At 68.5% G+C, this 57,671-nt stretch carries 44 protein-coding genes and 1 pseudogene (1 of these 45 running past the window's edge); 27 read left to right on the plus strand and 18 right to left on the minus strand.

Annotated features, from left to right (window positions below; translation table 11 throughout):
- Positions 1–219 precede the first annotated feature (219 nt).
- Positions 220–2,118, plus strand: coding sequence for a beta-ketoacyl synthase (locus GCU53_RS10025; RefSeq protein WP_152387483.1), 1,899 nt, complete (start codon positions 220–222; stop codon positions 2,116–2,118).
- 41 nt (positions 2,119–2,159) lie between these two features.
- Here the strand turns inward: GCU53_RS10025 and cysQ are convergent, their stop codons facing one another.
- Together cysQ and nudE are read right to left on the minus strand one after the other, a co-directional pair.
- Positions 2,160–2,981 (minus strand): 3'(2'),5'-bisphosphate nucleotidase CysQ, encoded by an 822-nt coding sequence (gene cysQ / locus GCU53_RS10030; RefSeq protein WP_152387484.1) that lies wholly within the window; start codon positions 2,979–2,981, stop codon positions 2,160–2,162.
- The gene (gene nudE / locus GCU53_RS10035; protein WP_152387485.1) at positions 2,978–3,544 is read right to left on the minus strand and encodes an ADP compounds hydrolase NudE; all 567 of its coding nucleotides are present in this window, start codon (positions 3,542–3,544) and stop codon (positions 2,978–2,980) included. Before nudE ends, cysQ begins: the two co-directional genes overlap by 4 nt.
- A 158-nt stretch (positions 3,545–3,702) precedes the next feature.
- Between nudE and yrfG the strand changes: the two genes are divergently transcribed.
- Positions 3,703–4,368: a GMP/IMP nucleotidase gene (gene yrfG / locus GCU53_RS10040; RefSeq protein WP_152387486.1), complete on the plus strand. Its 666-nt coding sequence runs from the start codon at positions 3,703–3,705 to the stop codon at positions 4,366–4,368.
- Between the two features lie 230 nt (positions 4,369–4,598).
- Positions 4,599–5,066 (plus strand): glycine zipper domain-containing protein, encoded by a 468-nt coding sequence (locus tag GCU53_RS10045; protein WP_152387487.1) that lies wholly within the window; start codon positions 4,599–4,601, stop codon positions 5,064–5,066.
- A gap of 54 nt (positions 5,067–5,120) precedes the next feature.
- On the opposite strand, the gene cls is transcribed toward GCU53_RS10045, so the two are convergent.
- The 3 genes from cls to hslO form a co-directional block, all read right to left on the minus strand.
- On the minus strand, positions 5,121–6,572 hold the full coding sequence (gene cls, locus GCU53_RS10050) for a cardiolipin synthase (protein ID WP_152387488.1): 1,452 nt from the start codon (positions 6,570–6,572) through the stop codon (positions 5,121–5,123).
- 114 nt (positions 6,573–6,686) lie between these two features.
- Positions 6,687–8,231 carry a phosphoenolpyruvate carboxykinase gene (locus GCU53_RS10055; protein WP_152387489.1) on the minus strand — a complete coding sequence of 515 codons (1,545 nt, stop codon included), beginning with the start codon at positions 8,229–8,231 and terminating at the stop codon, positions 6,687–6,689.
- 286 nt (positions 8,232–8,517) lie between these two features.
- Positions 8,518–9,411 carry an Hsp33 family molecular chaperone HslO gene (gene hslO, locus GCU53_RS10060; RefSeq protein ID WP_152387490.1) on the minus strand — a complete coding sequence of 298 codons (894 nt, stop codon included), beginning with the start codon at positions 9,409–9,411 and terminating at the stop codon, positions 8,518–8,520.
- A 365-nt stretch (positions 9,412–9,776) separates the two neighbouring features.
- Between hslO and GCU53_RS10065 the strand changes: the two genes are divergently transcribed.
- The 14 genes from GCU53_RS10065 to GCU53_RS10130 are packed head-to-tail and all read left to right on the plus strand — an operon-like array spanning position 9,777 to position 25,896.
- Positions 9,777–11,129, plus strand: a complete 1,353-nt coding sequence (locus GCU53_RS10065) for a UDP-glucose dehydrogenase family protein (RefSeq protein ID WP_152387491.1) — start codon at positions 9,777–9,779, stop codon at positions 11,127–11,129.
- Entirely contained in the window at positions 11,126–12,247 is a 1,122-nt protein-coding gene (locus GCU53_RS10070) for an NAD-dependent epimerase (RefSeq protein ID WP_152387492.1), read from the plus strand. The genes GCU53_RS10065 and GCU53_RS10070 overlap by 4 nt, the downstream gene beginning before the upstream one ends.
- Positions 12,204–12,971 carry a sugar transferase gene (locus GCU53_RS10075; protein WP_244307102.1) on the plus strand — a complete coding sequence of 256 codons (768 nt, stop codon included), beginning with the start codon at positions 12,204–12,206 and terminating at the stop codon, positions 12,969–12,971. The genes GCU53_RS10070 and GCU53_RS10075 overlap by 44 nt, the downstream gene beginning before the upstream one ends.
- A gap of 42 nt (positions 12,972–13,013) precedes the next feature.
- Positions 13,014–13,685 carry a CpsD/CapB family tyrosine-protein kinase gene (locus GCU53_RS10080; RefSeq protein ID WP_152387493.1) on the plus strand — a complete coding sequence of 224 codons (672 nt, stop codon included), beginning with the start codon at positions 13,014–13,016 and terminating at the stop codon, positions 13,683–13,685.
- A gap of 32 nt (positions 13,686–13,717) precedes the next feature.
- Positions 13,718–14,722, plus strand: a complete 1,005-nt coding sequence (locus GCU53_RS10085) for a polysaccharide biosynthesis/export family protein (RefSeq protein WP_152387494.1) — start codon at positions 13,718–13,720, stop codon at positions 14,720–14,722.
- Positions 14,723–14,724: 2 nt separating this feature from the next.
- Complete coding sequence (locus GCU53_RS10090) at positions 14,725–16,317, plus strand: GumC family protein (RefSeq protein ID WP_152387495.1); 1,593 nt, start codon at positions 14,725–14,727, stop codon at positions 16,315–16,317.
- Positions 16,290–17,402, plus strand: coding sequence for a glycosyltransferase family 4 protein (locus GCU53_RS10095; RefSeq protein ID WP_152387496.1), 1,113 nt, complete (start codon positions 16,290–16,292; stop codon positions 17,400–17,402). The genes GCU53_RS10090 and GCU53_RS10095 overlap by 28 nt, the downstream gene beginning before the upstream one ends.
- 4 nt (positions 17,403–17,406) lie before the next feature.
- Positions 17,407–18,804, plus strand: a complete 1,398-nt coding sequence (locus tag GCU53_RS10100; RefSeq protein WP_152387497.1) for an O-antigen ligase family protein — start codon at positions 17,407–17,409, stop codon at positions 18,802–18,804.
- A complete protein-coding gene (locus GCU53_RS10105) occupies positions 18,801–19,766 on the plus strand; it encodes a glycosyltransferase (RefSeq protein WP_152387498.1) in 966 nt (321 codons plus the stop codon). The genes GCU53_RS10100 and GCU53_RS10105 overlap by 4 nt, the downstream gene beginning before the upstream one ends.
- Entirely contained in the window at positions 19,759–20,916 is a 1,158-nt protein-coding gene (locus tag GCU53_RS10110) for a glycosyltransferase family 2 protein (protein ID WP_152387499.1), read from the plus strand. The genes GCU53_RS10105 and GCU53_RS10110 overlap by 8 nt, the downstream gene beginning before the upstream one ends.
- 9 nt (positions 20,917–20,925) lie before the next feature.
- On the plus strand, positions 20,926–21,981 hold the full coding sequence (locus GCU53_RS10115) for a polysaccharide deacetylase family protein (RefSeq protein WP_152387500.1): 1,056 nt from the start codon (positions 20,926–20,928) through the stop codon (positions 21,979–21,981).
- Positions 21,978–23,279 carry a lipopolysaccharide biosynthesis protein gene (locus tag GCU53_RS10120; RefSeq protein WP_152387501.1) on the plus strand — a complete coding sequence of 434 codons (1,302 nt, stop codon included), beginning with the start codon at positions 21,978–21,980 and terminating at the stop codon, positions 23,277–23,279. The genes GCU53_RS10115 and GCU53_RS10120 overlap by 4 nt, the downstream gene beginning before the upstream one ends.
- Entirely contained in the window at positions 23,276–25,204 is a 1,929-nt protein-coding gene (locus tag GCU53_RS10125) for a hypothetical protein (protein WP_152387502.1), read from the plus strand. Before GCU53_RS10120 ends, GCU53_RS10125 begins: the two co-directional genes overlap by 4 nt.
- Positions 25,201–25,896, plus strand: coding sequence for a GNAT family N-acetyltransferase (locus GCU53_RS10130; RefSeq protein WP_152387503.1), 696 nt, complete (start codon positions 25,201–25,203; stop codon positions 25,894–25,896). Before GCU53_RS10125 ends, GCU53_RS10130 begins: the two co-directional genes overlap by 4 nt.
- Here GCU53_RS10130 and GCU53_RS10135 read toward each other — a convergent pair.
- On the minus strand, positions 25,827–27,035 hold the full coding sequence (locus tag GCU53_RS10135; protein WP_167520049.1) for a GNAT family N-acetyltransferase: 1,209 nt from the start codon (positions 27,033–27,035) through the stop codon (positions 25,827–25,829). The genes GCU53_RS10130 and GCU53_RS10135 overlap by 70 nt on opposite strands.
- Before the next feature lie 295 nt (positions 27,036–27,330).
- On the opposite strand from GCU53_RS10135, the gene GCU53_RS10140 reads away from it, so the two are divergent.
- Positions 27,331–28,470: a GNAT family N-acetyltransferase gene (locus GCU53_RS10140; RefSeq protein WP_152387505.1), complete on the plus strand. Its 1,140-nt coding sequence runs from the start codon at positions 27,331–27,333 to the stop codon at positions 28,468–28,470.
- Positions 28,455–29,240: a ChbG/HpnK family deacetylase gene (locus GCU53_RS10145; RefSeq protein WP_152387506.1), complete on the plus strand. Its 786-nt coding sequence runs from the start codon at positions 28,455–28,457 to the stop codon at positions 29,238–29,240. The genes GCU53_RS10140 and GCU53_RS10145 overlap by 16 nt, the downstream gene beginning before the upstream one ends.
- Positions 29,241–29,252: 12 nt before the next feature.
- Here GCU53_RS10145 and GCU53_RS10150 read toward each other — a convergent pair whose 3' ends face one another.
- The 9 genes and pseudogenes from GCU53_RS10150 to GCU53_RS10190 all read right to left on the minus strand — a co-directional run bounded on the left by GCU53_RS10150 (position 29,253) and on the right by GCU53_RS10190 (position 40,839).
- Positions 29,253–30,122, minus strand: a complete 870-nt coding sequence (locus tag GCU53_RS10150) for an aldose 1-epimerase (RefSeq protein WP_244307103.1) — start codon at positions 30,120–30,122, stop codon at positions 29,253–29,255.
- A gap of 422 nt (positions 30,123–30,544) precedes the next feature.
- Positions 30,545–31,984 (minus strand): MFS transporter, encoded by a 1,440-nt coding sequence (locus GCU53_RS10155; protein ID WP_244307105.1) that lies wholly within the window; start codon positions 31,982–31,984, stop codon positions 30,545–30,547.
- A 199-nt stretch (positions 31,985–32,183) separates the two neighbouring features.
- Complete coding sequence (locus tag GCU53_RS10160; protein ID WP_152387508.1) at positions 32,184–33,077, minus strand: SMP-30/gluconolactonase/LRE family protein; 894 nt, start codon at positions 33,075–33,077, stop codon at positions 32,184–32,186.
- A gap of 43 nt (positions 33,078–33,120) precedes the next feature.
- Entirely contained in the window at positions 33,121–33,942 is an 822-nt protein-coding gene (locus GCU53_RS10165; RefSeq protein ID WP_152387509.1) for an NAD-dependent epimerase/dehydratase family protein, read from the minus strand.
- A 598-nt stretch (positions 33,943–34,540) separates the two neighbouring features.
- Positions 34,541–35,513, minus strand: a pseudogene (locus GCU53_RS10170) (2-hydroxyacid dehydrogenase).
- A gap of 36 nt (positions 35,514–35,549) precedes the next feature.
- Positions 35,550–37,103 (minus strand): galactarate dehydratase, encoded by a 1,554-nt coding sequence (gene garD / locus GCU53_RS10175; RefSeq protein WP_152387510.1) that lies wholly within the window; start codon positions 37,101–37,103, stop codon positions 35,550–35,552.
- Positions 37,104–37,124: 21 nt separating this feature from the next.
- Positions 37,125–38,516 carry an MFS transporter gene (locus tag GCU53_RS10180; protein ID WP_152387511.1) on the minus strand — a complete coding sequence of 464 codons (1,392 nt, stop codon included), beginning with the start codon at positions 38,514–38,516 and terminating at the stop codon, positions 37,125–37,127.
- Between the two features lie 91 nt (positions 38,517–38,607).
- Positions 38,608–39,519, minus strand: a complete 912-nt coding sequence (gene kdgD, locus GCU53_RS10185) for a 5-dehydro-4-deoxyglucarate dehydratase (RefSeq protein WP_152387512.1) — start codon at positions 39,517–39,519, stop codon at positions 38,608–38,610.
- A gap of 558 nt (positions 39,520–40,077) precedes the next feature.
- Entirely contained in the window at positions 40,078–40,839 is a 762-nt protein-coding gene (locus tag GCU53_RS10190) for a FadR/GntR family transcriptional regulator (protein WP_152387513.1), read from the minus strand.
- A gap of 573 nt (positions 40,840–41,412) precedes the next feature.
- Here GCU53_RS10190 and GCU53_RS10195 point away from each other — a divergent pair.
- A complete protein-coding gene (locus tag GCU53_RS10195; protein WP_152387514.1) occupies positions 41,413–42,990 on the plus strand; it encodes an aldehyde dehydrogenase (NADP(+)) in 1,578 nt (525 codons plus the stop codon).
- 273 nt (positions 42,991–43,263) lie between these two features.
- Positions 43,264–44,529 carry an OprD family porin gene (locus GCU53_RS10200; RefSeq protein WP_167520050.1) on the plus strand — a complete coding sequence of 422 codons (1,266 nt, stop codon included), beginning with the start codon at positions 43,264–43,266 and terminating at the stop codon, positions 44,527–44,529.
- 138 nt (positions 44,530–44,667) lie between these two features.
- Here the strand turns inward: GCU53_RS10200 and hslR are convergent, their stop codons facing one another.
- The gene (gene hslR, locus GCU53_RS10205; protein WP_152387515.1) at positions 44,668–45,060 is read right to left on the minus strand and encodes a ribosome-associated heat shock protein Hsp15; all 393 of its coding nucleotides are present in this window, start codon (positions 45,058–45,060) and stop codon (positions 44,668–44,670) included.
- A gap of 117 nt (positions 45,061–45,177) precedes the next feature.
- On the opposite strand from hslR, the gene rimB reads away from it, so the two are divergent.
- Together rimB and rimK are read left to right on the plus strand one after the other, a co-directional pair.
- Positions 45,178–45,648, plus strand: coding sequence for a retropepsin-like aspartic endopeptidase RimB (gene rimB, locus GCU53_RS10210; RefSeq protein WP_152387516.1), 471 nt, complete (start codon positions 45,178–45,180; stop codon positions 45,646–45,648).
- Entirely contained in the window at positions 45,645–46,550 is a 906-nt protein-coding gene (rimK, locus tag GCU53_RS10215) for a 30S ribosomal protein S6--L-glutamate ligase (protein WP_152387517.1), read from the plus strand. The genes rimB and rimK overlap by 4 nt, the downstream gene beginning before the upstream one ends.
- Positions 46,551–46,592: 42 nt before the next feature.
- Here the strand turns inward: rimK and GCU53_RS10220 are convergent, their stop codons facing one another.
- Together GCU53_RS10220 and ompR are read right to left on the minus strand one after the other, a co-directional pair.
- Positions 46,593–47,906 carry an ATP-binding protein gene (locus GCU53_RS10220; RefSeq protein WP_152387518.1) on the minus strand — a complete coding sequence of 438 codons (1,314 nt, stop codon included), beginning with the start codon at positions 47,904–47,906 and terminating at the stop codon, positions 46,593–46,595.
- A gap of 98 nt (positions 47,907–48,004) precedes the next feature.
- Entirely contained in the window at positions 48,005–48,745 is a 741-nt protein-coding gene (gene ompR, locus GCU53_RS10225) for an osmolarity response regulator transcription factor OmpR (protein ID WP_152387519.1), read from the minus strand.
- Positions 48,746–49,215: 470 nt separating this feature from the next.
- Here ompR and GCU53_RS10230 point away from each other — a divergent pair, with 470 nt between their 5' ends.
- The 4 genes in view from GCU53_RS10230 to GCU53_RS10245 are tightly spaced (at most 28 nt apart) and all read left to right on the plus strand, a layout consistent with a single transcriptional unit that may run on beyond the window.
- Positions 49,216–49,638, plus strand: a complete 423-nt coding sequence (locus GCU53_RS10230) for a hypothetical protein (protein ID WP_244307163.1) — start codon at positions 49,216–49,218, stop codon at positions 49,636–49,638.
- The gene (bcsQ, locus tag GCU53_RS10235) at positions 49,629–50,420 is read left to right on the plus strand and encodes a cellulose biosynthesis protein BcsQ (protein WP_152387521.1); all 792 of its coding nucleotides are present in this window, start codon (positions 49,629–49,631) and stop codon (positions 50,418–50,420) included. The genes GCU53_RS10230 and bcsQ overlap by 10 nt, the downstream gene beginning before the upstream one ends.
- Positions 50,421–50,448: 28 nt before the next feature.
- Entirely contained in the window at positions 50,449–54,807 is a 4,359-nt protein-coding gene (gene bcsA / locus GCU53_RS10240) for a UDP-forming cellulose synthase catalytic subunit (protein WP_152387522.1), read from the plus strand.
- A 10-nt stretch (positions 54,808–54,817) separates the two neighbouring features.
- Positions 54,818–57,671: the 5' portion of a cellulose biosynthesis protein BcsC gene (locus tag GCU53_RS10245; RefSeq protein ID WP_152387523.1), read on the plus strand. Its footprint extends 1,202 nt past the window's final position; the window shows 2,854 of its 4,056 coding nt (coding positions 1–2,854); it begins with the start codon at positions 54,818–54,820; the stop codon falls past the right edge of the window.

Raw genomic sequence — 57,671 nt, forward strand, 5'->3', positions numbered from 1 at the left:
TCCTCCCCAGGCCGCCGCGCACGCCAAGCGACGAACGTCCTGCGGTGATCGTGACTCGATCGTTGACGATCGCGTCAACATGGACATCCCAAATTCCGCTTCGGCGTGCCCGATCCGACAGGTCCGGACCCCGGACCGCAGCGCGGATCGGCAATCTGGCAGTGACCGGCCCCCAATTCCGGAGCCTGCAATTCTCTTGCGTGAGGAGTTTTTCGAGCTATGTCTCGCTTACCTGTCATCGTTGGTTTTGGTGGTTACAACTCAGCCGGTCGCAGCTCCTTCCACCACGGTTTCCGTCGCACCGTCATCGAGTCCCTCGACCCCCAGACCCGCCAGGAAACCCTTGCCGGCCTGGCCGTGATGATGAAGCTGGTGAGCGTGGTCGACGGCGAATACCGCGACAGCGATGGCTCTCCCCTCACCCCGGCGGAGATCGAGCGCCGCCACGGCGAACAGATCCTCGCCTCCACCCTGATCAGGCGCATCGAGCGGCACTACTTCGACGTCGACGCCGCCCACTGGCAGAAGAGCCTGACGCTGTCCGGCGAAGGTGAGCCGCTGCACTTCACCACCAGCGCCAAGCAGTTGCCGGAGCCGCTGCCGGCCAACTGGAGCGTCGAGCCCCTTGAAGACCATCAGGTACGGGTGACCATTCAGGGCAGTTGCGAATTCAAGGTCGACAGCTACCGCGAACTGCCGGTGAAGTCCGCCGGCCAGTTGCCCACCGGCTTCGAGCCGGGAGAGCTCTACAATTCGCGCTTCCACCCGCGCGGCCTGCAGCTGTCGGTGGTGGCCGCCACCGACGCCCTGCGCTCCACCGGCATCGACTGGCAGACCATCCTCGACCACGTGCAACCCGACGAGGTGGCGGTGTTCTCCGGCAGCATCATGAGCCAGCTCGACGAGAACGGCTACGGCGGCCTGCTGCAGTCGCGCCTGAAGGGTCACCGGGTTTCCGCCAAGCAGCTGCCGCTGGGCTTCAACAGCATGCCGACCGACTTCATCAACGCCTACGTGCTGGGCAGCGTCGGCAGCACCGGCAGCATCACCGGCGCCTGCGCCACCTTCCTCTACAACCTGCAGAAGGGCATCGACGTCATCACCACCGGCCAGGCGCGGGTGGTCATCGTCGGCAACGCCGAGGCGCCGATCACCCCCGAGATCGTCGAGGGCTATGCGGCCATGGGCGCCCTCGCCACCGAGGAAGGCCTGCGCCACATCGAAGGCCGCGACGAGGTGGATTTCCGCCGCGCCAGCCGGCCCTTCGGTGCCAACTGCGGGTTCACGCTGGCCGAGGCGGCGCAGTACGTGGTGCTGATGGACGATGCCCTGGCCCTGGAACTGGGTGCCGATATCCACGGCTCGATATCGGACGTGTTCATCAACGCCGACGGCTTCAAGAAGTCCATCTCCGCCCCCGGCCCGGGCAACTATCTGACCGTGGCCAAGGCGGTGGCCAGCGCCATGCAGCTGGTCGGCGAGGACGGCGTGCGCCAGCGCAGCTTCGTCCATGCCCACGGCTCCAGCACGCCGGCCAACCGCGTCACCGAGTCCGAGCTGCTCGACCGCGTCGCCGAGTCCTTCGGCATCGCCGACTGGCCGGTCGCCGCGGTCAAGGCCTATGTCGGCCATTCCCTGGCCACCGCCAGCGGCGACCAGCTGATCTCCGCCCTCGGCACCTTCAAGTACGGCCTGCTGCCGGGCATCAAGACCGTCGACCGCTTCGCCGACGACATCCACGACAAGCACCTGCACCTGTCCACCCGCGACGTGCCACGCGACGATCTGGACGTCTGCTTCATCAACTCCAAGGGCTTCGGCGGCAACAACGCCACCGGCGTGCTGCTGTCGCCGCGGGTCACCGAGAAGATGCTGCGCAAGCGCCACGGCGAGGCCGCCTTCGCCGACTACTGCGCACGCCGGGAAGCCACCCGCGAGGCCGCCCGCCGCTACGACGAGCAGGTCCTGAAGGGACGCTTCGACATCCTCTACAACTTCGGCCAGGACATGATCGACGATCACGCCATCGAACTGAGCGAGGAAGGGATCAAGGTGCCCGGCTTCAGACAGGCGATCCGCTTCAGGAAGGACGAGCGTTTCAGCGACATGCTCGACTGAGCCTGCCTCGCCCGGCGGGGCCGCGCCCCCGCCCTCCCCCCTCACTCCAGCGTCCGCGCCAGCTCGAGCAGCCCGCCGCGCCACTCCGCCGCCCGCGGCAGGGCCAGGAACGACGGGTTGAGATAGTCGGCGCGCGCCGCATAGTCCAGCCTCCGGCCCTGCAGATCCAGCACCTCGCCGCCGGCGCCCTCGAGTACGCCCTGGGCGGCGGCGGTGTCCCACTGCGACGTCGGCGCCAGGCGCGGATAGAAGTCGGCACGCCCCTCGGCAAGCAGGCAGAACTTCAGCGAACTGCCGACACTGGTCAGCTGCAGGTTGCCGAAGCGCGTACCGAGCCCCTGCAGCAGACGCTCCTGGGCCGGGCTGCTGTGCCGCCGGCTGGCGACCACGGTGAAGGCCTCGCCCGGCGCATTGCGCACGCCGATCGGCTGCTCCATGCCCGGCGCCTCGCTGCGCCAGGCGCCGAGCCCGGCACCGCCGAAATAGCAGCAGCCGGTCGCCGGCACGCCGACCACGCCGAGCTGCACCCGGCCTTCCTCGATCAGCGCGATATTGACGGTGAATTCCTCGCTGCCGGCGATGAACTCCTTGGTGCCGTCCAGCGGATCGACCAGCCACCAGCGCCGCCAGCCGGCGCGCTCGGCCAGGGGGATCGCGCACCCCTCCTCGGAGAGCACCGGAATCGTCGGCGCGAGCGCCTGCAGCCCGGCACAGAGGGCACGGTGCGCGGCCAGGTCGGCGGCGGTCACCGGCGAGGCGTCGTCCTTCTCCTGAACTTCGATATCCATGCGCCAGTACGACAGGATGGCGGCACCGGCCTGGCGCACCAGATCGATCAACGGGGCGAAGGGAACGGCGCTCACAGGACCAGGGCTCCGCGCTGGACCAGCAGATCGCGCGCCAGATAGAGCGCGGCCAGGGCCCGACCCTCGCTGAACTGCGCGTGCCGCACCAGGCCGGACAGCTCGCGCAGGTTGACCCGCTCGACCCGCATCGGCTCCGGCTCGTCGCCCGGCAGGCGCTTGGGATAAAGGTCGCGGGCCAGCACCACCTGGATCTTCTGGGTCATGTAGCCGGGCGACAGGGACAGCTCGGTGAGATACTCCAGCTGATGGGCACCGTAGCCGGCCTCCTCCTTCAGCTCGCGGTTGGCCGCCACCAGCACGTCCTCGCCCGGCTCGATCAGCCCCTTGGGCAGGGACAGCTGGTAATCGTCGGTGCCGGCGCAGTACTCCTCCACCAGCAGGGCGTGCTGGTCGTCGATCAGCGCGACGATCATCACCGCGCCGTAGCCGCTGCCGGTGCCCACCAGACGCTCATAGGTGCGCTCGACGCCGTTGGTGAAGCGCAGCTGCAACTCCTCGACGCGAAACAGGCGGCTGGTCGCGACGATCGCTCGAGCGAGTACGGTGGGTTTCTGGCGCATAGTCATTCCTCGACTGGGTGGGAGGCTCGATTGGCATTCTTCTGGAGCCCTGTGGCTGGTTATCATACCCCGGCTTGCAGCGCGGCTCGCCCTTGGCCGATGGCGCGCAGATCCTTCGCATGCCACGCTTCCCGAAGCCTTCACCGACAAGAGCCGCCATGTCCCCGCCACCCTGGAGCGAAATCGATACCGTCCTGCTCGACATGGACGGCACCCTGCTCGATCTGCATTTCGACAACCATTTCTGGCTGGAACACCTGCCGCAGCGCTATGCCGAGCAGCACGGCATCAGCCGCACGATGGCCGAAGCGGAACTGCTGCCGCTGTTCCGCGAACATGCCGGCCGGCTGACCTGGTACTGCCTGGATTTCTGGAGCGCCGAGCTGAAGCTGTCGGTCGTCGAATTAAAGCGCGAGGTCGCCCACCTGATTGCCCTGCGCCCGGGCGCCGACCGCTTCCTGACGGCCCTGCGTGAGGCGGGCAAGCGCGTCGCGCTGATCACCAACGCGCACCGCGACTCGCTGTCGCTGAAACTGGAGCGGGTCGAGCTGGCGCCCTGGTTCGACCGCCTGATCAGCTCCCACGACTACGGCTTTCCCAAGGAGGACCAGCAGTTCTGGTTCGCCCTGCAGCAGGACTTCGGCTTCGCGCCGGCACGCACGCTGTTCATCGACGACAGCCTGCCGGTCCTGCGCAGTGCCCGGCGCTACGGCATCGCCCACCTGCTGGCCGTGCGCCAGCCGGACAGCCGCCAGGAGCCGAAGGACACCGAGGAGTTCGCCGCCGTGGAGAGCTATCCGGCCTTGTGCGAAGGGCTCTGCTGAAGAGCCTGGGCAGCACAGGGAGGGAGGCGCGCCCCCGGGCACCGGCTCGAGAAGGGGACGAAGAAGGATGCCCCAGAATTGGGTTGACCGCTTCGCTTTGAGAAAGTTCCTTTTAAAAAACAGCAAGTTACAAAGGAATAAAAAAACCTGCAGATCGGCAGAAAATGCTTGCAAGCGGCTTTTACGGCGGCGAGGATCGCCTCGTCATCTCCACTGAGGTACCCCTCGTCATGAAGTACGCATCCATAGTTCTGCTCTCCTTCGGCCTGGCCAGCGGCGCGGCATTCGCTGGCGGCAACACCGAGGCAGCTGTCGGCGGCGCACTGGGCGGCACACTGGGTTCGGTCGTCGGCGGCGCCCTGGGCGGCTCCACCGGCGCAGTGATCGGTTCAGGGGTCGGCGGCGCAGCCGGTGCCGGCATTGGCGCCGACCGCCGCAGCCGGACCGAAGCGGCCATCGGCGGCGGGCTTGGCGCAGCCGGCGGCAACGTCATCGGCAATTCGGTCGGCGGTCGTACCGGCGGCGTGATCGGCGCCGCACTCGGTGGCGCCGGTGGCGGCGCCCTGGGCAATGCCTACGGCGACGATGACGACGACCGCGGCGGGCGCCGCCGTGTCGAGCACCATCACCACTACCACGACAACGGTTACCACCGCGGCCACCACAAGCACAAGCGTCGCCATCGTCACGACGACTGAGCCGACGAACCCCGATCCGGAAGAAGCCCGCCCGCCATGGCGGGCTTTTTCGTTTCAGAGAATCGGCGAGATCAGCCGTGCCACCCGCATGCCCAGGCGCTTCAGGCGATGCGCCCGGCGGCTCTCTTCCCGGTCCAGCTCGCGGGAACGGCCGAAATCCTCTTGCAGCATGGACTCCACCTCACCGGCGAAGACGGGGTCGATGACGAACAGGGTCAGTTCGAAATTCAGCCGGAACGAGCGGTTGTCCAGATTGGCGCTGCCCACCGCCGCGGTATCGTCGTCGATCAGCAGCACCTTCTGATGCATGAAGCCTGGCAGGTAGCGAAATACCCGGATGCCCGCCTCGAGCGCCTCGAAGGCGTACAGACTGGAGGCGGCATAGACCACCCGGTGATCGGCCCGTGCCGGCAGCAGCAGGCGCACCTCCAGTCCGCGCAGCGCCGCCAGGCGCAGGGCGGCGAACACCGACTCGTCCGGCACGAAGTAGGGGCTGGCCAGCCAGATCCGCCGGCGCGCCGCGTTGATCGCCGCGACGAACTGCAGCGAGCCGGTTTCCTGGGGATCGGCCGGGCCGCTGCCGACCAGTTGGCAGAGCACCCCGCCGGCCGGATAGCGCTCCGGCAGCAGCAGCGGCGGCAACTGCCGGGTAGTCCAGAACCAGTCCTCGGCGAAGGACTCCTGCAGGCAGGCCAGTACAGGGCCACTCAGCTCCACCTGGGTATCGCGCCAGGGCGAGAGGCGCGGGTTGCTCCCCAGATAGTCGTCGCCGACGTTCAGCCCGCCGAGAAAGCCGCGCCGGCCGTCGACCAGCACCAGCTTGCGGTGGTTGCGGAAATTCAGCTGGAAGCGGTTGAGCAGGCCGCTGTGCGCGGAGACCGAGAAGGCATGCATCGCCACCCCGCCCTCGCGCAGGCGCTGCACGTAGCGACGCGGCAGGGCGTGGCAGCCGATGCGGTCGTAGAGGAAGAACACCTGCACGCCGCTGGCGGCCCGCTCCAGCAGCAGACGCTGCAGATTCCGGCCGAGACGGTCGTCGCGGACGATGAAGAACTGCAGCAGGATCACCTGGCGCGCCTGGGCGATGGCCTCGAAGATTGCCGCGAAGGCATTCTCGCCGTCGATCAGCAGGCGTACCTGGTTGTTCGCCAGAGGCGGCTGGCGGCCGAGGCGCGCCAGCACCTTGAGGTTCTGGTTCTGCGCGGCCTCGCTGTCGTGGGCCGTCAGGGCCTCCTCGACCCAGGGCCGCCAGTCCAGCTCGGCCATCGCCCGGTGCATCTGCAGGTCGGCCTGGCGGCGTGCTTCGATATAGGCATCGAAACGGCTGCGACCGAACACCAGATAGGGCAGCAGGGTGAGATAGGGCATGAACAGCAGGGAGATGGCCCAGGCGATAGCCCCCTGGGCGGTGCGCACGGTGAACACCGCGTGGATGGCCGCGGCCACCCCCAGCGCCTGAATCAGCACCAGCAGATAGCCCAAGAGCTGGAAAGCGCCTTGCTCCATGCCTCACTCCTTCGAGATGCCGCCCCTGAGCATAACAGGCAGGCCTCGCGGCAGAGACGGTGGGCAGGCATGAAAAAGCCGCCCGGAGGCGGCTTCTTCAGGAGGCACAGCGGCTCAGAGCAGCGGGCCGGCGTTGCGGATGGCGTCGGAGACGTCGAACTTCTTGAAGTTCTCGATGAACTGCTTGGCCAGGACGCGGGCCGCCTCGTCGTAGGCGCTCTTGTCGGCCCAGGTGTTGCGCGGGTTGAGCAGCACGCTGTCGACACCCGGCACGGCCTTCGGCACGTCCAGGTTGATGATCGGCAGGCGCTCGGTCTCGGCGCCGACCAGGGCACCGCTCTGGATCGCGGCGATCACGCCGCGGGTGGTCGGAATGTTGAAGCGCTTGCCGATGCCGTAGCCGCCGCCGGTCCAGCCGGTGTTGACCAGGTAGACCTTGGAATCGTAGCCCTGGATGCGCTTGATCAGCAGCTCGGCGTATTCGCCGGCCGGACGCGGGAAGAAGGGCGCGCCGAAGCAGGTGGAGAAGGTCGACTTGATGCCGTCGCCCGAGCCCATCTCGGTGGAGCCGACCAGTGCGGTGTAGCCGGACAGGAAGTGGTAGGCCGCCTGCTCGTTGTCGAGAATGGACACCGGGGGCAGCACGCCGGTCAGGTCGCAGGTGAGGAAGATCACCGCGTTGGGCTCGCCGGCGCGGTTGTCCGCCACGCGCTTCTCGATCAGCTCGCGCGGGTAGGCGGCGCGGGTGTTCTGGGTCAGGCTGCTGTCGGCGTAGTCGGGCTGGCGCGAGCGCTCGTCGAGCACCACGTTCTCCAGCACGGCGCCGAACTGGATGGCCTTCCAGATCACCGGCTCGTTCTTCTCGGACAGGTCGATGCACTTGGCATAGCAGCCGCCCTCGATGTTGAACACGGTGCCGACGCCCCAGCCGTGCTCGTCGTCACCGATCAGGTAGCGGCTCGGGTCGGCGGACAGGGTGGTCTTGCCGGTGCCGGACAGGCCGAAGAACAGGGTCACGTCGCCCTCTTCGCCCATGTTGGCGGCGCAGTGCATCGGCAGCACGTCGACCTCCGGCAGCAGGAAGTTCTGCACGGAGAACATCGCCTTCTTCATCTCGCCGGCGTACTGCATGCCGGCCAGCAGGACCTTCTTGGCGGCGAAGTTGATGATCACGCAACCGTCGGAATTGGTGCCGTCGCGCTCCGGCACGCACTCGAAGTAGGGCGCGTTGAGGATCTGCCACTCGCTCTTGCCGGCGGGGTTGAACTTCTCCGGGTTGATGAACAGGCAGCGGCCGAACAGGTTGTGCCAGGCGGTCTCGGTGGTCATCTTGACCGCCAGGTAGTACTCGGGATCGGCGCCTACATGGACGTGCGAAACGAAACGCTCACGCTCGGCGAGATAGGCTTCGACGCGCTGCCAGAGGATATCGAACTTGTCGCTGGGGAACGGACGGTTGATGCTGCCCCAGGCAATCTTGTGCTGAGTTCCCGGTTCCTCGACGATGAAGCGGTCGCTCGGGGATCGCCCGGTGCGATGGCCGGTCCGCACCACCAGGGAACCGTTGGCGGCCAGCTCGCCCTCTCCTCGGCGGATGGCTTCTTCTACCAGTTGTGCGGCGCTGATGTCGGTAAACACGGCTTGAATGGCTTGCGTCATGTGCGTCCGATCGGCTTGTGGCCGATTCCTCCATACGTTTTGTAGCGCGACATCCGGTCGCGCTACAGGGAAAAGATAAAAAAAGTGCGGCGATCATACCAGAAAAGCCGACGACACAGTAGGAGCCGCCAGTCTGGCAAAGGTTCCCTGCCGCCATGCGATCGGCCGGCCCGGGACCGACGCTGCCGAGGTTTTCCGAAGACAGGCCGGCCCCGGCCTTGCCCGGCAGGCCCTTTCCGAAACATGGGTTGCATCAGGACCGACCGATCACCGGCGGCCCGGCCATTCAATGCCGGGTCGCCGAGGGCGCCTCGCTGCCGCCGCCGGCGAACAGCTGGGCGATGTCGGTGGCATCGAACTCGTAGCGCTGGTTGCAGAACTGGCAGTCGACCACCACCACACCGCTCTGCTCGCGCAGCAGCTGTTCGGCATCCGCGTGCCCCAGGCTGGACAGGGCGTTGGCCGAGCGCTCGCGCGAGCAGCTGCAGCGGAAACGCAGCGGCAGCGGCTCGAACAGGCGCACCGCCTCCTGGTGGTAGAGCCGCCGCAGCAGGGTCTCGTTGTCCAGCCCGAGCAGCTCCTCGGCGGTCAGGGTATCGGCCAGGGTGACCAGGTGCTCCCAGTTGCCCACGCGCGCCTCGGCGTCCTTCTGGCGGTCGGCGGGCAGTTGCTGGAGCAGGAGACCGCGGGCGCGGCGGCCGTCGGCGTTGAGCCAGAAGCGCGTCGGCAGCTGCTCCGAGTTGGCGAAATAGCCGGACAGGCAGTCGGCCAGGCTTTCGCCCTGCAGCTCGACGATGCCCTGGTAGCGCTGGCCCCGGGCCGGATCGATGGTCAGGGTCAGAAGGCCCTCGGGCATCAGTTCGCGCAGCCCGGCGCCGGACTCCACCTGCTCGGCGTGATAGCGGGCGATGCCGCGGACCTCGCGCTCGCTGGAGCACTCCACCATGAGCAGGGGAACCGGCCCCGAGGAGCGCGCCTGCAGCACCAGCAGGCCGTCGAACTTGAGGGTGCCGACCAGCAGCGCGGCGGCGGCGAGCATCTCGCCGAGCAGCTGGGCGACCGGTTCGGGATAGGGGTGCTTGGCCAGCACCTCGGCGTAGCTGCCGCGCAGGTCTGCCAGTTCGCCGCGCACGTCGGTGTCGTCGAAGAGAAAGCGTTGGGTGAAATCGAAATCGGGCATATCGGCGGGCCATGACTGGGGAAAGAGCTGGCGCACAGCCAGTCCTCGGAATCGACAAAATTGCCACAAGCGGTCGACTCGTGGGGAAATTCTAGGAAGAAAGGGCAAAGCCTCCAAGTTTTCCGTCATTTCCGGCTCTCGGCGAGCCGCACCGCTCGTCGGCTGATCTGATAATTGCCCGCTCCTAACCAATACTCCAACCGCTCAGAAAAACATAAGGAGTTAATAGGTTACGGCTGAAAGTGGCTATCGCTGTGCCATCCAGAGAGTGTCAAACAGATATCGAGCCATCTGCTTGACACTGTCCTTATCCGACCGCCTATACCTGTATCACCGCATTCCCCTCAACCACGAGGCACGCCAACATGGACGTGAGCGTTTTCGGTACCGGATACGTCGGCCTGGTTCAGGCTGCAGCATTGGCCGACGTTGGCCATCGCGTACTCTGCATCGACATCGACGAGCTGAAGATCAGACAGTTGCAGCGGGCGGTTCCGCCCATCCAGGAGCCCGGCCTGTCCGTCATGATCGACGACAACCTGCGCGAAGGACGGCTGTCCTTCAGCACCCAGGCCAGCGATGCCGTGATCCACGGCCAGCTGATCTTCATCGCCGTCGGCACCCCGCCGGACGAGGACGGCTCCGCCGACCTGCGCCACGTGCTGGAGGCGACCCGCGAGATCGCCGGGCACATGCAGGAAGACCGCACCCTGGTGATCAAGTCCACCGTGCCGGTGGGTACCGCCAGCCAGGTGGAGGCGGCCGCCCGCGCCGAGCTCGAGCGCCTGGACAAGGGCCATCTCGTGGTCCGCGTGGTGTCCAATCCCGAGTTTCTCAAGGAGGGCAGCGCGGTCAACGACTGCATCCGCCCCGACCGCATCATCGTCGGCAGCGACGACGAAGTGGCCCGCGCCCAGCTCGCCGAGCTCTACGCGCCCTTCTGCCGCAGCCGCGACAAGCTGATCTTCATGGACAACCGCAGCGCCGAGCTGACCAAGTACGCGGCCAACGCCATGCTGGCCTCGCGCATCAGCCTGATGAACGAGCTGGCCAACCTGGCCGAGCGCCTGGGCGCCGACATCGAGGCGGTGCGCCGGGGCATCGGCGCCGATCCGCGCATCGGCTACCACTTCATCTACCCCGGCTGCGGCTTCGGCGGCTCCTGCTTTCCCAAGGACCTGCGCGCCCTCTTGCACACCGCCACGGCCAGCGGCCATCCCCTGCGCCTGCTGCAGAGCGTCCAGGAGGTCAACGAGGCGCAGCGCCTGGTGCTGTTCGAGAAGCTGCGGAAGTTCTACCCCGAGGGGCTGGCCGGCAAGTCCGTCGCCCTCTGGGGCCTGGCCTTCAAGCCGAACACCGACGACATGCGCGAGGCGCCCAGCCGCTACCTGATGGAGGCGCTGTGGCGCGAGGGCGCGACGGTGCGCGCCTTCGATCCCGAAGCCATGTCCGAATGCCGGCGCCTGTACGGCTACCGCGACGACCTGGTGCTCTGCCCGACCCGCGACGACACCCTGCAGGATGCCGATGCGCTGGTCATCTGCACCGAGTGGAAGACCTTCCGGGTGGTCGACTTCGAGCTGCTCGCGCACAAGCTGCGCGACCGCCTGATCGTCGACGGGCGCAACCTCTACAACCCCCAGCAGGCGGCTGCCGCCGGCCTGCGCTACCTGGGCATCGGCCTGCCGCAGGTCGATCCCCGGGCAGGTGTGCAATGAAGGCCCTGGTCACCGGCGCGGCCGGCTTCATCGGGGCCCACTGCGTGCGCCGCCTGCTGCTCGACGGCCACGAGGTCATCGGCCTGGACAACTTCAACGACTACTACGACCCGGCCCTGAAGGAGGACCGGGTACGCTGGGTATGCCGGGAGGCCGGCGACTTTCCCCTGTGGCGGCTGGATCTCGGCGATGCCGACGGCGTCGCCAGCCTGTTCGCCAGCCAGCGCCCGGAGGTGGTGGTGCACCTGGCCGCCCAGGCCGGCGTGCGCCATTCGCTGGACCATCCGCACGCCTACGTGCAGAGCAACCTGGCCGGCTTCCTGAACATCCTCGAGGGCTGTCGCCGGCAGCCGGTGCAGCACCTGGTCTACGCCTCGTCCAGCTCGGTGTACGGCGCCAACCAGCACACCCCCTATTCGGTGCAGGACAACGTCGACCACCCGCTGTCGCTGTACGCGGCGAGCAAGAAGGCCAACGAGCTGATGGCGCACTGCTACAGCCACCTGTTCGGCATTCCCGCCACCGGCCTGCGCTTCTTCACCGTCTACGGCCCCTGGGGCCGGCCGGACATGTCGCCGATCCAGTTCGCCCGGGCCATCGTCGAGGGGCGGCCGCTGCGCCTGTTCAATCACGGCCGGCACCGGCGCGACTTCACCTACATCGACGACATCGTCGAAGGACTGGTACGGCTGCTGCCGCAGCCGCCCCGGCCCGACCCGCACTGGGACCGCGACCGGCCCCGGGCGGAAACCAGCATGGCGCCCTGGCGCCTGTACAACATCGGCGGGCATCGGCCGATCGCCCTCACCGACTACATCGACACCTTGGAAAGGCATCTGGGCCGCAGGGCCCAACGGGAATTGCTGCCTTTGCAGCCCGGGGACGTGCTCGACACTTTTGCCGACGTCTCGGAATTGCAGCGGGACACCGGCTTTCAGCCCCAGGTAAGTCTCGAAGAAGGTCTCGCCCGATTCGTATCCTGGTTTTGCCACTACTACAGGATCGACAGCCCCGATGCCTCGGCCATTTCATCCGCCGCTGCGGACGGGGAACTGTCGCGTGAGGTAATGCGCAATGAATGCCCCGGAAAACTCGCTCCAACAGCCCAGCTTCGCTAAGGACGGCCATTACCCTTCCACGGAAAAACGCACCGATCCCTCGCAGCGGGAGAAGATCCAGAAGGCGCTCTGGGTGCACAACTGCGGCTGGCTCAGCGGTCGCCAGGGCGGCTGCCCCTGGACCCTGTCCCGCACCAAGCGCGTGAGCGAGGCTTTCGCCGCCCTGCTGCTGCTCTTCCTGCTCTCCCCCCTGCTGCTCGGCATCGCCCTGCTGATCAAGCTGGGCAGCCCCGGCCCCGTGCTGTTCGTCCAGCAGCGCACCGGCTTTCGCGGGCGCCGCTTCGGCATGTACAAGTTCCGCAGCATGGTGGCCGACGCCGAAGCCCTGAAGGAATCGCTGCGCCACCTGAACAAGCACGGCCCCGACGCCATCGACTTCAAGATCGATGCCGACCCGCGGGTGACGCCGATCGGCCGCTGGCTGCGCCGCACCAGCCTGGACGAGCTGCCCAACCTGATCAACGTGGTGCGCGGCGAGATGCGCCTGGTCGGGCCGCGGCCCACCTCGTTCAACGCCAGCCGCTACCACGAGCACCACCTCGGCCGGCTGAGCATCTATCCGGGCATGACCGGCCTCTGGCAGATCTCCGGTCGCAGCGACATCGACTTCGACGACCGGGTCGAGCTCGACATGACCTACATCCGCCGTCAGGGCCCCCTGCTGGACCTGTGGATCCTCCTGAAAACCCCCATCGAAGTGTTCCACGGCCATGGCGCCAGTTGAACCTTCATTCCTCCAGGCAGTGCACGCATCAGGAGTCAGCCCATGACCATGCTCCGTTCCGAGCAAACCACGCTATTGCTGGAGCAGGACCATCGCGTTCTCCCCCCCAGCGAAGTCAACCTGGCGGCCACGGTACTCGACCAGAGCTGCCGTACCCTGCTGCTGATCGCCCCGACCAGCGGCTGCGGCACCACCACCAGCGCCCTGAGCATGGCCCGGCAGCTGGCCAACTCGGCCAAGGGCAAGCTCCTGCTGGTCGATGCCAGCCCCTCGGCCACCGGCCTCAGCTCGCGCCTGGGCATGGCGGCCGACCGGGGCCTGTTCGAGCTGTTGCAGAGCCCGCATCCGGAGGGCGAGCTCAGGCACTGCATCCAGCGCCATCCCGAGCTGCCCTTCGACCTGCTGCCGCTCGGCCTGCCCTCGGCGGCGGCCGGCCGCTTCACCGCCGAGGACCTGCAGTACCTGCTCGACTGCCTGGCCGCCCGCTACCGCTTCGTGGTGATCGACGCCGAGGCCGTCTACAGCGGCACCAGCGGCCTGACCCTGGCGGCCATGGCCGACGCCGTGGCGCTGGTGGTCCGCGCCGAGGAAACCCGCTGGGAAGTCGCCCAGGCCGCCGTGCAGCGCCTGCGGCAGGCCAATGCCAAGCTGCTCGGCAGCGTGCTCAACGCCCGCCGGCTCTACATGCCGAAGTGGCTCTACAGGCTGCTCTGATCACGGATCACACCTACAGGACGTACGCCATCATGAACAAGCCGATATTTTTCCTGCTCGCCTCCCTGGCCATGGCCGGCTGCAGCAGCCATCGCTCGATTCCTGCATACATCCTCACCGCCCCCGAGGACCAGGCCACGCGGAGCGAACTGATTCCGGTGACTCAGGTGCTTCGTCCGCAGGACGTGCTCGACGTGATCTTCCACATCGAGATGGATTCCCCCGACGCCTACCGCATCCAGCCGGGCGACCAGCTGGAGGTCCACTTCGCCACGGCCAAGGGCATGACCGGCATCAAGACGGTGATGCCCGACGGCACCGTCAACCTGGAATACGTCGGCAGCCTCAAGGTCGCCGGGCTCACCGTGGAGGAAGCCCAGGCGCTGATGGTCGAGAGCTACAAGGAAACCCTGCGCACGCCACTGATCACCGTTTCGGTGGCCAAGGCGCAGACCCGCGCGCAGCACCTGCGCGACACCCTGTTCAACCCCGCCACCGGCATGAGCCGGGACATCACCATCGGTGCCGACGGCCGCGCCACCTTCCCGATGCTCGGCAGCATCCGCCTGAGCGGCATGGGCCGCGACGAGCTCGAGGAACTCCTGAACGAGCGCTACCGCAAGGAAGTCGGGCCGATCCAGGTCGACGTGCTGCTCAAGTCCACCGCCGCCAACGAGGTCTACATCCTCGGCGAGGTCGGCCAGCCCGGCGCCTATCCGGTGCGCCGGCCGATCTCGGTGCTCGAGGCGCTGACCCTGGCGCGCGGGCACAACCCGGTCACCGCCAACCTGGAATCGGTGCTGGTCCTGCACCGTCAGGGCGACCAGGTGGTGTCGCGCACCTACGACATCGAGAAGCTGCTCGACAACGACGCCGACAACGTCGCCTACCTGCAGCCGGACGACCTGCTCTTCGTGCCGCGCAGCGGTCTCGCCGGCGCCGCCGACACCATGCGCCAGCTGGCCGACGTGATGCTCTTCAGCGGCTTCAACTTCGGCTTCTCCTATCAGGTCGACAACAAGGACGGGGACGACTAGCGATGGATGCCCTCAAGCGCGAGAACTACCTTTACACCTTCTTCTCCACCCTGTTCGCCAACCGCCGGCTGATCAAGCGGGTGTTCCTGGCCTTCGCCGTGCTCACCCTGCTGCTGCCGCTGCTGCTCAGCCGCTCCTACGAGATCAGCGCCGAGGTCATGGTGCAGTCGAAGAAGGTGGCCCAGACCGAGCCCAACAGCGCCAGCCTGCAGCAGGAGACCGACAAGTTCCTGCCGCCGACCCTGGCCGACATGGAAACCGAGAGCAGCATCCTGCGCTCGCCCGAGCTGGTCCGGGCGACCCTCGACTCGCTGCTCAAGGAAGGCCACTTCGCCGAAGAGGACGGCCCGCTCAAGCAGGTGCTGCGCGAGTACCTGGTCGATCCTTTGCGCACGCATGTGCTCGACCCGCTGCGCGCCGCCTTGGGCTTCGCCGCCGAACCGCCCCGCGACAATCGCCTGGACACACTGACCCTGGCCACCCTGGAGGACCTCGAGGTCGTCCCGCTGCCCGGCTCCAACGTCATCGCCGTGCACTACCGGGCCGGCGAGCCGGCCCTCGGCACCCTGTTCGTCAACCGCCTGCTCGACACCTACCTGACGCGGCGCCACGCACTGCACTCCAACGACCTGCCGGAAGCCTTCTACGAACAGAAGAAGGCCCAGTACCAGGACCAGTTGAACGGCCTCGAGGCCCAGCGACTCGCCCTGCTCGAGCGGATCCGCGCGGCCAACCCCGAGGAGGAGATCACCTTCCGCCTCAACGCCATCAACCAGGAAGAACAGGCCCTCAACCAGTATCGCGACCGCCTGCTGGAGAACCAGCGCTGGGTCGACTACCTGCAGGGCAGCCTGGCCGTGGCGCGCAAGGCCAGGCTGACCGAATACGGCTTTCCCTACACCTTCGCCAGCACCATCGACAACGCCGCCTTCGAGGACCGCGAGATCCGCCAACTGGGCGACCGGCTGATCGAGCAGATCGGCCAGTACGGCGCCGAGACCGACGTCTACAACCCGAACAGCGAGCCGATGAAGAACCTCTACGCGCAGATCAGCCGGACCCGCCAGCAGTTCCTCCAGGTGATCGGCAACCGCATCAGCGAGCGCAACAAGGAGCTGGAGATCATCTCCGGGGTGATCGCCCAGAAGACCTCACGCATCGAGGCCTACCAGGCGCGCATCCGCGAGCTGCAGGACGCGCAGAGCGGTCTGCGCCAGCTCAACACCGAGATCGAGGCCCTGCACCAGGCCTTCTTCACCTACACCCAGCGCTACGAGGAAAGCCGCAGCCGCGCCCTGCTCGACGGCGGCCTGTCCAACGCCAAGGTGCTCAGCCGGCCCTTCGAGCCCAGCGAGGCGAGCTTTCCCCAGCCGATGCGGATCATCCCCCTCGGCCTGCTCACCGCCCTGCTGCTGGCCATCGCCGTGGGCTACATCCGCGAGTTCTTCGACCATCGCTTCAAGCATCCCGAGCAGCTGCTGACCCAGCTCGGCCTGCCCGTACTGATGACCATCAACGCCGAGCAGCCCGCCGCGCTGCCCAATCCGCACAAACCCGGGAGCCTGCCATGGATTCGACACTGGGCGAGCGACTGAGCGCTCGTCACAAGGAAGCGCCGCTGCGGATCGCCCACCTGCTCGGCAGCGGCGGTTTCTACGGCCTGGAACGGATGCTGCTCGAACACTGCCAGTACGCTCCCGGCAGGCACCGGGTGCTCCTGCTGGGCGGCCCGGAGTCGCTGGCCCAGCGCTTTCGCGAGGCCGGCGTGGAGCTGACCCGCTGCACCGGCCTGGGCAGCCTGCTGCGCCAGCTGGGGCAGCCCGATGCACGGCCGACGCTGCTCAACGGCCACGGCTTCAAGGGGCTGGTCTACGGCTGGCTGGGTGCGCTGCTGCTCGGCCTGCCGCTGGTCGTCACCCAGCACGGCTTCACCCCGCGCAGCCGCAAGCAGCGCCTCTACACCTGGCTCAGCCTGCAGCTGTGCCGCACCCCGCAGGTGCGCACCGTGATCTGCGTGGCCACCAGCATCGCCCGCCTGCACCGCCAGGCCGGGGTGCGCACCGGCAAGCTGCAGGTGCTGCCCAACGGCCTGCCGCCAGCGCCTGCGGTCACCTACCTGCGTCCGCCGGGGGCGCCCGGCGCGCCGCTGATCGGCTTCATTGGCCGCCTCAGCACGGAGAAGGGCCCGGACCTGTTCGTCGAGCTGGCCATCGAGCTGTGCAACCGCGATCCCCAGCTGCACGCCGTGCTGCTCGGCGAGGGCTCGCTGCGCGACGAACTGCAGAAGGCCATCGACGACGCCGGCCTGCGCGAGCGCATCCTCCTGCCCGGCTACCGGACCGACCTGCAGGCCTGGCTGCGCGCCCTCGACGTACTGGTCATCAGCTCGCGCAGCGAAGGCACGCCGATGGTCCTGCTGGAGGCCATGCAGGCCGGGGTGCCGGTGGCGGCCTTCGCCGTGGGCGGCATTCCCGACGTGCTCGAGCACGAGGCCACCGGCCTGCTCAGCCCGCCCGGCGAGGTCGGCGACCTGACCCGCCAGGTGACGCGCCTGCTGCTCGACAAGGCCCTGAGCCGGACGCTGACCGACCAGGCCCGGCTCGCCCAGCTGCGCCACTACCACCTGCCGGCCCAGGCCGAACGCTGGCGCCAGCTGTACCGCAACGCGGTCCGGGAGTGACGAGATGGTCCTGATCCTGCCCCTGGCGCTGATCGCCGGCCTGGCCTGCCTGCTGCTGCTGGCCAGCCCCCACCCCTTCCTGGCGCCGCTGGCGCTGCCCGGCCTCGCCGTGCTGGTCACGCTGTACCGCCAGCCGGTCTGGGGCCTGCTGCTGATGCTCGCCCTGGTGCCCTTCGAGGGCCTGTTCGCCGCCGCCGATGCCGCCGGCGACGGGGCTGGCGGTGGCGGCTTCTCCCTGAACAAGCTGCTCGGCCTGGCGCTGATCGCCATCGCCGGGCTGCAGCTGCTGCTGCGCCAGTTGCCGGCACAGCGCCTGCGCAGCAACCTGTGGCCGCTGATGCTGGCCTTCCTCGCCTGCTACCTGCTCAGCCTGACGTTCAGCATCCACTCCGGCCTGTCGCTGCAGCACCTGCGCCAGCTTGTCGTCGGCCTGGTGCTGTTCGCCCTCGCCGTGCTGTTCGGCCGCGACCTCGACCTGCCGACCCTGGCCCGGGTGCTGGTGCTGTCGGTGGCCACCACCTGCGCGATCGCCCTGGTGTCCAGCCGCGGCCAGCCGGACACCCGGGCCATCGGCCTGCTCGCCGACCCCAACTATTTCGCCCTGCTGATCAGCATCGCCTTCCCGCTGGCGCTGCTGCTGGCGGTGCGCGCGCCGCGCTGGCCGCAGCGGCTGTTCTGGATGGCGCTGCTGGTGCTGCTGCTGGCCGCCCTCGCCCGTACCGGCTCGCGCTCCGGCCTGCTGGTGGTGCTGCTGACCGCCCTCATGGCCGCCTGGCACTACCGCGCCCACATGAGATCCCTGCTGACCCGCCACCTCGGCTGGCTGATCCTCGCCATGGCGATCGTCGTGCCGCTCTCTCCCAAGCTGCTGCCGGACAGCCTCGTCCAGCGCCTGGAGGCCTTGGCCAGCCTGAAGTCCGGGGTCAATGCCCATGCCGACCCCTCCCTGGCCCGGCGCAGCGCCTACCTGCTGGTGGGCAGCCGGATCATCGCCGAGCACCCGCTGCTCGGCAGCGGTCCCGGCACCTTTCCCCTGGAGTTCGCCAAGACCGGCTACGCCATCGCCTTCTCCTATAAGGGATTGCCGGTCGAGCTGTACCGCGAGGCGCACAACACCTACCTGGGCATGTTCAGCGAGATCGGCGTGCCCGGCGGCCTGCTGTTCGCCGCCCTGCTGCTGGCCAGCCTGCGCAACTGCCAGGTCGCCCGCCGCCACTGGCTGAGCCGCGGCGATCCCGAGCGGGCGGCGCTGGCCACCCACTTCGGCCTGTCCTGCGTGGCGCTGGCCTTTTTCCTGTTCTTCCTCAGCGTGCCGAGCCACAAGTACCTCTGGGTGATGCTCGGCATAGCCAGCCTGCTGCGCCTGCAGGCCGACGACGATGCCGCAGGAGCACGCCCATGAAACGGATCTCCATCGTCATTCCGACCCTCGACGAGGCCGCCCACCTCGGCCGCACCCTGGAAGCCGCGCGCCGCGCCGCCGAGCACGCCGGCCTCGAGCATGAGCTGATCGTCCCGGACAACGGTTCCCGCGACGGCAGCCAGGCGCTGGCCCGGCGCTTCGGCGCCCGGGTGCTGGACTGCCCTGGGGTGAGCATCGGCGCCCTGCGCAACCGCGGCGCCGCGGCGGCCAGCGGCGACTGCCTGGCCTTCCTCGACGCCGACATGGAAGTACCCCAGGACTGGCTGACCACCTGGCGTGCGGTGCGCAGCGAGGACCGCGCCGACGTGCTCGGCCTGGTCCACCAGGCGCCGCCCCAGGCGCCCTGGTACGCCCGCGCCTGGCTGCAGCGGCTGGCCGCCGAGCGCGACCGCCCGGCACTGCTGGACTGGCTGCCGACCGCCAACCTGTGCCTGGAGCGCGTCTGGTTCGAGCGCGTCGGCGGTTTCGACGAAAGCCTGCGCAGCGGCGAGGACAAGGACTTCGGCCTGCGCCTCGGCGAGGCCGGCGCGCGCCTGCTCAGCCTGCCACGGCCGACGGTGCTGAACTGGGGCTTCGAGGGCAGCTGGAGCGAATGGCTGGGCAAGGAGCTCTGGCGCCAGAACAGCCAGACGCGGCTGCTGCGCAAGGGCGGCGCCAGCCTGCGCCTGCTGCGCTTCCCGCTGCTGGCGGCCGGGCACTGGACACTCGATGCGCTGGCGCTGCTCTGCCTGCTGCTCGGCCAGCCGCTCGCCGCCCTCGGCACCTTCGCCCTCGGCTGGCTGCCGGCCGGCCTGCTGACCCTGCGCCACGGCTATACCCGCCGGCGTCCGCTGCTGGCGGCGCGCCTGGCGCTCCTGCACTGGCTGCGCCTGCACGTCGCCGGCATCGCCCTCGTGATGGACCTGATCAACCTGACCGCACGGAGGCCCTCCCGTGGCTGAAGCGATCTTCTGGCTGTGCCTGTTACTGCCGCTCTTCGCCTACCTGGGCTACCCCCTGCTGCTGGCCCTGTGCGCCCCCTTCCGGCGCCCCGCGCCCGCCGGTGCGCCACAGCCGCTGCCGCTGCCGCGGGTCAGCGTGATCGTCGCCGCCTACAACGAGGAACGGAACATCGAGGCCAAGCTGCGCTCGCTGCTAGACGACAACTACCCGCGCGAGCGGCGGCAGATCATCGTCGCCAGCGACGGCTCGAGCGACGCCACCGTCGCCCTGGCCCGGCGCATCGCCCAGCTCCGCCCCTGGGACGACATCCGGGTGCTGGACCTGCCGCGCGGCGGCAAGGCCGCGGCGCTGAACAGCGCGGTGGCGCTGGCCGACGGCGAGATCCTGGTGTTCAGCGACGCCGACACCCTGTGGACCGGCGACACCCTGCGCCAGCTGATCGCACCCTTCGCCGACCCGCGGGTCGGCGCCACCGCCGGCAACGTGACCATTCCCGCCGCGGGCAAGGCGCTGGCCATCGGCGACCGGCTCTACCGTGCCTACGAAACCTGGCTGCGCCGCCTGGAGAGCCGCACCGGCTGCATGGCCTCGGCCGACGGCGGCCTGCAGGCCCTGCGCCGCGAGCTGTTCCAGACGGTGCCGGCGGATGTCACCGACGACTTCTTCCTGACCACCTGCGCGTCGGTGGCCGGACAGCGCATCGTCTTCGCCGAGGCCGCGCGGGTCATCGACCACGGCGTGGAGTCGGCGCAGGGCCAGTTCCGCCGGCGCCGGCGGATCACCGTCCAGGGCCTGCAGAGCCTGGCGCGGCGCCGCGAGCTGCTCGACCCGGGCCGGCACGGCCTGTTCGCCCTGGCGCTGATCACCCACAAGCTGCTCCGCCGGCTCGCGCCGGTGCTGCTGGTGCCGCTGCTGCTGAGCAACCTCTGGCTGTGGGACGAAGGCGGGTTCTACCGCATCGCCCTGCTCGCCCAGCTCGCCGCCTACGGCCTGGCGCTGATCGGCCTGCTCGGCCGGCACCGGCGCCTGCCCAAGCCCTTCCGCCTGGCCGCCTACGTCCTGGTGACCCTGAGCGCCATGGGCGCCGGGGTCTGGCAGTTCCTCAGCGGCTACCGCTACCGGCAATGGAATCCCCAACAGAACCGATAGGGACGTCCCATGGCGCTCAAGCAACTGATCAAGGCCGGCACCGGCTGGCTCTACCTCAACACCCCCGCGGGACGGCGCCTGCTGCGCGGCTCCGGCACCATCCTGATGCTGCACCGGGTGCTGGCCGAGGACGCCCGGGCGGACCTGCCGCACCGCAAGGACCTGTGCATCGGCACAGCGGCCTTCGACCACCTGCTGCACTGGCTCGGGCAGCACTTCGAGTGCGTGCCGCTCGCCGAGCTGCTCGACCCGGCCGCCCCGGCGGACGGACCGCCGCGCCTGGCCCTGACCTTCGACGACGGCTGGCGCGACAATGCCCTGCATGCCTTCCCGCTGCTCAGGCAGCACCGCATGCCGGCGAGCATCTTCCTGTCCACCGACTTCATCGGCAGCCCGCGACGCTTCTGGTGGGAGGCCATCGGCGAAACCCTCTGGGGCAGCTTCGGCGAAGAGGCCCGCGAGCAGCTCTGCGTGCAGCTGCGCCGCCATCTCGCCCCGCCGGCCGAGCTGTGCACGGCGGCACCCGACCATTCGCGCAGCCAGGCCCTGGGCCGCTTCCTGCAGCGCCTCAAGAGCCTGCCGGCGACCACCCTGCAGGTGCTCGCCAACAGCTGTCCGAACCCGCCCGAGCCGCACGCCCTGGACTGGCAGCAGGTGCGGGAGATGGAGGACTCGGGGCTGGTGCGCTTCGGTCCGCACGGCGCCAGCCACGCGATCCTCACCGGGCTGGACGATGCCGGCCTGCAGGCCGACCTGCGCCGCTCCCACGAAGCCATCGCCGCGCACTGCCGCCATCCGCTGCCAGTCTACTGCTACCCCAACGGCGACCATGACGGGCGCGTCTGCGCCGCTCTCGCATGCCTGGGCTACAGCCATGCGCTGAGCACCCGTCCCGGCCTGCACCACGCCCGGCATGGAGCGCTGCTGTCGCTGCCGCGCATCGGCGTCTGCCAGCACAGCGCGCGCCAGCCCGCCCTGCTCGGCTGGCGCATCCTGCAGGGCGCCCACCGACGTGGCATGCCGGCCCTGCACACGCTGCACACCAGCGAGGCGGCGGGGCGATGACACGCAACGAGTACATCCGCCACCTGCTGCTCAGCGTCGGCACCAACCTGGCGATGCTGGCCCTGCGCCTGTTGCGCAACGTCCTGCTGGCGCGCATCCTCGGCCCCGCCGACCGCGGCCTGTTCGCCCTGCTCAGCGCCCTGCCGGAGCTGATCGGCGCGGTCACCAGCGGCGGGCTGAACACCGCCGTCGGCTACCAGGCCGCGCGCCAGCACCCGATGGGCCTGCTGCTGACGCTGATGCTGCTCTACGGCTGCCTGGCTTCGGCGCTGGCCACCCTGCTCGGCCTCCAGGCGCTCGACGCCTTCGGCCAGGAGCTGGCCATCACCCGGCAGCTCGGTCCCTTTGCCGCATTGCTGCTGCTGGCCGTGCCGCTGTTCGTGCTGAAAAGCGCCCTGTTCACCCTGCACAACGCCGACGGCCGGGTCGGCACCTTCAACGGCCTGCGCCTGCTGGAATCGCTGACGCCGCTGCTGCTGTTCCTCGCCCTGTTCTGGATGTGGCCGCACGCCGCGCTGAACGCCGCGCTGATCAGTTGGCTCGGCGGCCTGGGCCTGGTGGTGGCGGTCGGCCTCTGCCTGCTCGCCCGCTACCACAGCATCCGCCTGCGCTGGGACCCGGCCAGCCAGGGCCAGCTGTTGCGCTTCGGCGGGCGCAGCCATCCCGACGTGCTGTTCCAGCAGTTGCTGATGCGCGCCGACTATCTGCTCATCGAGCTGTTCCTCGGCAGCGAGGCGCTGGGCTACTACGCCATGGCCACCGCTGCCGCCGAACTGCTGTTCATCGTCCCCGAGGCGGTCACCACGCCCTTGATGAAGCGCCTGCTGCAGCAGGGCGAGGGTATCGAGCAGCTCACCCCGCTGGCGCTGCGCCTGACCGGCACCGCCATGCTCCTCGCCTGCCTGGGCATGGCGCTGATCGGCGAGTGGCTGATCGTGCTGCTGTTCGGCGACGCCTTCCGGCCCGCCTACCCGGCCCTGCTGGCCCTGCTGCCCGGCATCTTCAGCCTGTGCTACTCGAGCATCCTGCACCTGGACCTGCTCGGCAAGGAGCGGCCCGGCGCCCTGTCCCTCTTCGCCGGCGGCGCCGCGGCCCTGAACCTGCTGCTGGCGGTGCTGCTGATTCCAAGCTGGGGCATCGTCGGCGCCGCGATCGCCTCGTCGGTCGCCTACGGCGCCCTGGCCCTGGCCATGCTGCTGCTCTACTGGCGGGTCAGCGGGGTCGACATCGGCCAGACCCTGCTGATCCTGCCCAGCGACCTGCGCCTGCTGCGCGCACAATTGGGGACCGCAATATGAACGACTGGCGCATCCTGGTGTTCAGTGGCCTGCTGCTCGGCGCGCAGCTGCCGGCGGCGCAGGCCCAGGAGTGGACCGGCATCCGCGACGGCGCGCTGTACCTGCGCGCGTCCCAGGACGATGCCCTGCAGATCGACTGGCAGCCGGCCTGGCAGGCCGAGGCCAACGTCGAACACCTCTACCTGCAGGCCGGCGACGGGCGCCTGCTTGCCCAGCGCGACATCGCCGCCGAGGAGGTTCGCGGCCGTCAGCGCTGGGCGCTGTCCCCCGGGAACGGCGACCTGCGCCTGGAGATCCCCGGCTACAGCTTCCGCCTCTACCGGGTCCGCCACGCCGACGACACCGCCGCGCTGTTCGAGCCGGTCAAGCAGCATTTCTGTGCCGAACTGCCGGCCGGCACGCAGCTGCACTTCCGCGTGCGCGCCGGCGAGCGCGCGGTGCTCGCCGGCAAGTACCACGGTGGCGTCGACGGCCTGCACGCCCAGCGCCTGAGCGACGGGCACGGCCTCTACCTGCCGCTGTCGCGCGACAGCCACTACACCCGGAGCGACCGCATCGAGCTGCCCGTGTCCGACCAGGACCAGGTCTGGAGCCTGCGCCTGCGCGGGCGTGGCAAGGCCGCCTTCTGGCTGGACGGCAGCGCCAACCTGTTCGCCCAGCGCCCCGAGCACCTGTTCAGCCCCGAGCTGACCCCGGGCCAGGTCGGGCTCAGGCTGCACGACGAGGTGGTCGGCCTCACGCCCCGGCTCGGCGTGGGCCTGCCCTACACGCCGCCGGAGGCGCCCGAACTGCTCGCCCGGCTGGCGCCGCGCGCGGCCAACCACTACAGCTTCATCGACGTCACGGTGCGCCGCCCCCACCACGAGCAGGCCTTCCGCCCGCTGTACTTCAAGCGCTACGGCATCGATGCCGACAGCACCCTGCTGTCGCAGACCGGCCGGCGCTCGGTGCTCGAGGCCGGCGACGCCAGCCGCGCCGGCCTCGCCGCCTGGATCGACGGCATTCGCGAACTCGGCGGCGCAGGCCTCCACTACATCTCCTTCGCCGACGAGCCGAACCTCAGCTATCCCGACTACGCCAGCTTCGCCCGCTACTTCGCCGCCATGGCCCGCCAGGTGCGGGAGACAGCCGGCGCGCGCGAGGCCGGCGTCCGCGTCGCCGTGCCGGCCTCCTCGCGCCTGGTCAACGGTCCGACCACCGACGACGCCCGCTCGCGCCGCGGCCTGGACTGGGCGCGCCGGCTGCTGGAGGAACACGGCGAAGGGATCGACGCCCTGGCCTGGCACGAATGGATGATCCGCGACCTGCGCGCCACCCGCGTCTACCGCGACAACGTGCGCCAGGCGGCGCAGCTGGTCGGCCTGGACGAGCGCGGCCGGCCGCGCAAGGCCCTGCTGCTGGAGCAGACCAACCTGTCCAGCGGCAACAACGTCAGCCCCTACGAGCAGGAAACCCGCTTCGCCGCCCTCTGGTGGGCCTCGGTGGCGATCAACGCGGCCCAGGACGGCCTGCTGGAGCAGCTCAACTGGTTCCTCGCCACCGACGACGACGAGCACTTCAAGGGCATGATCGGCCGGGCTGGCGACGGCCGCTACGTGCTCAAGCCGGTCGGCGAGGCCATGGCCTTCATGCAGCAGCACTGGCAGGAACAGGTCCTGCGCCTGGACAACGACGCCTTCGAGGTGGATGCCCTGGCCATGCGCTCCGACTCCCGGATCGTGCTGTTCGGTGTGAACAAGGCGCCACGGCGCCAGGAGGTACGGCTGAGCGGCGAACCGCTCGCCTGCCATGCCCAGGATCCGCCGCGCCTGCAGCTGTTCGGCGCGGCGGAGCCCGGCACGGGCGCTGTCGATTGCACGGAGCAGCCATGGCGCTTCAGCTTGCCGGGAGAAACCCTCTTCGTCCTCGAATGGGAGGCGCCATGAACCCCAGGGATCTGAAGGTCAAGTTGCGGCACAAGGGCCTGCCCGGCCTCCTGCGCCAGCTCTGCGCACACTGCCTGTACGGCCAGCGGCGCCTGCTCTGGATGGAGCGCGACCTGACCCTGGAAGCCCCCCGATTGCAACGCCCGCACCACTGGTGCTACCCATCGATCACCCGGGAGCTGCTGCCGGCCTTCGAGCGCCACTTCTCCCGCCACCTCGCGGTCATCGACGATCTGCTCGAACAGCCCGGCGTGCAGGGGCTGGCCGCCCTGGACGGCGAAGGCCATGTCTGCGCCTTCGTCTGGTACAGCGACCGCGACTACTACGACCGCCACTACTATCGCTGCTGGTTTCCGGTCACGGCGTCCGGCGTCTACCTGTTCGCCATGGAGGTGGCCTGCGAGCACCGCGGCAGCGCGCTGCTGCTCGGCGGCCAGGAGCATCTCTGGGGCCTGTTGCGCGCCGCCGGCCACCAGCGCGCCCGGGCGGTGGTCGACACGCGCAACGCCTGCGCCCGCAAGCTGCTCGGCCACCTGGGCTTTCAGCCGCTCGGCTGGCAGACCCGGGTGTTCACCCTGTTCGGCCGCCTGCGCTTCTGCCATCAGCCTCCGGCGGTGCGCGATCAGCTCGGCAGCCATACCGGCAGCAACGCCTGGTACCGCTTCCAGCAGCCCTTCAGGCGCTTTCCGTAGGGATAGAGATCGACCCACAGATCGCCCGCCAGGGTGCCGCTGCTGAGCACGAAGGTGCACAGCGACTTGCGCTCCAGCCACAGGCGGTTGCTCAGGGCGCTCTCCGGGGACGCGCAGGAATCCATCCATTGCACGCCCTCGACCTTCAGCTCGTGCAGCAGGCGGATGCACTCGAGCTCGAGAAGCGCGCCGGGGGAATAGTGGGCGTACTCCTCGTCGAAGGCGACCTTGAAGGCGAAGGCCCCCGGCGGGGCGAGGAAGTCGCAGAGCATGGCCAGCGGCCGGCCGTCCAGGGATAGCTCGAGCATCCGCAGCTGGCCGCGCGCATGGGCGGCCCTGGCGACCTCCTCGAAGTAGCGGCGGCAGGCGTCGCGGCAGCTGATCGCCGAGCGCGAGCGCCCCTTCCAGCCCTTCGATTCCAGGGCGACGAAGGCCGACAGCCAGGCCTCGAGATCCTCGCCGTGCGCTTGCAGCACGCGCAGGCGCAGATCGCCCAGCTCGGCCAGGCGCCGGTGCAGCCGCCGGTACTCGCGGCGCCGCTTGCCCGGCAGGGCGCGCTCCAGATAGCCCTCGGCATCGTCCCCCGGCTCGATTAGCGCACGCGCGCTGCGGGCACCCTCGTGGAAATGCAGGCCCTCGTCGGCCAGGGTGCTGCGCAGAGCCGTGGCCAGCGGCCCGTCGGCGGGCGCATCGCGCAGCACCAGCAGCGAATACCGGCGGCGGTACGCGTGCAGCCAGCGCAGGAAGGCGCGCATGACCGCCCGCTCGCGGCCCTGGCGCACCAGGGGCGCCACCGAAAAGCAGTAGCGGTGGCGGAACATCCTGGCCACCCGCAGCGGCGACAGGGCGCAGCCGGCCGGCTCGAGCAGGGGGAAGAAGCCGTCCAGCACCGGCTCCTCCCCGGCTCCGGCCGGGCGGATCACGAACACCAGCGCGAAGCGCCGGTCGCCGCTCAGATGCTCGAGGGCCGGCAGCAGGGCCCAGGGCGAATAGAACACATTGGGCTCGGCGGCCGCGCGGGCCAGTTCCTCCCAGTCCTCCAGGCAGGGGCCGAGATCCTCCGGGGAACGGGCCAGCGCGATGCGGTAGCCGCCGTAGAGGGGTATGGTCGAGGCGTGATCGAGGGCCTTACGAAGCATGATGTTCGCGCATCCTGCACGATTGAGCATGAAAGTGGCATGAACGGGCATCAGCGACCGCCGTACCGCCACTCCCGCGCGGATCCGCTCAGGACTATAGACGGCCATGTGCGATACGCGAGGGGAGAAACGTATCCATGTTATTCACAGCGCCGGGATACCCAGCTGCTACGCTGCTCTACAGCAGACCAGGAGCTGTCGTCGTTTTGGCGTGAGCCACGTTGCCGCAGGAATCGAGCCTACCCTGAGGCGTCGACAGACCCCGAGCGAGCCCCCATCGAGAACGGACCTCATCATGGACTATCGCTTTCAATGGACGACCAGCCTCTGCGCCCCCGACTTCCCCCACGAGGCCTATGCCAGGCTCCATGCGCTGGTGCCGCAGGCCACTCCGTTCAATCACCTCGGCTGGCTGCAGGCCGCCGAACGCGCCCTCGAACCGGGACAGCGTCTGCATGTGCTGCTGGCCTGGGCGGACCAGGAGCTGCGCCTGTGCCTGCCGCTGGTCTGCAGCCGCGAGCGCCGCTTCGGCCTGCGCTGGACGGTGCTGCGCCATCTCGGCTATCCGCTCGGCGACCGCATCGCCCTGCTCTGCCGGCTCGACGAGCACGGCCGGCGCCAGGCGCGGGCGGCCATCCACCGCCATCTGCCGCACGCCCTCCTGCAACTGCACGAACTGGTCGAAGGCGGCGAGCAGCAGGTCCTGCTCGAGGGCTGGGCCGCGGCCAGCTCGACCCACGAACGGCGCCCGACCTGCCGGGTGCCGGTGCATGCGATCGACGAGGACGACCGGCACGAGCCGTCCGGCGACCTGCGCTACAAGCTGCGCCGGGCGCGCAAGCGCACGGCCGCCTGCGATGCCCGGGTGCGCCGCCTGACGCCGGACGGCGCGAGCATCGACGCCGCACTGGAGGCCATCGCCGCGGTCGAGCAGGCCAGCTGGAAGGGCGAGCAGGGCGTCGGCATCTTCTCCGGCGAACGGCGCCGGCAGTGGATGCGCGAGGCCTTCGCCGATCTCGCCGCGGCCGGCCTGGTGCGCATCGTCCTGCTCGAACACCAGGGCCGCTGCATCAGCTACCGCCTGGGGCTTCTGGAGCGCGGCCGGCTGTACGACTACAACCTGGCCTTCCTGCCCGACTACGCCGAGCTCGGCAGCGGCCGCCTGCTGCTGGACGAGTGGATCCGCTGGGGCCTGGAGGAAGGCTGGCAATACATCGACGCCTCGCGGGTCAGCCTCTACAACTCCAGCCATCAGCTGCACGAGCGCATGACCGGCGAGGTCCTGCAGCTGCGCTGGAGCCTCTACTCCTGGCGCCCCGACGGCATCGCCCTGGGCCTGGCCTATCGCCTGTGGAGCGCCCTCAAGGCCCGGCGCCCGGGCATCGCGGCCCCCTCCTCGCCGAGTGCCGGAGAACGCCCATGCCCAGCCGAGTGATCATCAACGCCGACGATTTCGGCCTGGACCGCGAAGAGAACGCCGTCATCGTCCGCGCCTTCCGCTGCGGCCTGATCAGCTCGGCGACCCTGATGGCGAACATGCCGGCGTTCGCCCAGGCCTGCGCGCTGATCCATGCCGAGGGCCTGCACGGCCGGGTCGGCCTGCACGTCAACCTCACCTACGGCCGCCCGCTGAGCAGCGCCATCGCCCACCTGTCCTGCTTCTGCGACGAAGCCGGCGAATTCCGGCTGCGCCTGCCGCGCCATCGCCTGTGGCTGGGCCGCGCCGCGCGCACGGCGATCGACGAGGAACTGGAAGCGCAATGGCAGCATTGCCTGCACCACGGGGTGCGGCCCAGCCACCTGGACTCCCACCAGCACGTGCACAACATCTGGCCGATCGGCGAGCAGCTGGCGCGCTTCGCCGCCGCCCGGGGCGTGCCGCTGCGCCTGGCGCGCAACCTGGGCGGCAATTTCAGCCCGGCCAAGCGGCTGTTCAAGACCCTGCTCAACCGGCGCCTGCGCCAGCTGGCCGGGCGCTGCGCCGAATACGTCTGCACCCCGGCCGACCTGCGCGACCAGCCCCTGCCGGCGCAGGGCACCCTGGAGGTGATCGCCCACCCCTGCAACCTGGGCGGGGACTTCGGCGACGCCTACCTGACGCCCGGCGAATCCCTCGCCGCCCTGCTCGAGCGCCGCCTGGGCAACATCCCGCGGGTCGCCTACAGCACCATGGAAACGCCCGCGGCCGCCCCGTGCCTCCCGTGACTGGCCGTCTCCTCATCGGCCGCCGGGGACGGCCCGGTAGTGCATCGACCAGCCCAGGCGCAGGCGCTGCCCGGGCGCCAGCAGCCTGAGTCCGGGCCGTCCCGGCAGGTGGTGGGCGTTGACCGGGTGGCTGACCGGCTCGAAGCAGAAGAAGTCCCTCCCTTTCGGGGTGTAGAGCAGAAACAGTCCGGCGCCCTCGGCCCGGCACTCCAGCGCATGGCCGGCATCCGCCTGGAGGATGCGGCAGCGCCCGTCCCAGCCGTCGAAGGCATGGTCGACCGTCGCCTGCGGCAGGGCGCGCGGCTCCCTGAAGTTCCACTCCGCCGGCAGGTCTATGAAGCGCTCGGGCAGCCGGCGACCGTCCTCGTGCCAGACGCCGCTCGCCAGCGCCTGCAGGCGGGTGGCCGGAGTGCGCGGCAGGTAGGGGTGCAGGCCGAGGCCGTACCAGGCCGGCGCGCTGCCCAGATGCTGTACCTCCAGCGCCAGGTCGAGCCGCCCCTCGTCGAGATCGATGCGCTGCTCGGCGCGGTAGGGGAAGGGGCTGGCGCTGTCCAGCGCCAAGCGGGCGTGCTGCGCCCCCTGCTCGAGGACCCTCCAGGGCTGCTGCCAGGCGCTGCCGTGGATCGGCAGGGGCTCGCCCGGGCTGTTGGGCGCCAGCGCCAGCCAGCCGTCCGGGTTGGCGAAGCCGCCGCGGTCGATGCGGTTCGACCAGGGCACCAGCGGATAGCAGGCCAGCCGGCGCGGGCTGCCGCTGGCGAGGTCGTCGGCCGACGCGGGGCGCAGCAGGGGCCGGCCGGAGTCCAGCGCCTGCCAGCCGGCCAGGCTGCCGCCGATCTCCGGAGCCAGGGTCAGGCGGGTCAGGCGGTCTTGCAGGATCAGCATGGGAGCCTCCTGAAACGTGCACATGAGAATGCCCGCCGGAGGCGGGCATGGGCTGGAGCAGGCGGTGCGTTTAGAGCACCGGACTCGGCAGCCGGAAGGAGATGGCCGGGCTGTAGGTGACCGCCAGCAGCCCGGCGGACAGCCCGGGATAGAACGGCGGCAGCGCCTGCACCGAGCCGCTGGCCGTCATGGAAGGTGCGCGCGGGTGGACCGGCGACAGGCCGCGCATTTTTCCTACCCACCGCCATGCCGACTACCGAAGTGCCGGAATTGGCAGCCCGGAGTGGAGCAAAGCCAGGAAAACTTCAATTCAAGTACCTGGAACATGACAACGCCTTGCCGAAATGATCGGAGACTATGTTTATATTTATCTGGCGACCGCCAGGAATATAACCCCCCGGCTTTGCCGGGGGATACTTGCGCTATTTGGCTTCTATTTTTTCCAACGGCACGGGTTTTAGCCGCGGAGTCAGTAGATGGATGGCAAGCAGCGCTATCAAGTAAGTAGTTCCGGCGACTATGAAGATTGGCTGGTAAGACTTGAATGCTTCCAGAATGTAGCCATTGTAAGTCGACATCAACATCCCGCCGATGGCTCCGGCGGTACCTCCTATGCCAATGATGGAAGCCACTGCCTCTTTTGGAAAAAGGTCCGACGGCAAGGTCATCAAGTTGGCCGACCAGGCCTGGTGTGCAGCCGCAGCGCAGCCGATGATCAGGACGGCGAGCCACACACTCGATACGAACTGGGCAGTGATGATAGGCACGACCATGCAAGCACAGACGAGCATGGTGGTTTTTCGCGCCACGTTCGCGGAGCGGCCAGCTCTCATTTGAGTCGAAGAACCCCAGCCACCGATGATCGAACCCGCATCTGCCAAGAGATAGATGGCGATCAGTGGCGGTCCGAATGTTTTCAGGTCAAGGCCGTAAGTCTTGCCGAGAAAATCCGGGAGCCAGAACAGGTACAGCCACCAGATCGGATCGGTCAGGAATTTTCCGAGCGCGTAGGCCCACGTTTCCTTGAATGTCAGGAGCTTAAGCCAGGATATCTTCACCGGGGCGGTGGTTCCCGAGGATATTAAAGATCCATCGTTGGAGTGAATATGCGCGAGCTCCGCAGCGCCTACTTTCGGATGCTCATGCGGACGGCGATAGATCAGCAACCAGGCAACCAGCCACAGGGAGGTAATCACGCCGATGGAGATGAATGCCGCACGCCAGCCCCAGACCAGGGTGATGGCCGGAATAAGCAGCGGCGTGATGATAGGGCCCAGCGCGGTGCCGGCATTGAAAATGCCGGTAGCCTGAGCACGTTCCTTTTGCGGGAACCATTCCGAAACAGCTTTCAGGCTGGCCGGAAAACTGCCGGACTCACCAAATCCCAGGGTGAAGCGTGCTATGGCAAATTGCGCGACCGTATGGACAAGCCCGTGTCCGATGGTGGCAATCGTCCATATAGTAAAGGCAATCGCATATCCGACACGCACGCCAAGCCGGTCGATGATTCGCCCAAAGGTTAAAAAGCCAATGGCATAGGCGCACTGAAACCAGAAAACGATAGAGGCGTAATCGGTTTCGGTCCATTGCAGATCGGCCTGCAAGGTAGGCTTGAGGATGCCTATCATCTGGCGGTCGATATAGTTGATACCAATGCCAATGAACAGAAGTGCGCAAATAACCCATCGGTATTTGCCGATCAAGGTTGTTTGGGGTGGAGCAATCTGAGCTGTCATCGCTTTGTCCCAGTTGTTTTTATTGTATTGCCGTTGGAAGTATTCAAAGAAAAATAAGCCGGCATCTTTCTGTATATGCCCAGCCAGACTGCCGAAATGCGTGGACTGCAGTTCGGGGCAGTGCAAATCCGGAAAACTTCCGTTCAGATATTCAGCAGGGGCTCTTGGACTAGCCGGACGAAGCGCACAGGGTCAGGACCCTGGCCAGACCGGGCAAGCGGAAGGCGAGCAGGAGGACGAGCAATGGCTTGTTGCGTTTGCCGATCATGGAACGAATCTCCTGGTTGTTCTTGTTGGAGAGGCTGGTGGAACCGCCGGGCCCGGCTCAGCCCCGGAAGGCGGGCTCTTCCAGGCCGCGAACGCCGGGATGCAGGGCGAACACCCCGCCGGCCAGGGGCTGGTCAGCGAGGTCGACGCCCTGCGGTCGGATCGAGGTGACGAACAGGGTGTCGAGGCCGGGGCCGCCGAAGGCGCACATCGCCGGCTTCTTCACCGGCACGGCCAGCGAGCGGTCGAGGCGGCCGTCGGGAGTGAAGCGGTGGACCAGGCCGGCGTCGTTGGCGCAGATCCAGTAGCCGCCGTCTTCGTCCACCGCCGCGCCGTCGGGACGGCCGGGATGCTGCCGCATGTCGACGAACAGCCGGCGGTTGTGCGGGACGCCGTCGTCCGGGTCGTAATCGAAAGCCCAGATGGCCTGTACCGAGGGATGCGAGTCGGACAGGTACATCGTCCGCCCGTCGGGGCTGAAGCCCAGGCCGTTGGGGACGACGAGGCCGTCCAGCCAGGTCAGCAGCGGTGCGCCGCCGGCCTCGCCGACGAAGCGGTAGAGCACGCCGGCGCAGTGCCCGGCGGCCATGTCCTGGTGCATGCTGCCGACCCAGAAGCGCCCCTGGCGGTCGCAGCGCCCGTCGTTGCAGCGCATCCCGGGCAGGGCATGGCGAGTGTCGGCCAAGCGGGTTCCGGCCAGACGGCCGTCGGCGCCGGGCTGCAGGTGGAACAGGCCGCTCTCCAGGCCGGCCAGCCAGCCGCCCGCCGGGTGGCGGGCGATGCAGGCGAGCATCTCGTCGGCCTCCCAGCTCGCCGTGGCGTTGTTCGCCGGGCGCCAGCGGTGCAGCCGTCGGGCGGGGATGTCGACCCAGTAGAGGGCCTGTTCGGCCACGCTCCACACCGGGCTTTCGCCGGTGCCGTTGCGGGCGTCAAGCACGAGTTCGGCTTGCATGGCGGCGCGGTCTCTTGTCGTTATGGGCGCAGGCGCGGGCGGCTCAGTCGTCGAACGGGCCGGCCGCGGTGAAGGCGCCGCCCTGGTAGACCGCCACCGGATCGTCCGCGGCCGGGGCCGGCTGGGCCTCGACCCTGGCGCGGAAGATCTCCGAGCTGTCCTGCGGCGCGAAGCCCAGGTGCGCGGCCAGGCGGTTGTCCCACCAGAGGTCGCGGTTGTTCGAAGCGCCGTAGACGATGGTGTGGCCGACATTCGGGGTGAACAGCGCGCGGCCGATGAGGTCGGTGAGGTCGCGATAGCTCAGCCAGGTGCTGAGCATGCGGCGGTTCTGCGCCTCGTCGAAGGAGGAGCCGATGCGGATGCTCACCGTCTCGATGCCGTAGCGGTCGAAGTAGAAGCTGGCCATGTCCTCGCCGTAGGCCTTGGACAGGCCGTAGTAGCCGTCGGGGCGGTGGACGGCGCTGGCGTCGAGCGTCTCGCTCTGCTTGTAGAAGCCGATGACATGGTTGGAGCTGGCGAACACCACACGGCGGACGCCGTGCCGGCGTGCCGCCTCGTAGATGTGGAAGGTGCCGCGGATATTGGCCTCGAGGATTTCCTCGAAGCGCCGCTCCACCGACAGGCCGCCGAAGTGGACGATGGCGTCGACGCCCTCGACGAGGGCATGGACCGCGGCCTTGTCCGCCAGGTCGCAGGTGATCACTTCCTCGTGGTCGCCGGCGGCCGGCGCCATGGGACTGATGTCGGACAGGCGGAGGATGGGGGCATAGGGACGCAGGTTTTCCCGCAGGATCTTTCCGAGATTGCCGGCTGCGCCGGTGAGCAGGAGACGATCGAGGACGGGACTGTGAGCAGGATGAGGCATGGCTGGAACCGCTCCGATTGTTATTGTTCAATATTCATAAGTCGTCGTATGACTTTGTCGAATTATCGACAGCACGCCTCGTCCTTGTCAACGTGATTCGGCGAACGGTCGAACGGAAAACGGCGGCTGCCGCCACACCCCGACACTCACGCAAAATAGCCATTATTCTTCGCCCCATGCCTGTCCGCCACATCGCGGGACAGGCTCCGTGCGCCTGCCGCGTGCAGCCGGGAGAGCCCATGAAAAGGCTGGCTGCCACACTCCACGTCATATGACAACAGAGCCCCATGCCGCCTGCCTGGCCACCTCAGCTCCCGCAGTCGCCCCTCCTCTCCCCAATACCCGCCCGGTCGACGGCACAGGAAGGACTCCAAACCGCCTGGAGCGGCGCCCGAGGCGGCAAGACCAGCAGTACCGACGCGAGGAGCCAGACGCATTCCGGCCAGGCGAGCATGGGAAACGACGCGGGCAGTCGGAACGACATGAAAGAAAAAGGGGCACTCGTGGTGCGCCCTACTGCAAGAGTCAGCCAATGTGCGAGGGTCGCACCTTATGGCGCCGCCGCCCAGAGCGGCGCCATAACCGACAGGGAAAGGCGTCAGACCGGAGTCAGCAGCTCTCCCTTGTCGATGAACGCCTGCAGGTTGGCGACGACCAGCTCCTCCATCTGCAGGCGGGTTTCCTCGGTGGCGCTGCCGATGTGCAGCAGCAGCACTACGTTGGGCATGTCCAGCAGCGCCGCCGGTACCTGCGGCTCGCGCTCGAAGACGTCGAGGGCCACAGCGCCGAGCCGGCCCTCGGCGAGCGCGGCGACCAGCGCCGAGCCGGCCCTCGGCGAGCGCGGCGACCAGCGCCGCCTCGTCGACCACCGAGCCACGCGCCACGTTGACCAAGAGGCCCTTCGGCCCCAGCGCCGCGAGCACTTCGGCATCGATCAGGTGATGGGTCGAAGGTCCCCCCGGGCAGGTCAGCACCAGGAAGTCGGCCCACTGCGCCAGCTCCACCAGGGAAGCTGCGTAGCCGTAGGGGCAGCCGGCCAGTGGCCGGCGGTTGTGGTAGCGCACCTGCATGTCGAAGCCGCTGGAGCGCCGCGCCAGCGCCTGGCCGATGCGGCCCAGGCCGACGATGCCCAGGCGCTTGCCGCTGACCCGGGTAGCCAGCGGGAAGTTGCCGATCAGCCACTGGCCGGCGCGGACGAAGCGGTCGGCCTCGGCGATCCGTCGTGCGCCGTCGATCAGCAGGCCCATGGCCAGGTCGGCGACGCACTCGTTGAGCACGTCCGGCGTGTTGCTGAGGCGGATGCCGCGCCGGCGCACCGGCTCCAGCGGGATGGCGTCGTAGCCCACGCCGAAGCTGCAGATGGCGCGCAGGCTGGGCAGCGCCTCGAGCATCGCCGCCGTGCAGCCGAAGCGCGCCGAGGTGACCAGCACCTCGAACTCCGCACCGCGCCCGGCCAGAAAGGCCGCGCCGTCGGCGTGCTTCCAGTACGCCTCGGCGCCGTACTCCGCGGCCATGCGCCGGTTGAACCGCTCGCTCAGGGCGCCGACCTGCAGCACCTTCAGTCCCTTCATGGCAGATTCCTCGATGGCTTCGAACGTCGGACGGCCTCAGGTTACCGGCGCCGGATTGAACAGCACCAGATCGTTGTGCAGGCGGTGCCGCTCGGCCCAGGTGCGCGTGCGGCCGCTGGCCACGTCCAGGTAGAGGCGGAAGATCTCCCAGCCCAGCTCCTCCAGCGACAGCCGCCCGGAGGTCACCCGCCCGGCGTCCACGTCGATCAGATCCGGCCAGCGCTCGGCCAGTTCGCTGCGGGTGGCCACCTTGATCACCGGCACCATCGCCAGGCCGTAGGGCGTGCCGCGCCCGGTGCTGAAGATGTGCAGGTTCATCCCGGCGGCCAGCTGCAGGGTGCCGCAGATGAAGTCGCTGGCCGGGGTGGCGCAGAACTGCAGGCCCCTGCCCCTGACCTTCTCGCCCGGCGGGACCACGCCGGCGATGGGGCTGGAGCCGGACTTGGCGATCGAGCCCATGGCCTTCTCGACGATGTTGTTCAGCCCGCCCTTCTTGTTGCCGGGGGTGGTGTTGGCGCTGCGGTCGGCCATCCCCCGCTCCAGGTAGCGGTCGTACCAGTCCATCTCGCCGATCAGCGCGTCGGCCACTTCCGGGGTCGCAGCGCGCGGGGTGAGCAGGTGGATGCCGTCGCGCACCTCGGTGTTCTCCGAGAACATCACGGTGGCGCCGGCGCGCACCAGGAGGTCCGCGGCGACGCCCAGCGCCGGGTTGGCGGTGATCCCGGAGAAGGCGTCGCTGCCGCCGCACTGCATGCCGACCACCAGTTCGGAGGCCGGGCAGGTCTCGCGGCGCCGCGCGTCGAGCACCTCGAGGCGCGCCTCGATCAGGCCGAGGATCTGCTCGACCATGCCGGCGAAACCGTTGCCCGACTCCTGCAGGCGGTACAGCCACTGCTGCTCGCTCATCCCGCTGGTCAGCGCGTCGCCCGGCATCAGTTGGACCGGCTGCAGCTTCTCGCAGCCGAGGCCGATGACCAGCGCCTGGCCGCCGAGGTTGGGGTTGCGGGCGAGGTTGAACAGGGTGCGGATCGGGATCACCGCATCCGGCGCGTTGATCGCCACGCCGCAGCCGTAGCTGTGGGTCAGGGCGATCACGTCGTCGACGTTGGGGTACTTGGGCAGGAGCTCCTTGCGCGCCCGCTCGACGCAGTGCTCGAGCACCCCGGCCACGCACTGCACGGTGGTGCTGACGCCGAGCAGGTTGCGCGTGCCGACGCTGCCGTCGGGGTTGCGGAAGCCCTCGAAGGTGAAGCCTTCCAGCGGCTCGAGCGGCGCGGCGGCCTGGGTCGCCCGCGGCAGGTTGTCCAGCGCCGGCGGCTCGGGCATGCGCAGGTGCGCCTCGGTCACCCAGCTGCCGCGGGGGATCGGCTGCAGGGCGTAGCCGATGACCTGGCCGTAGCGCACCACCTCGGCCCCTTCGGCGAGGTCCGTCAGCGCCACCTTGTGGCTCTGCGGGATGTGCTCGACCGCCTGCAGACCGTCGGTGAAGCGGCTGCCGGCCGCCACGCCCTGGTCGTTGACCACCACGCCGACGTTGTCGTCCGCGTGCAGGCGGATGTAGCGCGGCGAATCCTGATGTTCGATCAACATGACACTATCCTCGTACAGATTTCAGGCGGACGCCGCGCTGCCTTGGGGACCGAGCGGAGCGGCCGGGGCCTCCTCCCGGCGGGCCGAGCCGCCCTGGGTCGGGCCGTCCTTGAGTTCGACGCGCTGGATGCGGCCGACGATCACCAGGTAGCTGAACACCGCCACCAGCGCGTTGGCGCCGACGTACACCAGCGCCCACTTGAAGGAGCCGGTGGCGCTGATGATGTAGCCGATGACGATCGGCGTGGTGATCGAGGCGATGTTGCCGAAGGTGTTGAACAGGCCGCCCGACAGGCCGGCGATCTGCTTCGGCGAGGTGTCCGCCACCACCGCCCAGCCCAGTGCGCCGAGGCCCTTGCCGAAGAAGGCCAGGGTCATGAAGCCGACCACCATCCATTCGGCCTGAACGTAGTTGCAGAACACCATGCTGGTGGAGAGCAGCAGGCCGGTGACGATGGGCAGCTTGCGCGCCAGGGTCAGCGAGTAGCCGCGGCGCAGCAGGGCGTCGGAAATCACCCCGCCGAGCACGCCGCCGATGAAGCCGCAGAGGGCCGGCAGCAAGGCGATGAAGCCGGCCTTGAGGATCGACATGCCGCGCTCCTGCACCAGGTACACCGGGAACCAGGTGAGGAAGAAGTAGGTGATGCCGTTGATGCAGTACTGGCCGAGGTAGACGCCGACCAGCATGCGGTTGGTCAGCAGCTGGCGGATGTAGTCCCAGCGCGGTCCCTGGCTGCCCGACTTGCGGGCGCTGTCCATGTCGACCAGGCCGCCGTTCTGCTCGATGTGCTCCAGCTCGGCCGGATTGATGCGCGGGTGTTCCTTGGGGTTGTAGATGGTCTTCAGCCAGATCCCGGAGAAGACGATGCCGAGCACGCCCATCATGACGAACACGTGCTCCCAGCCGAACTTGTGGACGATCCAGCCCATCAGCGGGGCGAACAGCGCGGTGGCGAAATACTGCGCGGAGTTGAACACCGCCGAAGCCGTGCCGCGCTCGGCGGTGGGGAACCAGGCGGCGACGATGCGCGCGTTGCCGGGGAACGACGGCGCTTCGGCGAAACCGACCAGAAAGCGCAGCATGAACATGGTGGTCACCGCCCAGGCCACCGGCATGCCGCCGACGAAGCCCTGCAGCAGGGTGAACAGCGACCAGGTGAAGATGCTCACCGCATAGACGCGCTTGGAACCGAAGCGGTCGAGCAGCCAGCCGCCGGGAATCTGCCCCAGGACGTAGGCCCAGCCGAAGGCGGAGAAGATGTAGCCGAGGGTCACGGCATCGAAGCCGAGATCCTTCTGCATGCTGGATCCGGCGATGGAAATGGTGGCGCGGTCGGCATAATTGATCGTCGTCACCAGAAACAGCATCAGCAGGATCAGGTAACGCACGCGGGTTTGCTTGATGGCTTGCATGACGTCGGTTCCACGAATTGTTTGTTGTTGTGTGGACGGCCGGGAGAAGCGGCTCCTCCGGAGACGAAGCCGCTTCGGGGGCGCGCTGAGCTTACTGCGGGCCGAGCTTCCTGATCAGCGCGGCAAGGCGCTCGTACTCGTCGGGCAGCAGGTCGGTCAGCGGCACGCGCACGGGGCCTGCGCCGTGGCCGACGATCTTCGCCCCGGCCTTGACCATGCTCACCGCGTAACCGGCGCGGCGGTTGCGGATCTCCAGCAGCGGCAGGAAGAAGTCGTCGATGATCTTGCCCACGGTTTCGTGATCGTCGGCGGCGATGGCCTTGTAGAACTCCATCGCGGTGCGCGGGATGAAGTTGAACACCGCCGAGGAGTAGACCGGCACGCCCAGGGCCTTGTAGGCCGCGGCGAAGACTTCGGCGGTCGGCAGGCCGCCGAGGTAGGTGAAGCGCTCGCCCAGGCGGCGGCGGATCGACACCATCAGCTCGATGTCGCCCAGGCCGTCCTTGTAGCCGATCAGGTTCGGGCAGCGCTCGGCCAGTTGCTCCAGCAGGGTCGGGGTCAGCCGGCAGACGTTGCGGTTGTAGACCACCACGCCGATCTTCACCGCCTTGCAGACCGCCTCGACGTGGGCGGCGACGCCCTCCTGGCTGGCTTCGGTCAGGTAGTGCGGCAACAGCAGCAGGCCCTTGGCGCCCAGGCGCTCGGCCTCCTGGGCCATGTGGATGGCCTGGCGGGTCGGGCCGCCGACGCCGGCGAGGATCGGCACGCTGCCGGCGCAGGTGTCGACCGCGGTCTTGATGATCTGCGGGTACTCGTCGAGACCCAGCGAGAAGAACTCGCCGGTGCCGCCGGCGGCGAACAGGGCGCTGGCGCCGTAGGGCGCCAGCCACTCCAGGCGGCGGGCATAGGACTCGGCGTTGAAGTTGCCGGCGGCATCGAAATCGGTGACCGGGAAGGACAGCAGACCGGAGGAGAGGACGGACTTGAGCTCTTGTGGAGTCATTGGTCGAGCACCCTGCTTGGTGAGGTGGAAATCTCCGGTCGGCGACCGGGCTTTGAAATAAGTTATCGTATGACTTTCGTAAAAACTAGCCCCTCTCCGTGCCTTTTCCAGCATCTCCGGCGCCTGGCCGGCGTCTATCGAAAAACCAAAAAACCTCTACATTTTGATAAATTTATTTATAAATCATCGATTTATTGAGTTATTGCGGCAGCTTTTCGGAGCAACCCAGCCTCTCGAATTCGACAAGCAGTCATCGTATCTTTTCACAAGAAATACTGTGAGCAGGAGCGAAACCGCGGCGGCGTGCGGCTATGCCTGCCTGAGCGGGAGCGGGAGCAAATACTCGCGGCATCGCAGGCCGACGCCGGGGATTTCCGCGATGCGCGGTGAGAAGCCGGTACCGGCGCGGCCGGCGAGCAGTCGCGAAAACAGGTCATCGCATGACGATGGAGGCTTGTACACGCCGCGCCGGCTTCGGTCCGGGCGCTCTGCGCTGCAAGGGAAGGATGGCGAAGGACCAGGCCGGCGCGGACCGCGATCCGTACGCCGGGGCGGGAATCAGGCCGGCTCGGAACCGGCCTGCTGGGATTCGGCCTCTTCGTGGGCCTGGCGCAGACGTTCGCGGCTGTTGGTCAGGTGCAGGCGCATGGCGGCGCGGGCCGCATCGGCATCCTGACGGGCGATGGCCTCGTAGATTTCCTCGTGCTCGCGGCTCAGCCGCGCCTGGTACTGCTGCTGGTCGGCATGGGCGATGTGCGCCGAATCCAGCCGGGTGCGCGGAATGATGCTGGTGCCGAAGTGGCTCATGATGTCGGTGAAATAGCGGTTGCCGGTGGCCATGGCGATCTGCAGGTGGAACTGGAAGTCGCTGGCCACCGCATCGCTGGCATGACTGGCACGGTTGAAGGTGTCCAGTGCCGCGCGCATCGCGGCCAGTTCCTCGGCGCTGCGCCGGCGGGCGGCCAGGCCGGCGCACTCCACCTCGAGACTGACACGCAGCTCGAGGATGGCCATCACGTCGCGCAGAGTGACGATGGTCGCCGGGTCGATGCGAAAGCCGCTGGGGCTCGACGCATCCAGCACGAAGGTGCCGATGCCGTGGCGGGTCTCGACCGTGCCGGAAGCCTGCAGGCGCGAGATGGCCTCGCGCACCACGGTGCGGCTCACCCCGTGGGCCTCCATGATTTCCGACTCGGTCGGCAGCTTCTCGCCGCACTTGATCTGCCCTTCCCGGATCTGCCGGGTCAGCTCGACCACCAGTTCCTGGGCAAGGCTGCGGTTCTTGCGCCGCGGGCGCGGCAGTGTGCTTTCGTTGCTCATCTCGATGCTCGGTTTCGGCAGTGTTCCGGAGACGTCATCATACGCCTAAGTTGTATGACAATACCGCCCTGTTTTCGCAACTGCCGTCGATGACGCCCGCTCCGCTGGCGATACTCCAGCAACGTGCCAGCAGCCTGCCTTTATTGGCTATTCCGGATGCCTCCCCGCCTGTCGCCAACCTAGCCCCTCAGTCGCGACACAATGACCCGGCCACACGCCCTCGTACCCGGACGCCAGCCGGACAGCCCAGAAGGCATCCCCGTCGAGCCCTCCCCCGGGCGGGCGACACGCAGCCTCAACCCTTCGCTGCCGCCACCCGCCCTTTCACCATGGCATCCAGCCGGCTGATCTGGCGACCGCCCCATGGCCCGGCATCATCCCCGCCACGGAGGCCTTGCCGCCCCGGCCGTCGCGCCCCCCCCAGACAGACGCGACAACTGATCGTGTCATATGATGACATTCAACACCCGAAGCGTTACAGTTGCCCCGCTCCGCCCTGACATTCCAACCGGACGATTGCCCGGGCACCCCGTCAACAACCGCCAAATCCTTATGGCCAGAGGAGTTAAAGCAATGCGGATCGAAGGCAAGAACTACATCGCAGGAACCCGCAGCAGCGAGGGCGACGTCATCGTCCACAGCTTCGACGCGACCACCAGCGAAAAGTTGTCCTATGACTTTTACCAGGCCACTCCCGCCGAGGTGAACGCCGCCGCCGAGGCCGCCGCCGCTGCCTACCCGGCCTACCGCGCCCTGCCCGCCGCCCGCCGCGCCGAGTTCCTCGAGGCCATCGCCGCCGAGCTCGATACCCTCGGCGACGACTTCGTCGCCCTGGTCGGCCGCGAGACCGCCCTGCCCGCCGCGCGCATCCAGGGCGAGCGCGGCCGCACCAGCAGCCAGATGCGCCTGTTCGCCCAGGTCCTGCGCCGCGGCGACTTCCACGGCGCGCGCATCGACCGCGCCCTGCCCGAGCGCCAGCCGCTGCCGCGCGTCGACCTGCGCCAGTGCCGCATCGGCCTCGGCCCGGTCGCGGTGTTCGGCGCCAGCAACTTCCCGCTGGCCTTCTCCACCGCCGGCGGCGACACCGCCGCGGCCCTGGCCGCCGGCTGCCCGGTGGTGTTCAAGGCGCACAGCGGCCACATGGCCACCGCCGCGTGCGTGGCCGACGCCATCCTGCGCGCCGCCGGGAAGACCGGCATGCCCGCCGGGGTGTTCAACATGATCTACGGCAACGGCGTCGGCGAGGCGCTGGTCAAGCACCCGGCAATCCAGGCGGTCGGCTTCACCGGCTCGCTCAAGGGCGGCCGCGCCCTCTGCGACATGGCCGCCGCCCGGCCGCAGCCGATCCCGGTGTTCGCCGAGATGTCCAGCATCAACCCGGTGCTGCTGCTGCCCGCGGCACTGAAGCAGCGCGGCGAGCAGATCGCCCGGGAGCTGACCGCCTCGGTGACCCTGGGCTGCGGCCAGTTCTGCACCAACCCGGGGCTGATCGTCGGCCTGCGCTCGGCGGAGTTCTCCGCCTTCCTCGCCGCCTTCGCCGCCGCCATGGCCGACCAGGGCCCGCAGACCATGCTCAACGCCGGCACCCTGAGAAGCTACGAGCAGGGTATCGCCGCCCTGCACGCCCATCCGAAGATCAGGCACCTGGCCGGGCAGAAGCAGGAAGGCCAGCAGGCCCGGCCGCAGCTGTTCCAGGCCGACGTCGCCCTGCTGCTGGAGGGCGACGCGCTGCTCCAGGAGGAGGTCTTCGGCCCGACCAGCGTGGTCGTCGAGGTGGCCGACCGGGACGAGCTGCTCCACGCCCTGCACGGTCTGCACGGCCAGCTCACCGCCACCCTGATCGCCGAGCCGGCGGACCTGACCGCCTTCGCCGCCGTGGTCCCGGTGCTCGAGCAGAAGGCCGGGCGCCTTTTGCTCAACGGCTACCCGACCGGGGTGGAAGTCTGCGACGCGATGGTCCACGGCGGCCCCTACCCGGCCACCTCGGACGCCCGCGGCACCTCGGTGGGCAGCCTGGCGATCGACCGCTTCCTGCGCCCGGTGTGCTACCAGAACTACCCGGACGAACTGCTGCCCGAGGCGCTGCAGAACGCCAACCCGCTGGGCATCCTGCGCCTGGTCGACGGCCAGCCGAGCCGCGAGGCGCTGTAAGGTCCTCTCTCGCCCCCTTCCCTGCCTGGGAGGGGGCGCCATCCGTGACAACAACAACTAAACGGAAAACCCGCATGACCACTTCGAACCACGCTCGCCGCCGCATTCCGCCACACAGCCACACTTCCGGCACGCCGCCGGGAACGCCGCTCGCCTGATCTGCCAGCCCCGGTCACCGTCGCCGGGCTTTCCCCCCTTTCGCCCAATGCATCCGCGCCCGCGGAGGGGGCCTTTTTGCGCCTTTTCCACCGATCTTCGCCGGTAACAACAACAATGAAGAACAGCCTCTCGCATTTTTCGCTCCGTCCGTCCGCCGCTCTTGCCCTGGCACTCGGCGTCACGGGCTTCCTGCCCAACGCCCAGGCGGCCTTCGTCGACGACGCCAAGGGCAGCCTGACCCTGCGCAACTACTACATGCAGCGCAACATGGTCGACCGCGCCACCCAGGCCAAGCGCGAGGAATGGGCCCAGGGCTTCATCCTCGATCTCAAGTCGGGCTATACCGAAGGCCCGGTCGGCTTCGGCATCGATGTGCTCGGCCTGTGGGCGATCAAGCTCGACGGCGGCAAGGGTACCGGCGGCACCGAGTTGCTCCCCGTCGGCAAGGACGGCAAACCGGCCGACGACTTCGGCCGCCTGGCAGTGGCCGGCAAGTTGCGCTTTTCCGAAAGCGAGCTGAAGGTCGGCGAATGGAGCCCGGTGCTGCCGATCCTCAACTCCAACGACGGCCGCCTGCTGCCGCAGACCTTCCGCGGCGGCATGCTGACGGTGAAGGAAATCAAGAACCTGACCCTCCATGCCGGCCAGATGCGCGAGAACAGCCCGCGCAACGACTCCAGCATGGAGGACATGTCGATGAACGGCGTATCCGGCGCCACCTCCGACCGCTACAACTTCGGCGGCGTCGAGTACAGCTTCAACGACAACCGGACCACCGTCGGCGCCTGGTTCGGCCAGCTCGAGGACATCTACAAGCAGCGCTACTTCGAGATCCGCCACCTGCAGCCGCTGGGCAAGGACTGGTCGCTCTCCTCGCGGGTGGGCCTGTTCGACGGCGAGGAGGATGGCCAGGCCAGGGCCGGCGACCTGGACAACCGGACCCTGACCGGCCTGTTCGCCCTCAAGACCGGCGCCAACACCTTCACCTTCGCCTTCCAGCGCCTCACCGGCGACGACCGCTGGATGCGGGTCAACGGCACCAGCGGCGGCATGCTGCCCAACGACGGCTTCACCACCACCTTCGACAACGCCCGCGAGGAGTCCTGGCAACTGCGCCACGACTACAACTTCGCCGCCCTGGGCGTGCCGGGACTGACCCTCATGAACCGCTACATCAGCGGCAAGAACGTACATACCGCGACGGTCAGCGACGGCGAGGAATGGGCGCGGGAGAGCGAGCTGGCCTACGTGGTGCAGAGCGGCACGCTGAAAAGCCTCTCCGTCAAGTGGCGCAACGCCAGCCGGCGCGCCGACTGGGGCAGCAACAACAGCTACGACGAGAACCGGCTGATCGTCCAGTACCCGCTCTCGCTGTTCTGAAGGCTCGAAGCGGAGTCCGAAGCGTGCGACATGCTCAGGAGCCAGGCCTCTGCCCGGCTCCTGCCTCTCATCGGCCCGCCCGTCCGGCTCCGGCGGCCACTCTGCCGGCAGCCAGCCTCTCGACGAGGCGGACGGTCGTCAGCGCTCCTCGCGGAACTGGAAAATCTGCCGGCGCTGCTTCTTGCTCGGTCGCCCGGAGGTCTCCAGGCCGAGGGCGCCGGCCTTGCGCAGCGCCGCGGCCTCCTCGCGACGGGCCTGGCTCTCGGCGGTTTCCTCGTACAACTGTTGCGCTTCGGGAGCGCCGCGGCGCACCGCGCTGAGCGCGCGGATCACCACGGTGCGCTCGTCGAAACCGGTGCGGATCGTCAGTTCGTCGCCGACCTTCGGCTCCTTCGAGGGCTTGCAGCGCTCGCCACGGCAATGCACCTTGCCGCCTTCGATGGCCTCCTTGGCCAGCGCCCGGGTCTTGTAGAAACGTGCCGCCCAGAGCCACTTGTCCAGACGGACCTTTTCGTCATCTTTTTCGTTCATGCTTGCAGATCACCTCTACCATGCCGACTCCGCCGGCCATCGGGGCCGGCCCAGACAGGTGCGGTTGTCGGTCGTGCCGATTAGAATGCCTCACACCGACTGTGGAGCGCCGCCTTCTTGAAGACATTCGACCAACTTTCGGTGATTGGTCTGCGCGAATGGATCGATTTGCCCGAACTCGGCGTCGCCGGACTGCGGGCGAAGATCGACACCGGCGCCAGCACCTCGACCCTGCACGCCACCGAGGTGGTGCGGTTCGAGCGCGACGGACGCCCCTGGGTGCGCTTCACCGCCCATCTTGGCACCCTGGTGCAGCTGCGTCATCGCCATTGCCAGGCGCCCCTGGTGGCGGTGAAGACCATCAAGAGCTCCAACGGCCAGACCCAGACCCGCTACGTCATCCTCACCACCCTGGCGCTCGGCGATCGTGCCTGGCCGGTGGAGTTCACCCTGACCTGTCGCAAGGCCATGCGCTACCGCGTGCTGCTCGGCTCGAAGGCCCTGATCCAGGGCCAACTGGTGGTCAACCCGGCGCTGACCTACGTGCAGGACAAACCCTCTCTTCCCAAGCTGCTTGGTGTCCAATGAAAATCGCCGTGCTGTCGCGCAACCCACGTTTGTACTCGACCCGCCGCCTGGTGGAGGCCGGCGAGCAGCGCGGGCATCAGGTGGTCGTGATCGACACCTTGCGCGCCTACATGAACATCGCCAGCCACAAGCCGCAGATCCACTACCGCGGTCGTCCGCTGGAGGGCTTCGACGCGGTGATCCCGCGCATCGGCGCCTCGGTGACCTTCTACGGCTGCGCGGTGCTGCGCCAGTTCGAGATGATGGGCGTGTTCCCGCTCAACGAATCGGTGGCGATCAGCCGCTCGCGGGACAAGCTGCGCTCGCTGCAGTTGCTCTCGCGCAAGGGCATCGGCCTGCCAGTGACCGGCTTCGCCCACTCGCCGGACGACATCCCCGACCTGATCGCCATGGTCGGCGGCGCGCCGCTGGTGATCAAGCTGCTGGAGGGCACCCAGGGCATCGGCGTGGTGCTCTGCGAAACCCAGAAGGCCGCCGAATCGGTGATCGAGGCCTTCATGGGCATGGAGCAGAACATCATGGTCCAGGAGTACATCCAGGAGGCCGGCGGCGCCGACATCCGCTGCTTCGTGGTCGGCGAGAAGGTCATCGCCGCGATGAAGCGCCAGGCCAAGCCCGGCGAATTCCGCTCCAACCTGCACCGCGGCGGCACCGCCAGCCTGATCAAGATCACTCCGGAAGAGCGCATGACGGCGATCCGCGCCGCCAAGGTGATGGGCCTGAACGTCGCCGGGGTGGACATCCTGCGCTCCAATCACGGCCCGCTGGTGATGGAAGTGAACTCCTCCCCCGGCCTGGAGGGCATCGAGACCACCACCGGCAAGGACGTCGCGGGGATCATCATCGAATACCTGGAAAAGAACGCCGAACACGGACTGACGCGGACCCGCGGCAAGGGCTGAGCCGGAAACAGGCAACGCATGCGTTGCCCTGGCGAACACGCCTCACACCGCATCGCGCGGCAGCATCAGTCCCAGTGGCAGACAGACGCGCGCCTCCAGACCGCCGCCCGGGCGGTTGCGCAGCTCGACGCTGCCGCCGTGCTGGGCGGCGATGCGCTTGACGATGGCCAGGCCCAGGCCGGTGCCGGAGCCGCCGCGGGCCCGGTCGCCGCGGGTGAAGGGATTGAAGATCTCGCTCATCTCCGCCGGGTCGATGCCGGCGCCGCGGTCGAGCACGCTGAGCACCACGTAGGGCGCGCTCTGGTCGCCGGCCAGGTAGGCCGCGACCTCGACCTGCTCGCCGCCGTGGCGCAGGGCGTTCAGCACCAGGTTGCACAGCAGACGCTTGATCGACACCCGGCGCAGCGGGAACGGCGGGATCGGCTGCAGGGCCAGGCGCACCGTCTCGCCCTTCTGGTTGAACGGTGCCACCACCTCCTGCACCAGCTCGCCCAGCTCGAGCTGCTCCACCGGCTCGTCGCGGCCGTCGCGGATGAAGGCGAGGAACTGGTCGAGGATGGCGTCCATGTCCTCGATGTCGCGCACCATCTCCTCGGTCAGCTCGGAGTCGTTGCCGAGCAGTTCCAGGGACAGGCGCAGGCGGGTCAAGGGCGTGCGCAGGTCGTGGGACACCCCGGCGAGCATCAGTTCGCGCTCGCGGCTGGCCTGCTCGACGTCGGCGGCCATCTGGTTGAAGGCGCGGTACAGCTCGGTCATCTCGCTCGGCGTGTCGCTGACCGGCAGGCGCACGCTGCGCCCCTGGCCGATCTGCCGGGCGGCGAATACCAGCAGCTTGAGCGGCGCGCTCAGTTGGCGGACGAAGATCCAGGCGGCGGCGGTAGAGAGCAGGCCGATGCCGAGGAACCAGCCGAGCACGCTCCAGATCCGCTGGCCGCGCAGCGGATGCGGATACATGGGGATGCGCACCCAGTCCTGCCCCAGGTTGGGCGCATGGACCCAGAGCGCCAGGTTCGGCTGGGCGCGCATGCGCACCTGGGTTTCCGGTCCCAGCTCGTCCTGCATCTGGCGCTGGAAGATCTCGCTGTACGGCCAGTGGTGCTCGCCGAGCGGCACGTTTTCCGGCGCGCCGCGCACCAGGCCGGCCGCCTCGGCGATCCGCGGCTGGTCTCGCTCGTCCGCGGCCCAGTAGGCGCGTAGGGTCAGCGCAGCACCGTGGCTGTACTGGCGATCCACCAGCACATCCTCGTTCAGCATCAGATAGACGAGGGTCAGCGCCTTGGAGAACAGCACGGCGATCAGCACCAGCCAGAGGGTGCGGGCGAAGAAGCTTTGCGGGAACCAGACCGGTGTTTTCATCGATGGCAATCACGAGATAGGCGGCAGGGCGGAACACCCTGCCAGGCGGTTTTCCACCGCTCGGCCCGGTGGGGAAAGGCGAGCGGCCGTCTGGCGCCCTACGACTTGGCGCCGTCCGGCACGAAGACGTAGCCGACGCCCCAGACGGTCTGGATGTAGCGCGGCTTGGACGGGTCCGGCTCGATCAGCCGGCGCAGGCGCGAGATCTGCACGTCGATGGAGCGCTCCAGCGCGTCCCATTCGCGGCCGCGGGCGAGGTTCATCAGCTTGTCGCGGGTCAGCGGCTCTCGGGCATGCTGGACCAGCGCCTTGAGCACGGCGAACTCGCCGGTGGTGAGCATCTGCACCTGGTCGCCCTTCATCAGCTCGCGGGTGGCCAGGGACAGGCGGTAGTCGCCGAAGCTGACGATCTCGTCCTCGCTGGCCGGCGCGCCCGGCACCACCGGCGTCTGGCGGCGCAGCACGGCCTTGATCCGTGCCAGCAGCTCGCGGGGGTTGAACGGCTTGGCTAGGTAGTCGTCGGCGCCCTGCTCCAGTCCCAGGATGCGGCTGCTCTCGTCGCCCTTGGCGGTGAGCATGATGATCGACACCTGGTTGTCGCTCTCGCGCAGGCGGCGGCAGGCCGACAGGCCGTCCTCGCCGGGCAGCATCAGATCGAGGACCACCAGGTTGAAGAGTTCGCGGCCGAGCAGGCGGTCCATCTGCTCGACGTTCTCCACGGCCCGCACACGGTAGCCCTGCTCGCTGAGAAAGCGCTCCAGCAGGTGCCGCAGACGGGGGTCGTCGTCGACGACGAGGATCTTTTCGCCTTCCGGCGTGGCGCTGGCTGTGCTGTTCATCGGAACTCCTGGCAACGGTCGGACGCCATTATATGACGCCGCCCCGAGGGCCGTTCGGCCGACCATTGTTAGCAGATTTTACCCGGCGCCGGGCATCCCGCCAGCGCGGCTTCCCAAGGCACGAGCGAACCTTGGCCAACCGCGTCGCCCGGAGCGGGGACGCGGTTCGTCCTTATTGGATTGTCGTCGTATTTCCATCGACCGCCGACAAGGTCGGCACTAATTCGCCAGCCCCGTTCACCGACCATCTGCTACAAAAGGTCACGCCTGCCCGAGGAGCCTTTGGAACTATTGTTCGTGATAACAAACTAATGTAGGTTTGACATCAATCCGCAACCGTGGACGGAATCGTCAAAAAATCGACGATACCTGTTGCCGCGCCTTCCCGATGACCGTTCCCACCACAACCGACGCTTGTGCATGCGCGGGCTTTCGAGCCGCGACGCACGGGTACGAACCTGGAGTTGATCGTGCAGGACGATGTAAAACGACTGATGCAGCAGACGAACGGCTCGCCGGGCGCCTATCGGGAGTTCACGGGCGACGCCACCGGCCAGGCATCCCCATGGGCGCTGCTGCAGGCGGTACAGCAGGAAAGCGACGTGCTCCTGGAAGCGCCGCGCATGCCGAATGCCGCTCCCCGGCCGAGCCCGTTCCCGCTCGAAAGCGTCGCTCCTGCACCGGCTGCCGCCCGTCCCGCGCAGGCGATGGATGCCCCGCCCGCGCCGGCGGCCGCAACGTTCTTCGGCGCTCAGGAGCCTGCCCAGGTCGCGGCGGGCAATCCCTTCGGCAGGCTCTTCCGGAGCACCCCGCCGAGTGACCGGGACAGCCACCAGGAACAATCCGAAGTCTCCCTGAAAAGTCTCCTGCGAGACATCGGCACATGCCGCTGATCTGCGTCGCCTCCCCCAAGGGCGGGGTGGGCAAGACCACGGTCACGGCGGGTCTCGCCTTCGCCCTGCAACGGCTCGGCCTGCCGGTCACGGTCATCGACTTCGATGTGCAGAACGCCCTGCGCCTGCATTTCGCCGTCGCCCTCGGCGACCTGCGCGGTTACGTGGCTCACGCCGAGCAATCCGACTGGCGGCGACTGGCGCTCCAGACCTCCGGCGGCATCGGGCTGCTGCCCTACGGCATGGTCGGCGAGGCGCAAAGACTGCGCTTCGAGGCCCGCCTCGCCGAGACGCCGGGCTTCCTAGAAGAGGCCCTGCGGGGAATCTTGTCGATCCCGCGCATGGTGGTGCTGGCCGATACGCCGCCGGGCCCCTCGCCGGCGCTGAATGCCCTGAATGCCATCGCCGACATCCGCATCGCAGTCCTGCTGGCCGACGCCGCGTCCGTTTCGCTGCTGCCGCAGATCGAGCAGGGCTTCTTCTATGTACCGCAGGCCACCCGGAGTCCCCTGCCGGTCCTCTACATCATCAACCAGGTCGATCGTCGCCGTCGCCTGAGCGCCGACACCACGGAACTCATGCGCACGCGGCTGCAGGGGGCGCTGCTCGGACTGGTGCACCGGGACGAAGCCCTGGCCGAGGCACTCGCCTCGCAACAATCGATTTTCGCTTTCGACCCCGGCTCCGCGGCCGCCCACGATCTCGACACGATCGCCCGCCGGCTCGGGCGACTGCTCGGAGACCTGGAGCCCCACGCCTCCGGCGTGCGCCGCCAGGGATGAACGGCCGATGTCCCGCAGGTAACTCATCATGCCTCCCCCCTCCCGGAAAGCAGGGCTGTCGGCCTTCATTCTGATACTCGCCGCCAGTCCGGCCCTACTGCTATTCGTCACCGTGCCGCTCGACATTTCCACGCAGGTGGGGATGGGCGTATGCATGATCCTGCTCATGCTGCTGCTGGGCCGGCTCCAGTCCTATACCGTCACGCTGATCCTGATCGTCGTTTCGGTCGCCGTCTCCACCCGCTACCTGTACTGGCGGACCACCCAGACGCTGGTATTCGACAATGGCCTGGAGGCCTTCCTGGGCGCGGGGCTCTATCTGGCCGAAGTCTACGTCTGGGTGATCCTGACGCTGGGCTATTTCCAGACCGTCATGCCGCTGAAACGGCCGATCCGGCCGCTGCCGCAAGACCTCTCGCAATGGCCGACGGTCGATGTCTACATCCCGACCTACAACGAAAGCCTCGACGTCGTCCAGGACACCGTGCTGGCCGCGCAGAACATCGACTATCCGGCGGACAAGCTGCGCGTCTACCTGCTCGACGACGGCAGGCGCCCCGAGTTCGGCGCCTTCGCCGCGGCGGCAGGGGTCGGCTACATCACTCGCGCCGACAACCGGCACGCCAAAGCTGGCAATCTGAACAACGCCTTGGGCCTGACGAATGGCGAGCTGATCTGCATCTTCGACTGCGACCACGTCAGTACACGCGCCTTCCTGCAAGCCACGGTCGGGGCGTTCCTGCAGGATGCCAGGCTGGCCTTGGTGCAGACCCCCCACCACTTCCACTCCCCCGACCCGTTCGAGCGCAACCTCGCCACTGGACGGGAGGTTCCCAACGAGGGCGAGCTGTTCTACGGCCCCGTACAGCAGGGCAACGACTTCTGGAACGCGGCGTTCTTCTGCGGCTCCTGCGCGGTGATCCGCCGCAGTGCCCTGGAAGGGATCGGCGGCTTCGCCGTGGAAACCATCACCGAAGACTCCCATACCGCACTCAAGCTGCAGCGCAGGGGCTGGAACACCGCCTTCCTGCCCATCCCGCTGGCCGCCGGCCTGGCCACCGAGCGCCTGGCCCTGCACATCGGCCAGCGGATGCGCTGGGCGCGCGGCATGACGCAGATCTTCCGCATGGACAATCCCCTGCTGGGCCGCGGCCTGCGCCTACCGCAGCGGCTCTGCTATCTCAATGCGATGCTGCACTTCCAGTTCGCCCTGCCGCGCATCGTCTTCCTGACAGCACCGACCGCCTACCTGATACTCGGGCAGAACGTCATCGCTGCCTCCGCTCCTGCGGTCTTCGCCTATGTGCTTCCGCACCTGGCGCACTCGATCATGACCAACGCCAGGATCCAGGGCCGGCATCGACACTCCTTCTGGGGCGAGCTCTACGAGACGGTGCTGGCCTTCCATATCCTCAAGCCGACCCTGGTCACCCTGATCAGCCCCAAACGCGGCAAGTTCAACGTGACCGACAAGGGCGAATTGCTCGACCGGGGTTTCTTCGATTTCGCCCTGGTCAGGCCGCACCTGCTCGCCGCGGCGCTGCTGGCGACAGCCATCGGCGTGGGCCTGATCCGCTACTTCTATATCGATTGGTTTCCAATCGATCCCAAGGTGCTCGCACTGAACATCGGCTGGGCGCTGTTCAGCCTGGTCATCCTGCTGGCCGCTTCCGCCGTGGCCATGGAGAGCCGGCAACTGCGCAGCACCACCCGGCTGAAACTGAAATTGCCGGTCGTCCTGCATTTCGACAATGGGCGAAGCTGGCAGGGGGAAACCCTCGACATCTCCATGGGCGGCCTCAGGGTCATTCCGACGCAGACCGGAAAGCCGCTGCCAGGCCGGATCGAGTGCATCGAAATTTCCTGCAACGGAGGTTCCGCGCTGTTTCCCGCACGCCTCGTGATGACCGGCGACCGGGAATTGCGCCTGAGCTTCGGCCCGCTCGACGTCGACCGACGGCGCGAACTGGTACGCATCGTCATGGGCCGGGCGGATGCCTGGCTCCCCGATGCTCCGAAACGGACGGACCGGCCCCTACGCTCGTTCTGGAGCGTGCTGAAAAACGCCCTGACGCTGCTCAGGACCGGCAGACAGCAAAAGGACGCGGCTCCAACGATCAGCGCGAAAGTTCCGCATACGCAAGCCGGCCCAACAGCGCCGAACTCCCTCCTGCTGCTTTTCCTGTGCGTCTTCTGCCTCATCGCAGCCCCCCCCCTGCTGGCCGGAGAACTGGAACTCCCGCCCCCGCCAGCATCGGCGCAGCCGACTACAGCGGCAAGCCTGATCGAAGTCCTACACTTCGAGCAGTTGGGCATCAAGGACGGAACGACGCTGCGCGGAGCACGGGCCGAAGTGGGCATCCCTTTCTCGATCGGTCGCCAGCAGATCGTCAGCGAAGCCCGGCTCGACCTGCATATCCGCCATTCGGACAAACTGCCAGCCAATGCCCACCTGGAGGTTCTGCTCAACGGCGAGGCGATCGACGACCTGCGCCTGACGGCCGGCGCGCCGCTCGACGACTTCGTCGAGATAGAGGTTAACCCCCTGTTGCTGCTACCCCACAACAGTCTGAACCTCAGGCTGCGCAGCGACGAGCGGCGCTGCGAGTCGCCCGAGCGCTCGCCGCTGCAGGTCGCCATCGGCAAGGACTCCAGCCTCTCCCTGGAACTGCGCCGGCTCCCCCTGGCGAACGATCTGGCGCTCCTGCCCGTCCCCTTCTTCGACGAAGCGCAGCTCGGCGAGCCGCGCCTGCCTACGGTCCTGGCCGGACAACCCGGCGAGAAAGTCCTGCGCAGCGCCGCGCTGGTAGCCTCGCATTTCGGCGCGCTCGCCCGCTACCGGAGCCTGGACTTTCCGGTAACGGTCGGCACGCTGCCGCTGGGCAACGCCCTGCTGTTCGCCCTCGCCGAGCAGCGCATCGACGGCCTGGAACTGCCGCCCATCGAGGGACCGACGCTGGCCGTGCTGGACAGCCCCCGCGATCCGCACGCCAAGCTGCTGCTGATCGCCGGGCGCACCCCGGACGAGCAGCACGCGGCGGCGCTCGCCCTGGTCCTCGGCGCCGGCCGCCTGAAAGGCACCAGCATACTGCTGGAAGAACCACCCGCGCCGCCGCGACGCGCGCCCTACGATGCGCCGCGCTGGCTTCCCACCGACCGGCCGGTGCGCCTCGCCGAACTGACCGACAAGGACCTGGCGAGCCAGAGCCCCACGCCGGCCGGGGTGAGCCTCAACTTTCGTGCCGCGCCGGACAACTTCCTGTGGGCAATGGCGAACATCCCGGTACACATCCGCTACCGTTTTCCCGAAGGTGACTGGCTGGATACCTCCCGAACCCACCTGGATGTCGCCCTCAACGGTCGCTACCTGACCTCCCTGCCGTTGCTGAAAACCAGTCCGCTGGAAAAGCTCAAGCATTACCTCGGTCAGCAGCCCCGCCAGGAAGAGGCCAGGGTCGAGATACCCGCCTACCTGATCTACGGCGACAACCGCCTGGATTTCCATTTCAACCTGCGCACCAGGGACGAACCGGACTGCTCGCTGGAACTGCCCGAACAGGCCCTGAGCCGGATCGACGGCGACGCCTTCATCGACTTCAGCGGCACCCGGCACTTCGCCCGGCTGCCCAACCTGTCGTTCTTCGTCGGCGCCGGCTTCCCCTTCACGCGAATGGCCGACCTTTCCGAAACGGCGGTGCTGCTGCCGGGCACTCCGCGGGAAGAGGAAATCGAGGCGATGCTCGGCCTGCTCGGACGCTTCGGCGAGTCCACCGGTTATCCGGCCCTCGGCGTCGAAGTGCTCGTCGGCCCGGCCCGGCTGCCCTCGGTCGCCGGGCGCGACCTGCTGGCCATCGGCCGGCTCGACGGCGAGCTGCCCCTGGCATCCCTGCTCGCCGGCTCGGATTTCCGCGTGGAGAAAGGACAACTGCGCATCGCCCCGTGGACGCCGCTCGAACGGGTGCGTCGCTTCGTTCTGGGCGACTGGGACAGCCAGGCGCCGGAGGCCGCGCGACAACTCGCCGGTGACCAGCCGTTCCGCGGGCTGCTCAGCCGCCGTTCGCCCTTCGATCCGGAGCGGGCGCTGGTGCTGGTCCTGGCCCGCGAGGCGCAATGGCTGCCGCAGATCGTCGAGAGCCTGCACAATCCCGGGGTCAGCACGGAAATCCGCGGCGACCTCGCCCACTTCGCGAGCGCCAGACAGGTGCAGAGCTTCCGCGTCGGGGCGCAGTTCGCCTACGGCACCCTCCCCTGGCACATCCACGTCCGCTGGCTGTTCAGCGACCGGCCGGTGCTGCTGGCGACGCTATTGCTGGCCTCGGCGCTGCTCGTCGCGCTCGCCCTGCAACCCCTCCTGCGTGCGCGTGTGGCACGACGCCTGAGCGAATAAGGAGCCGACCATGACCCGCGCCGCCCTGAAAAAACTTTCCCTGGCCGTGCTCTGTGCCATCGGCGGGATCACCCATCCCGAAGGCGCCTCGGCCGAACCGACGGATACCGGCATGACGGTCCTGCTCGAACAGGCCGACTTCTGGCGCTCCCGCCATCGCCCGGACCTGGCCAGGGAAGCGCTGAACCGCGCCCTGCAGGTCCAGCCGGACGCAGAGGAAGTCCTCTACCGGCTGGGGATGCTCGCCCTGGAGGACGACGAAAAGGCCGCCCGCGCCTGGCTGCAGCGACTGGCCGGCAGCCACCCCGGCAGCACTCGCCTCGGCGACCTCGAAGCCGCCCTGCGCGGCAGCAAGCTGGACAAGTCCGCGCTGGCCAGGGCCCGTCTCATGGCCGATCAGGGCGATTCGGCGGGCGCCGTACAGGCCTATCGCAAACTGTTCGGCGACGGAGCACCACCGCCCGATCTGGCGCTGGAGTATTACCAGACCCTGGCTGGCACCGACGGGCACTGGCAGGAAGCCCGCGAGGGGCTGGAAAAGCTCCACGCCGGGCAACCGGGCAATCCACAGGTGAAGCTTGCTCTCGCCCGCGCGCTGAGCTACCGGGAAGCGACGCGCCGCCAGGCCGTCGAGCAACTGGCCGATCTGGCGCCGCAATCGCCCGAAGCCCGCACGGCCTGGCGCCAGGCCCTGCTCTGGCTGGACGCGGGCGCCGGGGACGAGGCCCTCTACAGTCGCTACGGGGCGGCCAATCCGGGCGACACCGAAGTGGCGGCGCGCTTCCAGGCGATGCTCTCGGCCAAGCGCCAGGAGCCCGGCGACGGCGCCAGGGCCGCCGGCTTCGACGCGCTGCAGGGCAGGCGCAACGCGGCGGCCCTGCAGAGCTTCAGGCTGGCGCTGAACCACAACCCGCGCGACGCCGAGGCCTGGGGCGGCCTGGGCATCGCCCAACTGCGCGCGCAGAACTACCGGGACGCCGCCACCAGCCTGCTCAGGGCCACCGAACTGGCCCCCGGCAGTCGAGACCGCTGGACGAAGGCGCTGGCCGACGCCGAGTTCTACGGAAAGCTGCAGACCGCCCGGCAGAAGCGCGACGACGGCCACCTGGGCAGCGCCGAAGCGCTGGCCCGGCCGCTCGCCGACGGCAGCGGGGAACGCCCGCGGGCCGCCAAGCTGCTGCTGGCCGACATCCTGCTGCGCCAGCAGCGCAACGCCGAGGCCGAACAACTCTACCGCGGCCTGGTCGCGGCGACCGGAAACGACCGGGCGGCCCTGGCCGGCCTCTACGACAGCCTGCTGCGCCAGGGCAAGCGGCAGGCTGCCAGCGAACTGCTGGGCCGCAATCCCGGCCTGGCCGACGCCCTGCAAGGCGGCCGACAGCAGGTCGAAGCACTGGCCCTGCGCGATCGCGCCGCTGCCCTGCTCAAGCAGGGCAGCGGCGAGGAAGCCGCCCGACTGCTGAACGAAGCCTTGCGGCTGACGCCGCAAAACCCCTGGATACGCCTGACCTACGCGCGACTGCTCAACGCCAGGGGCGACCCGCAACAGGCGCAACGCCTGATGGAGCCGCCGGCGAGCGGTCCCGTCGATGCCGAGGCCCTGCATGCCGCCGCCCTGCTGGCCATGGACCAGACGCGCTGGGACGACGCCAGGGCCCATCTGCGCCGCTTGCCGCCGGAGCGCCAGGCCAGCCCGCAGATCCAGGCCCTCGAACAACGCCTGCGGATCAGGGAGCGCATCGCCTCGGTGCACGGTGTCGCCACCGGCGCCAACCGCCTGGCCGCGCGCCGAGCCCTGCGCGCGCTGCACGACGAAGCGCCGGAGGAGCCGCTGGTGCGCGGCGAGGTGGCGCTGGCCCTGGCGGAGCTGGGCGAGCCTGCCCTGGCCCTGGACATGGTGCGCGACGACCTGCGCAACCTCTCCAGCCACGCGCCCGCCGACTATCTTTCGCACGTCGCCGTGCTGGTCAGGACCGGCCAGGTGGCCGAGGCCGAAGTCCTGATCCACCGCCTGGAACGCAGCGACCTCAACGCCGATGACCGGGAAGCCCTGCGCAGGCTGCGCAACGGCTTCGCCGTCGCCCAGGCCGACCGGCAACGGCAGAACGGCGACCTGGCGGGCGCCTACGACACCCTGATGGCCCATATCGACGAATCGCCCGGCGACACCGAACTGCTGCTGACCATGGGCCGCCTGTACGACACAGGGAAGATGTACAAGGAGGCCACGGCAGTCTACGACTCGGTACTAAAAGACGCGCCGGACAACCCCGAAGGCGTGCGCGGCGCGGTGAGCGCCGCCCTGGGCGGCAACGACGCCAGGCGCGCCGCGCAGTTGATCGAGCGCGCTGGCCCGTCGCTCGACGAACCCACGGCGCTGCTGCTGTCCGCCCGCGTAGCCGAAGCGAATGGCGACAACCGGCGCGCCATCGCCCTGCTCGAAAGCGCCCGGCGCAAGCACCTGGCGGCGACCGGCCAGGCCAGCGTCACAGGTGCTCCGGCCTTCATGACGCGCGACAACCCCTTCCGCGCCCCGCGTGACGCCATGTTCCCGGTCCTGGCACAGGCCAACGCGGACGCCGGCCTGCCCAGCCAGCGGCGCGGTCCGTCCACGACGGCCGACCCCCTGGCCAGCGAAATCGAGGGCCGCCTGAACGCCCTGCGCGAGAAGACCGCCACCCGGCTGTCCGCCGCCACCAACCTGCGCATCCGCGACGGCGAGAAGGGCCTGTCCGAGCTGACCGAGGTTAAAGCGCCGCTGCAGCTCTCCATGGTGCCGCTGGACAACGGCCGCATCGAGCTGACCGCCACGCCCACCCGCCTGGACGCCGGCACGCCCGGCCGCGACGCGGCCAGGCGTCTCG

The sequence above is a fragment of the Azotobacter salinestris genome, assembly GCF_009363155.1.
In the GTDB taxonomy this organism is placed as follows: domain Bacteria; phylum Pseudomonadota; class Gammaproteobacteria; order Pseudomonadales; family Pseudomonadaceae; genus Azotobacter; species Azotobacter salinestris.

What these genes read in the sequence shown, in the direction of transcription:
- GCU53_RS10025 (WP_152387483.1), top strand. Translation starts at nt 220, where the DNA reads ATGTCTCGCTTACCTGTCATCGTTGGTTTTGGTGGTTACAACTCAGCC.
- nudE (WP_152387485.1), bottom strand. Translation starts at nt 3,544, where the DNA reads ATGCGCCAGAAACCCACCGTACTCGCTCGAGCGATCGTCGCGACCAGC.
- yrfG (WP_152387486.1), top strand. Translation starts at nt 3,703, where the DNA reads ATGTCCCCGCCACCCTGGAGCGAAATCGATACCGTCCTGCTCGACATG.
- GCU53_RS10045 (WP_152387487.1), top strand. Translation starts at nt 4,599, where the DNA reads ATGAAGTACGCATCCATAGTTCTGCTCTCCTTCGGCCTGGCCAGCGGC.
- cls (WP_152387488.1), bottom strand. Translation starts at nt 6,572, where the DNA reads ATGGAGCAAGGCGCTTTCCAGCTCTTGGGCTATCTGCTGGTGCTGATT.
- GCU53_RS10055 (WP_152387489.1), bottom strand. Translation starts at nt 8,231, where the DNA reads ATGACGCAAGCCATTCAAGCCGTGTTTACCGACATCAGCGCCGCACAA.
- hslO (WP_152387490.1), bottom strand. Translation starts at nt 9,411, where the DNA reads ATGCCCGATTTCGATTTCACCCAACGCTTTCTCTTCGACGACACCGAC.
- GCU53_RS10065 (WP_152387491.1), top strand. Translation starts at nt 9,777, where the DNA reads ATGGACGTGAGCGTTTTCGGTACCGGATACGTCGGCCTGGTTCAGGCT.
- GCU53_RS10070 (WP_152387492.1), top strand. Translation starts at nt 11,126, where the DNA reads ATGAAGGCCCTGGTCACCGGCGCGGCCGGCTTCATCGGGGCCCACTGC.
- GCU53_RS10075 (WP_244307102.1), top strand. Translation starts at nt 12,204, where the DNA reads ATGAATGCCCCGGAAAACTCGCTCCAACAGCCCAGCTTCGCTAAGGAC.
- GCU53_RS10080 (WP_152387493.1), top strand. Translation starts at nt 13,014, where the DNA reads ATGACCATGCTCCGTTCCGAGCAAACCACGCTATTGCTGGAGCAGGAC.
- GCU53_RS10085 (WP_152387494.1), top strand. Translation starts at nt 13,718, where the DNA reads ATGAACAAGCCGATATTTTTCCTGCTCGCCTCCCTGGCCATGGCCGGC.
- GCU53_RS10090 (WP_152387495.1), top strand. Translation starts at nt 14,725, where the DNA reads ATGGATGCCCTCAAGCGCGAGAACTACCTTTACACCTTCTTCTCCACC.
- GCU53_RS10095 (WP_152387496.1), top strand. Translation starts at nt 16,290, where the DNA reads ATGGATTCGACACTGGGCGAGCGACTGAGCGCTCGTCACAAGGAAGCG.
- GCU53_RS10100 (WP_152387497.1), top strand. Translation starts at nt 17,407, where the DNA reads ATGGTCCTGATCCTGCCCCTGGCGCTGATCGCCGGCCTGGCCTGCCTG.
- GCU53_RS10105 (WP_152387498.1), top strand. Translation starts at nt 18,801, where the DNA reads ATGAAACGGATCTCCATCGTCATTCCGACCCTCGACGAGGCCGCCCAC.
- GCU53_RS10115 (WP_152387500.1), top strand. Translation starts at nt 20,926, where the DNA reads ATGGCGCTCAAGCAACTGATCAAGGCCGGCACCGGCTGGCTCTACCTC.
- GCU53_RS10120 (WP_152387501.1), top strand. Translation starts at nt 21,978, where the DNA reads ATGACACGCAACGAGTACATCCGCCACCTGCTGCTCAGCGTCGGCACC.
- GCU53_RS10125 (WP_152387502.1), top strand. Translation starts at nt 23,276, where the DNA reads ATGAACGACTGGCGCATCCTGGTGTTCAGTGGCCTGCTGCTCGGCGCG.
- GCU53_RS10130 (WP_152387503.1), top strand. Translation starts at nt 25,201, where the DNA reads ATGAACCCCAGGGATCTGAAGGTCAAGTTGCGGCACAAGGGCCTGCCC.
- GCU53_RS10135 (WP_167520049.1), bottom strand. Translation starts at nt 27,035, where the DNA reads ATGCTTCGTAAGGCCCTCGATCACGCCTCGACCATACCCCTCTACGGC.
- GCU53_RS10140 (WP_152387505.1), top strand. Translation starts at nt 27,331, where the DNA reads ATGGACTATCGCTTTCAATGGACGACCAGCCTCTGCGCCCCCGACTTC.
- GCU53_RS10145 (WP_152387506.1), top strand. Translation starts at nt 28,455, where the DNA reads ATGCCCAGCCGAGTGATCATCAACGCCGACGATTTCGGCCTGGACCGC.
- GCU53_RS10150 (WP_244307103.1), bottom strand. Translation starts at nt 30,122, where the DNA reads ATGCTGATCCTGCAAGACCGCCTGACCCGCCTGACCCTGGCTCCGGAG.
- GCU53_RS10160 (WP_152387508.1), bottom strand. Translation starts at nt 33,077, where the DNA reads ATGCAAGCCGAACTCGTGCTTGACGCCCGCAACGGCACCGGCGAAAGC.
- GCU53_RS10165 (WP_152387509.1), bottom strand. Translation starts at nt 33,942, where the DNA reads ATGCCTCATCCTGCTCACAGTCCCGTCCTCGATCGTCTCCTGCTCACC.
- garD (WP_152387510.1), bottom strand. Translation starts at nt 37,103, where the DNA reads ATGTTGATCGAACATCAGGATTCGCCGCGCTACATCCGCCTGCACGCG.
- GCU53_RS10180 (WP_152387511.1), bottom strand. Translation starts at nt 38,516, where the DNA reads ATGCAAGCCATCAAGCAAACCCGCGTGCGTTACCTGATCCTGCTGATG.
- kdgD (WP_152387512.1), bottom strand. Translation starts at nt 39,519, where the DNA reads ATGACTCCACAAGAGCTCAAGTCCGTCCTCTCCTCCGGTCTGCTGTCC.
- GCU53_RS10190 (WP_152387513.1), bottom strand. Translation starts at nt 40,839, where the DNA reads ATGAGCAACGAAAGCACACTGCCGCGCCCGCGGCGCAAGAACCGCAGC.
- GCU53_RS10195 (WP_152387514.1), top strand. Translation starts at nt 41,413, where the DNA reads ATGCGGATCGAAGGCAAGAACTACATCGCAGGAACCCGCAGCAGCGAG.
- GCU53_RS10200 (WP_167520050.1), top strand. Translation starts at nt 43,264, where the DNA reads ATGAAGAACAGCCTCTCGCATTTTTCGCTCCGTCCGTCCGCCGCTCTT.
- hslR (WP_152387515.1), bottom strand. Translation starts at nt 45,060, where the DNA reads ATGAACGAAAAAGATGACGAAAAGGTCCGTCTGGACAAGTGGCTCTGG.
- rimK (WP_152387517.1), top strand. Translation starts at nt 45,645, where the DNA reads ATGAAAATCGCCGTGCTGTCGCGCAACCCACGTTTGTACTCGACCCGC.
- GCU53_RS10220 (WP_152387518.1), bottom strand. Translation starts at nt 47,906, where the DNA reads ATGAAAACACCGGTCTGGTTCCCGCAAAGCTTCTTCGCCCGCACCCTC.
- ompR (WP_152387519.1), bottom strand. Translation starts at nt 48,745, where the DNA reads ATGAACAGCACAGCCAGCGCCACGCCGGAAGGCGAAAAGATCCTCGTC.
- bcsQ (WP_152387521.1), top strand. Translation starts at nt 49,629, where the DNA reads ATGCCGCTGATCTGCGTCGCCTCCCCCAAGGGCGGGGTGGGCAAGACC.
- bcsA (WP_152387522.1), top strand. Translation starts at nt 50,449, where the DNA reads ATGCCTCCCCCCTCCCGGAAAGCAGGGCTGTCGGCCTTCATTCTGATA.